The sequence below is a fragment of the Streptomyces sp. NPDC030809 genome (genome assembly GCF_055572195.1).
The window spans coordinates 111399-156983 of the sequence record NZ_JBVIDV010000023.1 but is presented as its reverse complement, the minus strand read 5'-3'; the positions used below and the strand labels follow the sequence as shown (position 1 = coordinate 156983).

The window sequence follows — 45585 nt, the reverse complement described above, 5'->3', positions numbered from 1 at the left end:
TTTTTTTTTTCCCCCCCCCCCCCCCCCGGCAACCCGGCTGGCGCCGGGCACCGGGCTCCGCCCGGACCCGCTCCTCAATCGCCGGAGGGGCTGGATGGTGCCGGGCCCGATCCACCAGTCGAACCAGGTCAGGGCCAGGGGGCTGGAATGCGCCGGGCCCGATCGGCCCGTCGAACCGCGTCAGGCGGGCTTCGCGTAGGTCCCGAAGCCGGTCCAGTCGATGGCCACGCAGGGCTCGTCGCCGACCACCCAGGCGTCGTGCCCGGGCGAGACCTCCATGAAGTCGCCGGGACCGTAGTCGTCCGCCTGCCCGTCGTCCATCACGACGTGCATGCGGCCGCTCACCACGTAACCGGTGTGGGCGGACTGGCAGCTGTCGGTGCCGGCGAGCGGCTTGATGTGCTCCGACCAACGCCAGCCCGGCTCGAAGACGGCCCGGCCGACGGGTCCGCCCGACGTGTTCAGCAGGTCGAGCCTGCCCTTGTCGTCGACGAAGGGACGGGTCTCGTCCGCGGCGTCGAAGTTCCTGCGCACCATTCCGCTCATGCCGCATCACCCTCGCGGGAGAGGCCACCCCGAGTACGGCAACATTTTACGCCGCGGGCCCCGGTGCGGGCTTCTCGCTTCTCCCTGACCGGGCGTACTGCTCCCCCCTAGGCTTGTGGGTCATCGTCACGACGACATGCAGAGAGCAGCCCGTGCCTGAACCGCGCAATCCTCTCGCCCACCGCACCACGCTGACCTTCCCTCAGGGACAGGAGATCCTGCGCCACATACGCCGGATCACCGCTGCCTGGCTGAACACCAAGTTCCGCCGCGAGGTGCCGATAGCCTCCGGCGTGCACCACCTGGACGACATCCGCGTCCTCCTCTCCCAGGTGGCCTACCGTGCGGACGGCGCCGAGAGCGCCATGCGCCTGCAGCTCCGCGAGGACAGCCCGGAGGCCACCTGGCGGACCACCGTCACCGCAGTGGATCCCGGCACGGGCGCCCCGGCCGCGGTGGCCGTCGCCCTGGAGTGCTTCGCCAATCCCGGGCACGCGCCGGAACCGGCCCGGCCGCGGCTGGTCGAGCAGCTGGTGCAGGCCCTGCCGTGCACGGACGGGAGCACCCCGCTCACCCTGCACCCCGTACGCATCACCGCCGGCGAGGTGCCCCGACTGATCGACGTGCTGTGCGATCCCGACCGGCGGCTGCCGGCGGTCGTCGCCGCCCGCCCGCTGCACGAGGACCGGCTCTGGACGGCGCGGCTGGCGAAGGCCATGCCCAAGTGCGCGGGGGACGCCTCCCTCTACCTCCTGGAGACCGTCCCCGCGATCGACGCGTTCCGGGCGGCCGCCGAACACCACCGGGTCGCCCCGGGGGCGGTACGCACCTTCCTGCCGGAGGTGGACCCGGCCTGGGCGGCGGACGCGCCGCGGCACCGGTACTCCACCGTGGCCCGGCTGTCCGACCGGCACAGCACCGCCTCCTGGGACACGATCGTCCGCATGGTGCAGCGCATGTCCACCGGGAACGCCCTCCCGGAGGCGCTGCGCAGCATTCGGTTCCCGGACGAGGAGCAGCGGCAGCGGGACGAGCGGCGGGCGGCCCTGCACACCGCGCACAGCGGGGAGGAGACGCTGACCCTGCGGGAGCAGGTCAAGGAGCTGACCGCACTGCTGGAGATCGCCGACGAGGAGATCGAGCAGCGCCGCAGCTCAGAGGAGCTGGCCCTGCGCACCAGCGCCTCCCTGGAGAAGGCGCTGCAGTCCGAACGGACCCTGTGGGAGCACGACATGGAGGAGCACCTGCGGGCCCTGGACGAGATCGACCGGGCCCGGGCGGAAGCCGACGAGCTGCGCAGGCGGCTGGCCCGGGCGGGCCGGGTGGAGGAGACGGTGATCGTGGAGGCGCTGCCCTCGCAGCCGACGAGCTTCGAGCAACTCTGGGACCACCGCGGCGTGTTCGAGCACGTGGTCGTGACCGCGGAGCAGGAGCCGGCGCTCGCGCTGGACGAGACGGACCGCAGCCGGGTGTGGGCGGCGAAGGTCTGGTCCGCGTTACGGGCCCTGGACCGCTACGGACGGGACGCGCACGAGGGCTTCCACGGCGGGTTCTACGAGCACTGCCAGTCGGACCGTTCGCAATGGCCCATCAAGAAGGTGGCGATGGCGGAGACCGAGGCCACCATGGCGAAGTACGGGGACGAGCGGATCCTGCCCGTGCCCACCGTGCTGGCGGCGGGCGGGCGGGCCGAGATGCAGCCCCACCTGAAGATCGACAGCAAGGGCGAGTCCCCGCGCATCCACTTCCTCGACGACACGAAGGGGGTCACCGGCAAGGTGATCGTCGGCTACATAGGCAAGCACCTCACGAACACGAAGACCAACTAGCGCGGCCCCGGGACCCGTTCGCCCCTCTTGATCACCACCGCCTTAGGATCGGGGCGGTCTCCGGCACTCCGCCGGGGCCGCCGGTCCGGCTGCCGCCCGCGGGTGGAGCAGCGGATCCGGCCTTCGCAGGCGGTACGAACGGGGAGAGCACGCATGGTCCGACGGGGCTCGGCACACGGACGGGAGGGCGGGCCGCGCCGGCCGGTCCTGCGGATACCCGGGGGTGTCCGCAGAGTTCTGGCGGGCACCCTGCCGGCCGCCCTGGCCGGGGCGGCGGTGCTCGCACCGGCCGCACAGGCGGCGGCTCCGACGGCTGCCCCGCGGGTGGTACCGCCCCGCGGGAACGCGCCCTTCGACTACCAGATCGGCGGGGCCTACCCCCCGGCCGCCGACGTCGAGGTACTCTCCCGCGACCGCTCGGACCGGGTGGCCGCGGGCCGTTACAACATCTGCTACGTCAACGCCTTCCAGGCCCAGCCCGAGGAGCTGGCCTGGTGGCGGGCCCACCACCCGGACCTGCTGCTGAAGGACCGCAACGGGCGCCCGATCGTGGACGGGGCGTGGAACGAGGTGCTGCTCGACACCTCTTCGGCCGCGAAGCGGACCCGGCTCGCGGCGATCGTGGGCAAGTGGATCGACGGCTGTGCGCGCAGCCGGTTCCAGGCGGTGGAGCCCGACAACCTGGACTCCTTCTCCCGTTCCAAGGGGTACCTGTCGCGCGCCGACAACACGGCGTTCGCGGCCCTGCTCGCGAAGCGGGCGCACTCCGCAGGGCTGGCCATCGGCCAGAAGAACACCACGGAGATGCTCGCCGACCGCAAGCGGATCGGCTTCGACTTCGCGGTGGCCGAGGAGTGCGGCCGCTACGCCGAGTGCGGGGAGTACCGGGCGGCGTACGGCGGCCGGGTGTTCGTGATCGAGTACCGGCACCGGGACTTCACCAAGGCCTGCGCGGCCTGGGGCCGCACGCTGCCGGTCGTCGAACGCAACCGGGACGTGCGCACCCCGCGCAAGAGCGGGTACGTGCGCAACGCCTGCTGACGGCCGGGCGCGGGCGGGTCCCCCGCTCCGGCCGCTACGGGCGGGGGGAGAGCTCGGCCATGGCGCTCCAGCCCCGGCCGGGCGTCTCGACGTGGATGATCTGCGGGGTTTCGGCGATGAGGCCGGCCATCGTCTCCATCCCGGCCGCGAAGTGCGGGGAGGCGACGTGGGCCCGGCCGGCCTCGGCGTCGGCGAAGCCCTCGAGCAGGGTGTAGCCGTTCGGGTCGTCGACGCTGCGCGACCAGTCGTAGAAGAGGTTGCCCGGCTCGCTGCGGGTGGCCTGGGTGAAGTCGTCCACGAGGGCGAGCCAGTCGTCGCTGTGCTCGGGGCGGACCTGGAACCTGACGGCGATGAAGATCATGCGGCCAGCCTGCCGGGGCGGCGGCCCGGACGCACGTGCCGCCGCGCCGGATTCCGGCAGGGCCGGAAAACCGCGGTTCAGCCGGCCGCCGGCAGCGAGGCGGCCGCTTCGGCGACGGCCGCGGTGAGGGCCGGACCGCGGCGGCGGAAGTCGGCCGTCGGCAGGGACACCGACAGGGCGTGCACGGCGCCGTCCTCGCGCCGGTGCGGGAGGGCCACGGCGATGCAGGTGTACGCGGGGTCGGCCTCGCCGACCGAGACCGCGAAGCCCTGTTCCCGGACCCGGCCCAGCTCGGCTTCCAGCCGCTCGGCGCTGGTGATCGTACGGTCGGTCAGGCGGGCCATGCCGTGGTCGGCCAGGTAGCGGCGGCGCACCGGCCGGGGCAGCTGGGCCAGCAGGGCCTTCCCGTGGGCGGTGGCGTGGGCGCGGGCCTCCTGGCCGGGGGTGAAGGGGTTGTCCGTGTCCGTGACCGGCGCCGTCGTGTCGAGGACGGTGATCAGACCGTCCCGGTAGGCGGTGTGGTACGCCTCCGCGCCGGTGGCGCGGCGCAGCCGGGGCAGCAGCTCCGCGATGCCGGGGGCGGGCCGCACCTGCTGCCGGTACGAGCGGTGCAGGGCCGGGATCCGCGGGCCGAGGACGTACCCCTGCGGGGTGCGGGCGAGGTGCCCGCGCGCGGTGAGGGGGCCCAGCAGGTGGTACACGGTGGACAGGGAGCAGCCGGCCCGGCGCGCCAGGGCCTTGGCGCTGACGGGGCCGGGCGCGTCGGCCACGGCGTCGAGCAGGGCGAGCACGCGGTCGGCGGACTGCGGGCCGGTGAGCGGCATGCGGGTTCCCGGGGTGGACGGCAGGGACCTCCGAGGCTACCGGGCCGCCCGCTGCCGCCTGCGCGGCGCGGGTCAGCGGGCGGGCACCGGGTCGGCCGGGGCCGGGGTGCCGGGCCAGACCCGGCGGTAGCCCTCGCGCACCGGGCCGCCGGTGAGGTCGAGGATGCGGCGGGCCGCCGCGGCCAGGGGCGCCGGGTCCCCGGTGGTGCACAGGTGCAGGTGGGCGTCGACGAGGGCGGTTCCGTGCTCGGGGTCCGCCTCCCGGAGGCGGCGCGGGAGCCACTTCCCGGTCCCGGACCAGGCCCGGCGGTGGCCGAAGAGGAGTTCCGCGGCGCCGTGCAGGACGTGGCCCGCGGCGGCGATCCGTTCGGCGGGGTCGCGGGCGTCGACGAGGTCGTCGACCGCGTCGGTGAGGGCGTACCGCTGGTTCTCCACGGTCTCGGGAGAGTGCGGCGGGGGCCCGGTGCGGAGGTCGGCCTCGGCCGCGGCCCGGGCGCGGGCGGCCTCGCCGTCCTTGTCGACGAGGACGAGGCCGGTGGCGTACATGCTCTGGAGGACGGCGCGACGGCCGGCGACGTCCGCGGCGAACAGCTCCGCCATCCCGGTCCGGGTGTGGACGAAGAGTTCCACGAGGCGGCCTTCGAACCGGAAGGTCTCCCGGCAGGTCTCACCGCCGTCCTCGATCAGCACCAGCACGTCCAGGTCGCTTCCGGCGGTGGCCCGGCCGGCGGCCGTGGAACCGGCCAGGATGACGGACAGCGCATCGGGGAAGCGGTCCTGCACCAGGCGCCGCGCCTGGTCGGCGGGATGGTGTGGGAGATCCATGGCGGCATGCTGCCATGGCGGCACCGCTCCCGACCAGCGGGTTTCGGCAGGCCCCGGCGGCCGGGCCGGGCGGGGTGTCAGACCCGGTGCAGGTCCATCACCATCACCGGGTACGGGCCCGGGGAGACCTCGGCGCCGGCCTGCGAGGCGGGGATCACGTTGTCCATCCGCATCCGCAGGCCGTCCCCGCCCAGGCTCTCGAACACGATGCTCCAGCCCCAGTCCTCGGCGTACGTCCCGTCGAGCCGTACCTCCGCAGGGCCTGCGGTCTGCCGTCCGGAGAGGGACATCGGCACCGGCTGCTGGTGCCAGGAGTCGGCCCACATCGCGACGAGCTCCCCCGGCTCCCCCGCAGCGCCGAGGACCAGCAGCCCGTCCTGGGGGCCGTCCTCGGGATGCTCCCAGGAGTAGCCCACGGAGGTCAGGTGCCCGCCCGCGGCCGCCCGTACGGTCGCCGCCGCGGCGGCCTGCGCGAGCGGCTCGCCCGGCATCAGCCGGAAGCCGTTCGTGCCCGCCCAGGTGCCCAAGGAGCCGGAGAGGATCGCCATGCGGCCACCCTCGCAGGAAGGCCCCGGCCGGGCGGGCGGGGCGCGGCAGGGCCGGCCCGGCGGCCACCCGATCGGGCCCGCCCCCGCGCCCCGCCGGAGTCCGGCGACCGGAGCGCGGGTCCGCGGAGGTCAGCTGCGGTGGCCCGGGGCCGGTGTGCGGCGGCGGCCGAGGAGTTCGGCCAGGCCGAGCCGGGTGGCGGCGATGACCACCCGGTCGTCGGGCCCGAGCACGTACTCCGGGCGCAGGGCCCAGACCAGCTCCCGGGCGGGTCCGGTGCGCGCGGCCCGCGGGTCGGTGCGCCGTTCGCCGGGGGCGGCGGGATCGAGGGCGATCACCCGCCAGGAGCCGGGGTGGAAGGCCTGGGCCACGGTGCGGCCGGCCAGCAGCGGGTGCGCGGACACCTCCAGCACGGCGAAGAGCAGCACCCGCCGCTCCACCGGTATGGCGCCCAGGATCTGACGCCCCATCATGGCTCCGGCGAACGCGGGCGCGGCCATGAAGGTCACGCTGCGGCTGCGGGTCAGCGCGGCGGGGTGGGCCGCGCGCAGGGTGCGGTAGACGGCGGTGGCGAACTCGTCGTCGTACAGGCGCAGTACGGCACGGATGCCGCCGTTGCCGGCACGGGCGTAGAGGGCCGCCTCCAGGTTGGTGGTGTCCGAGCTGGTCAGGGCGAGCAGGGCGTGCGCCCGGTGCACGTTGGCGGCCTCCAGCACGCCCTCCTCGGTCACGTCGCCCATGACCACCGGGACCCGCAGGCTGCGGGCGAGCGCCAGGCCGCGGGCCCCGGGGTCGCTCTCCACGCACACCACGGGGATCTTCAGCTCGCGCAGCCGGGCCAGCACGCGGGTCCCGATCTTGCCGAGGCCGAGCAGGACCACGTGCCCGGACTGGCCGCGGGGCGGCCGGCGCAGGGCGGTCGCCGTGCGGAAGGCCCCGAGCGCCTCGAACGCGGCCGCGACCAGCACGGGCAGCAGCAGGAGGCCGACCAGCCCGGCCAGCAGTTGGAGGACCTGGCGCTGGGTCGGCATGCCGGTGGCCGGGTCGTTGATGGCGAAGATGTCGAGCAGGGTGATGTACGAGGCGTGCAGCGGGTGGTCGCCGGTGGTGAGCCAGGAGGCGAGCGCGAGGGCCGCGACGGCCCCCGCGAGCCCGCCCAGGGCCCAGCGCAGCCGCCGCGAGAACAGCGAGGCCACGGGCAGGACGGCCGGTCGCAGGCGGGGGCGCGACCGTCCGCGCCCTGGTGGGTGACGGCTTCCAGCGCGACGATCCGCCGGCCGGCGGCGGCGGCCACCGCCCGGTCGTCCGGCAGCAGTTGCGGACCGCCCTCCCCGCTGGTCTCCGAACCCTCCGCGCCCGCCGGGTCCTCGGCGGTGGAGGAGAGCAGGGCCAGGGTGCACAGGCCGGGGTCGGCGACCCGGCCCGGCTCGGCGGGGGTGCGCTCCACGGCGCGCAGCAGCAGCCCTTCGGCCTGGACGACCTTGCTGGTGCCGGCGACGGCGCTGGCGGCGAGTGCGGGGGCCGCCGTGTCGGCGTCCGAGAGCACGGTGGTCCCGGAGTCCGGGTCGCGCAGGTCGAGGCCGGGCTCGGCGAGGATGGCCGCCTGGTCGAGCAGCGCCTCCAGGTGCTGGCCGAGCTTGCGGTTGTAGAGCCGGATCACCAGGCGCAGCCGGGGGTTGAGCCGGCGGGCCAGGAGGGCGGCCCGCAGGTTCGCCTCGTCGTCCTCGTAGACGAGGGCGAGGGCGGCGGCGTCCGCCACCCCGGCGGCCGCCAGGACCGTTTCCCCGGCCTCTTCGGCCTCGACGAGGCGCAGTTCGGGCAGGGGGGCGGCCGAGGGCGGGCCGGGCGTGGCCGTCCGCATCCGGGCCGGGCCCGGCCGGCCCGGCGCTCCGCGCCCGAACAGCCCGCTGCCGAAGCGGGGTTCGCGCGCCGGGCCGAGCTGCGGAGCGTGCTCGGCCGGCATGACGAGCACGACGTGCTCCTCGTAGACGTACCGGAGTTCGGCGGCGAGCCGGCGCGCGAGTCCGTCGTCCCCGCAGACAATCATCCGTCCCGGGGGTCCGGACGGCGGGGGCGGTAAGGGCCGGGTGGGTATCGAGGACACCGGACCAGCATGCCGTACGGCCTGCCGGGAGCGGGTTCCGCCGCCTGTTCAGGCGAGGCGGAGGTCCACGAAGGGGATGGTGTCCCCGGGCAGCACGTACCGTTCCACCTCCACGAAGCCGCGGGCGGCCGCGAACTCCAGTCCGTCCTCGTTGGCGGCCAGGACGCAGGTCTCCACGTCCTCGGCGCCCATGAGCCGGGCGGTTCCGAGGGCGTGCGCGTACAGCTCGGTGCCCAGGCCCCGCCGGCGGTGCGCGGGGAGGATGCGGGCGATCACGGTGGCCGCGGGGGATCCGTCGGCGGGCGGCCGGACCGTGGAGCAGCCGACGAGGAGTCCGTCCTCGTAGGCGACGTCGAGCCGGTTGCGGCCGGCCCGTTCCCTCACCTCTTCGAGGGACAGCGGGGCGGTGGGGACGACCGCGTTGTGGACGGACCGCCAGTCGCCGAGGGCGGTCTCGTCGGTGGCGGTCACCCGCTCGATGCGAAGATCACTCATCGCAGCAGGAAACCCTCCGGCTCCCGGACCGTCAACCGGGTTGCCCTACTGCCGTTCGACCGGGAGCCCCCGCGGCTCCTTGATCCGCTTCATGATGATCTGCGAGTTGACCTCGGTGACCCCGGCCAGGGTGGTCAGCCGCTCGATCCACAGCCGTTCGTACGCGGCGAGGTCGGCGACCGCGATGCGCAGCACGCAGCCCGGGCTGCCGAACAGCCGGTAGGCCTCGATGACATCGGGGATGTCCTGGAGGGCCGCTTCGAAGGCCTCGACGGTCTCGCGGTCGCGGCGCACCTCGATGGAGACCAGCACCTCGAAGCCGCGTCCCACCGCCTCCGGGTCCACGATGGCCCGGTAGCCCTGGATCACCCCGTCCTGTTCGAGCTGCCGCACCCGCCGCATGCACGGCGAGGCGCTGAGGCCGACCCGCTGGGCGAGCTCCTGGTTGCTCAGCCGGCCGTCCTGCTGCAGCTCCCGCAGGATGTGGAGGTCGATTCTGTCCATGCTCCCCATGATGCAGGGCCCGTGGGCCGCGGTCGGGCCGTGCGGCCGGGAGGTGCGCGCGGCCCGGCGCGGCGGGCGGGGTCAGCCGGCCGGGCGGACCGAGCGCGGTCCGGCGCACCGCACGCCCAGGGGGCGGACCCGCTCGCGCAGGGCGCGGTCGGCGGTGACCACGACGCAGTCGCGGTCGGCGTACCGGGCCGCGAGTCCGGCGATCGTGTCGTCGCCCTCGCCGGGCGCGTCCACGACCCGTACGCCGGGTACGGATGCCACCCCGCGGGCGGCGCCTTCGACCACGAGGAGGATCTCCTCCCCGGCCTGCCGCCGGGCCAGCAGGTCCCGGAGGCGTTCCGCGGCCCCCTTGCGGTCCCGCCACCAGCCGTCCGGGACCGACCCCACGACGTTCGCCCCGTCGACGATCAGCACGGTGGGGGTGCCGTCCCCGGTGGCCGCACCCGCCTCCTCGCCCTGGTCCTGCACCTCGGCCTCCTCGTTCCCGGCGCTCGCGGGCGGTGCCCGCCCGGTCTGCACAGTACCCAGCCCGCGGCGCCGGCCCTGCCGTCAGCCGGGGAGTCCGGCCAGGAGTTCGCGGCCCTCGGGCCAGTCGCCCAGTCCGGAGGCGGAGTTGAGGTGGCCGTGCGCCCCGGCGACCACGAGCCGGGCGCCCCAGGCCGCCGCGAACTCCTCGGAGCGCTCCTGCGTGCACCAGGGGTCGTCCGAGCTCGCGACCACGAGGGCCGGGAAGGGCAGGGGCTTCAGCGGGACCGGGCAGAAGCCGTCCAGTGCCGCCACTCCCGCCCGTTCGATGTCCGGGGGCGCCACCAGCAGGGCCCCGGCCACCGTCCGGCCGGCCCGGGCGGCCCGCTCGGCCGCCCAGTGGGCGGTCAGGACGCAGCCCAGGCTGTGGGCGACGAGCACCAGCGGGCGGGCGGGGTCGGCGGCGGCCACCGCCGCGTCCAGCTCGTCCAGCCAGTCGCGGAGCACCGGACGGTCCCAGTCCGCCTGTTCCACCCGCCGGAACGCCGGGTCGGCCGCCTCCCACCGGCTCTGCCAGTGCTCGGGCCCGGATCCCTCGTAGCCGGGCAGGACGAGGAAGCTGGGGTGTGCGGTCATGCCGGGGCCCTCCCAAGATCGTTTCTCGGCCATCGATGCTATCGGGGCGGTCCGTCCCGGCCGGGGCCGGTCCCGGCACCCCGCGGAGTGGCCGGGATCACAGCGCTGCGGGGGGTGCGGGCGGAATGCCGCGGGCCGCCGGAGGGCTGAGGCGTACACGCACCCAGGGGACACGCGGCCGAGATCCGGGTTCCCCGCCGTTCCGAAGTCCGGTTCCAAGGAGGAGCACCCTCGTGACCGTCACTGCGCCCGCCGTCTCCCGCGCGGCCGAGATCCTGTCCCGCCCCCTCACGCTGAACGGCCTGACCGTCCCCAACCGCATCGCCATGGCGCCGATGACGCGCATGTTCTCCCCGGGCGGGGTCCCGGGTGAGGACGTGCTCTCCTACTACGCACGGCGCGCCGCCGCGGGCGTGGGCCTGATCGTCACCGAGGGCACGTACGTCGGCCACGCCTCGGCCGGGCAGAGCGACCGGGTGCCGCGGTTCCACGGCGAAGAGCAGCTGGCCGGCTGGGCGAAGGTCGCCGAGGCCGTGCACGCGGCCGGCGGCACGATCGTGCCGCAGCTGTGGCACATCGGCATGGTCCGCAAGGAGGGCCAGCCGCCGTTCGCGGAGGCTCCCGCGGTCGGCCCCTCCGGGCTGCGCCTCGACGGCACCGAGGGCACCGGGCGGGCGATGACCCGTACCGACCTCGACGAGGTCATCGGGGCCTTCGCGGAGGCCGCCGCCGCGGCCGAGCGCATCGGCTTCGACGGGGTGGAACTGCACGGGGCGCACGGCTACCTCCTCGACCAGTTCCTGTGGTCGGGCACCAACCGGCGCACCGACGCCTACGGCGGCGACCCCGTGGCCCGCACCCGTTTCGCGGCCGAGATCGTGGAGGCGGTCCGCGCGGCCGTCTCCCCCGAGTTCCCGGTGATCTTCCGCTACTCGCAGTGGAAGCAGGAGGCGTACGACGCGCGGCTCGCCGGGACCCCGGAGGAGCTGGAGGCGATCTTGAACCCGCTCGCCGCCGCCGGTGTCGACGCCTTCCACGCATCCACCCGCCGCTACTGGATCCCGGAGTTCGAGGGCTCGGACCTCAACCTCGCGGGCTGGACGAAGAAGCTGACCGGCAAGCCCTCGATCACGGTGGGCTCGGTCGGCCTCGACGGCGACTTCATCGGCGCGTTTATGGGCGAGGGCTCCCCGGTGAACGGCATCGACGAGCTGCTGGACCGCATGGAGCGCGAGGAGTTCGACATGGTGGCCGTCGGACGGGCCCTGCTCCAGGACCCCGAGTGGGCGGCGAAGGTGCTCGCCGGCCGCTTCGAGGAGCTGGCCCCGTACGACGCGGACTCGCTGAAGACGCTGAGCTGAGCCGGGCAGAGCCGAGCGGAGGGGCGGCGTCCGGCCCCTCCCGTGTGCGGGGAGCGGGGACCGGGCGGGGTCCCCGGTCCCCGGACGAGCCCCGGTCAGGCCACCCGCCGCGCGCCCGGGCCCGGCGCGGCCCGGTGGACCGCAGGAGGGCGGTGGCCGGCCAGGGCGAAGGCCCCGGCCACCGCCCCGGCCACCTCCTCCGCTCCGGCGGCCGGTGCGAGGACGACGACCGACCCGCCGAAGCCTCCGCCGGTCATCCGGGCGCCGAGGGCGCCGGCGGCCAGGGCGGTGGACACGACCAGGTCGGCCTCCGGGCAGGAGACCTTGTAGTCGTCGCGCAGCGAGGCGTGTCCGGCGGTCAGTACGGGGCCCAGCGCGGCCGGGTCCCCCGCTTCGAGGAGGGCCACGGCCTCGGCGACCCGGGCGTTCTCGGTCACCACGTGGCGTACCGGCGGCACCAGTTCGGGCGGCAGGAGCTCCAGGGCTCCGGGGAGTCCGGCCGCGGGGAGGTCGCGCAGCGCGGGCAGGCCGAGGAGGGCCGCCGCGCGTTCGCACCCCGCGCGCCGGGCGGCGTACGCCCCGTCGGCGAGGTCGTGGGCGACGCGGGTGTCCACGACCAGGAGGGCGAGGTCCCCGGCCGCGAGGTCGAGGGGGACCTGCCGCAGGAGGAGGCTGCGGCTGTCGAGGTGCAGGGCGGCTCCTGCGGTGCAGCAGAGGGAGGCCGTCTGGTCCATGATCCCGCACGGGACCCCGGCGAAGGCGTGCTCCGCGCGCTGGGCGATCCGTGCGAGGGCGGGGCGCGGCAGGTCCAGGCCGTGGAGTTCGTCGTAGGCGAGGGCCACCGCGCAGGCGAGCGCGGCCGAGGAGGAGAGCCCGGCCCCGGTGGGGACGGTGCTGTCGACGTGCAGGTCGGCGCCCCCGATCCGGTGGCCGGCCTCGCGCAGGGCCCACACCACCCCGGCGGGGTAGCACGCCCAGCCGGAGACCGCGCCGGGGGCGAGGCCGGCCGTGTCCAGTTCGGTGACCTCTCCCCCGCTGCGGGTGCTGTGCAGGCGCAGCAGGCCGTCCGTGCGGCGGCGGGCCGTCACGCGGGTGGTCTGCGGGAGGGCGATGGGGAGGGCGAACCCGTCGTTGTAGTCGGTGTGTTCGCCGATGAGGTTGACCCGGCCGGGGGCGGCCCAGGTGCCGGCGGGCGGGTGGCCGAAGAGCTGCCGGAAGGTCGCGCGGTCCGCTTCGGGACCGCCGTCGGCGGGGGCGGCGGCGGGGCGGCTCATGCGAGCGCCCCGCGCAGTCGCTCCGCCGCCGCCTCGGGGCTCACGTCGTTGATGAAGGCCTCGGTGCCGGATTCGGTGCCGGCGAGGAACTTGAGCTTGTCGGCGGTCCGGCGGATGGTGAACAGCTGGAGGTGCAGGGCGAGTTCCCCGCCGCCGTGGCGCGGGGCCTGGTGCCAGGCCGAGATGTACGGGGTGGGGGCCGGGGGCGTGCCGGCGCCGGGAGTGGCGAACAGCCGGTCGAAGGCGCGCAGCACGTCCAGGTAGAGGAAGGGGAATTCGGCGCGCTCGGCCTCGGTGAGCGCGGTGAGGTCGGGGACCCGGCGGTGCGGGTGGAGGTGCACCTCGTAGGGCCAGCGGGCGGCGTACGGGACGAAGGCGGTCCAGTGCTCCCCGGCGGCCACGATGCGCTCGGGGGCGGTGCGGGCGGCGGCGAGCAGGTCCTCGAAGAGGTTGCGCCCGGTCGCGTCCCGGTGGGCCTGCGCGGCGGCGGTCATCTTGGCGGTCCGCGGGGTGGCGAAGGGGAAGGCGTAGATCTGGCCGTGCGGGTGGCTGAGCGTCACCCCGATCTCGGCCCCGCGGTTCTCGAAGCAGTAGACCTGCTCCACCCCGGGCAGGGCGGACAGGTGGGCGGTGCGGTCGGTCCACGCGTCGAGGACGAGGCGGGCCCGGTCCGGGGTGAGCCCGGCGAAGGCGCCGTCGTGTTCGGGGGTGAAGCAGACGACCTCGCAGCGGCCCGCCTCCCCGGAGAGGGAGGGGAAGCGGTTCTCGAAGACGACGACCTCGTAGTCGGACTCGGGGATCTCGCTGGGCCGGCCGGGCCGCGAGGGGCACAGCGGGCAGGCGTCGGCGGGCGGGTGGTAGGTGCGGGCCTGCCGGTGGGAGGCGATGGTGATCCAGTCGCCGGTGGCTTCGTCGCGGCGCAGTTGGGGGCTGCTGTGCACGGGGTCGAGGGGGCGCAGGTCGGGGGCGTGGCGTACGGCGTCCTCGGCGGAGTCGTAGTAGATCAGCTCACGACCGTCGGCGAGTTTCGTGATGCTCTTCTTCACCCGCCAAGAATAAACAACACCGCATACAATTCAACAGAATCGATCGTGTTAGGTTGAGGCCCCTTCCTCCCCGACCCCAGGAGTGCTTCCGTGGCCGAGCAGGCAGCGCAACTGGCCCACCAGCGGCGGGCCTTCATCCTCGCGGCGGTGCGCCGGGACGGCGCGGTGCGGGTGGCCGAGCTCGTCGGGCAGCTGGGCGTCTCGGACATGACCATCCGCCGGGACCTGGACGCGCTGGCCCGCCGCGGCGCGGTGGAGAAGGTCTACGGCGGCGCGGTGGCCGCCGGCACGGCGGCGAGCGGCGAGGAGCCGGGCTTCGAGGCCAAGTCGGGCCTGCAGGAGGCGGCGAAGGCGGCCATCGCCGCCGCGGCCGCCGCCCTGGTGGAACCGGGCAGCGTGGTGGCGGTCTCGGCCGGCACGACGGCGTACGCGGTGGCGGCCCGGCTGCTCGCGCTGGACGTCCCGCAGCTCACCGTCGTGACCAACTCCCTGCCGGTGGCGGACCTGGTCCGGGCCGCGGCCCGGGAGCGCGGCGGGGCGGCCCCCGCCCTCCTGCTGACCGGCGGCTCCCCCACCCCCTCGGCGGCCCTGGTGGGGCCGCTCGCCGACCTCGCCATCGGCTCGCTCCACCCCGATCTGCTGATCCTCGGCGCGCACGGGGTCTGCGAGCGCGCCGGGCTGACCACGCCCAACCTCGCGGAGGCGCAGACCAACCGGGCGCTGATCGCCTCGGCCCGCCGCACGGCGGTGGTCGCCGACCACAGCAAGTGGGGGGTGGTCGGCCTCAGCGGGTTCGCCGCCCTGCGGCAGGCCGACTGGTTCGTGACCGACGAGGGGCTGCCCGAGCCGGCGCGGGCCGTCCTCGCCGAGGAGGCCGGGGAGCTGCTCATCGCCCCGGCGGCCGCCCCGGGCGGCTCCCCGGCGGGCTGAGGGCGGGGCGGCCGGCCCTGCCCGGTCCCGGTGTTGAGTCCTGTTCGCTTGCGACTGTCAGGCGCCCGCTCGGTGTTCGGTGATCTCGCCGTCCCGCAGTTCCAGCACCCGGTCCGCCAGGCCCAGCAGCTGCGGGTCGTGGGTGGCCACGAGTGCGGTGGTGCCCTCGCTGCGCACCACCGACCGCAGCAGCTCCATCACGGCCAGGCCGGTCTGGGCGTCGAGCTGCCCGGTCGGCTCGTCCGCGATCAGCAGCTTCGGCCGGTTGGCGAGGGCGCGGGCGATGGCCACGCGCTGCTGCTGGCCGCCGGAGAGCTCGTCGGGGCGCTGCCCGGCGTGGTCTCCGAGCCCGACGAGCGCCAGGAGCAGGGCCACCCGCTCCTCGCGCTCGCGCGGGTCCGCCTTCCGCAGCCGCAGCGGCACCCCGACGTTCTCCGCCGCGGTGAGGATGGGGATCAGCCCGAAGCCCTGGAAGACGAAACCGATGCGGTCCCGGCGCAGCTCCAGGAGCCCGTCCTCGTTCAGCCCGGTCAGCTCGGTGCCGTCGATGACGATCCGGCCGCCGTCCGCGGTGTCCAGTCCGCCGACCAGGTTCAGCAGCGTGGTCTTGCCCGAGCCGGAGCGGCCCTTGAGGGCGACGAGTTCGCCGCGCGCGATGTCGAAGGAGACCCCGCGCAGGGCGTGGACGGCTGCGGGCCCGGTGCCGTAGGAGCGGTGCAGGTCCGTCACCCTGACCATGGGTCCGCCGGCCGGCCCGCCGGGCACGGCGGTGCCCGCCCGCGCTTGCGCAACCGGCGCCGTACCCGCTTGCGCCGCCCCCTGCGCGGCCCCCGGCTCCGCGCCCGTGCGCGTCCCGCCGTGCTCCGTCATCGCCGTGCCCCCCGTACGTCCCTCGGTCGGCGCCCAGTATGTGCAGGTGGCCGGGCGGGGGGCAACGGTTCGGCACGAGGCGGACATTCCGGTTATCGGATGGTGTGTTGCACAGAGCGGATTCCTGATAGAAAGCCGTACCGAGCGGGGCAGGGTACGGGGGCGGGTAGTTTTCGTGACGGGGTTCATTTTTCTGCGTGCGAGCGCGCACCGGCTGCTGCTCGCCGCCGCACTGCTCGCCGTGCTGCTGACGACATGTGTGCTCGCGGCCCTCGCCGCGTTCTCCGGGGCGGTCGGCGACGCCGCACTGCGCGAGACGCTGCGCGGCCGGGCCGCCGCCTCCGCCGCGCTGTTCATCAGCGCCGACGTGCCCCTCGCACGCCGGGAGGCCGCGCAGCAGGCCGCCGTCCGGGGCGCCCGCGAGACCTTCGGCGGACTCCCGGTCGCCCTGCGGAAGATGGAGCGGTCCGGCCCGTACGCCCTGCCGGCCTCGCTGCGGGCGCCCGAGGACCGTGCGGGCGATCCGGACCTGACCCACCTCGCCGCCCTGGACCCGTCGCGGGTCCGGCTGGTGTCCGGCGCGCTGCCCGGGCCGGCCCCCGCGGACCGCAGCCGGCCGGTGCCGGTGGCCCTGCCCTCGGTGGCGGCGCAGCTGCTCAAGGTCCGGCCGGGCATGCGGATCCCGCTCACCGACCGGCTGGCCGGCACCCCCCTGACCGTGCTGGTCACCGGCGTGTACGAGGCGGCCGACAGCTCCGACCCGTACTGGCAGCTGGATCCGCTCGGCGGCCGCGGCGTGCGCAGGGTCCTGTTCACCACGTACGGCCCCCTGCTCGCCGACCCTTCGGTGCTCGCCTCGGGCCGCACCGCGGAGGGCACCACGGGCTGGGTGGCCGCCGCCGACTACTCCACCCTGACCACCGACCGGATCGGAGCCCTGCGGACCGCCGCCACCGAGGGCCCCGAACGGCTCGGGAAGCATGCCGCGTTCGCGGGTACGGCGACGGCGACGACCGGGCTGCCCGCGGTGCTGGAGCGCACCGAACGCGCCCTGCTCGTGGCCCGCTCCACCCTGCTCATGGTGGCCGTGCAGCTGGTGCTGCTCGCCGGGTACGCCCTGCTGCTCGTGGCCCGGCTGCTGAGCACCGAACGTGCGGGCGAGACGGGACTGCTGAGGGCCCGCGGCGCCTCGCGCGGCCGGATCGCGGGACTCGCCGCGGCGGAGGCCCTGCTGCTGGCGGTCCCGGCCGCGGCCGTCGCCCCGCTGCTCGCGGGGCCGCTGGCCCGTACGTTCACCCCCGGCTCGCTGGGTTCGGGCGCCGGCCTGCGGATCGGGGTGCTGCCCCCGTGGCCGGTGTGGCTGGTGGCCGCGGGCGTCGCCGCCTGCTGTGCGGTGGCCGTGGTCTCGCCCGCGCTGGCGGCGGCCGGGGCGGCGGTGCGCCTGCGGCGGGGCCGGAGCGCGGCGCTGCCCGCGCCGGTCCGGGCCGGGGCCGACGTGGCGCTGCTGCTCGTCGCGGCCGTGGCGTACTGGCAGTTGCAGCGGCAGACCGGCGGGGCGGCAGGTACCGGCGGCGGGGTGCTGAGCGGCAACCGCGAGGGGGACCTCGGGGTGGACCCGCTGCTGGTGGCGGCGCCCGCGCTGGCCCTGCTCGCGGGCACGGTGCTGACGCTGCGGCTGCTGCCGCCCGCGGCCCGGCTCGCGGAACGGCGCGCGGCCGGCGGCCGGGGCCTGGTGGCGGCGCTGGCCGGCTGGCAGTTCAGCCGCCGCCCGCTGCGCGGCGCCGGTCCGGTGCTGCTGCTGGTGCTCGCCGTGTCCATGGGCATGCTCGCCATCGGGCAGGGCGCCTCGTGGGACCGCTCGCAGCACGACCAGGCCGACTTCCGCACCGGCGCATCCGTCCGCGTGCTGGACAGCCGGCCCGGCGGTCTCGGCCGCTCGGCCGAGTACGCGGCCGCCCCCGGGGTCCGGGCCGTGGCGCCCGCCCACCGGGCGGCCACCGACCTGCCCGGCGGCCGTTCCGCCACCGTCCTCGCCCTGGACACGGCGCACGCGGACGAGCGCCTGCTGCTGCGCCCGGACCTCGCGGACGGCGGACCCGCGGGGGTCCTGCGGGCCGTGGCACCGGACCCGGAGCTGATCCGGCCGGTGCTGCCGCTGCCCGCGGGCACGCGGAAGCTCGCCCTCGACCTACGCCTGTCGGCCGAGCACGCGCCCGCGGGCCGGTCCCCCGCCGGGCTCTCGGCGGAGGTGTCGCTGCTGCTCGCCGACCGGCACGGGCTCGTACACCGGGCCGAGGCCGGGAAGGTGCCCGTCGACGGGCGCCCGCACACGGTCACCGTGGACCTCCGCGGCGCCGCTGCCGGCAGCCGCGGCGCCCGGGCGGCGGATCCGGGCGTGGTGGAGCTGGCCGGCGTACGGCTGGCCGGCGCCGGTCCGGACACGCGCACGGAGTTCCACCGGCTGCGGGTGGAACGGCTGCTGGCCTCGGACGGCCGGGGCCCGCTGCGCCCGGTGCGCGCACCCCGGAAGCTCACGTGGCAGGGCGCGGCGCGCAGTACCGGCTTCGGAGACCGGGACCCGGAGATCCGGCTGGTGCCGGGGGCCTCCGACGGCTCGGCCCTGCTGGACATGGCGTACCAGACCGGTCTGGAGGCGCAGCCCGGTTCGCGGTTCTCCGTCCGGTTCGACCCCGAGCGCCCGGGCGTCCGGGGGCAGGTGGCGGCCGTCGCCACCGACGCCTTCCTGCGTGCCGCCGGAGCCCGGCCCGGCCAGGAGCTCGACGTGACCCTGTCCGGCCAGAACCTTCGGGTGACGGTCGTCAAGGCGGTCCGGCAGCTGCCGACCGGCGGCCCGGCCGCCGCGGAGGCACCGGGCCCGCCCGGGGCCGGGGACGGCGGGGCACTCCTCGTGGACCTGCGGGCGGTCAACACGGCTCTGATCCGCAAGGCGGGCACCCCGCTGCCCGCGACCGAGTGGTGGCTGAGCGCCGCCCCCGGCCGGAGCGCCGCCCTGGCCGGAGCGCTGCGGGCGCGGCCCGGCACCGAGCCGGGGCAGGTGCTCGTACGGGAGGAGGCGGCCGCCGCGCTGCTGGGCGATCCGCTCGGCGCCGGTCCGCGGGCCGCCCTGCTGGCGGTGGCGGTGGCCGCGGCGCTGCTGGCCGCGGTCGGCTTCGGGGTGAGCGCGGCCGGTTCGCTGCGGGAACGTTCCGCCGAGATCGCGGTGCTGCGGGCGCTGGGCGCACCGCAGAAGGGACTGGCCCGGATGGTGGCCGCTGAGCAGGGCGTGCTGATCGCCGTCGGGCTGCTCGCCGGCACCGCGCTCGGGACGGCACTGGCCCGGGCCGTGGTCCCGCTGGTCGTGCTGACCTCGCAGGCCGCCGCCCCGGTGCCGGGGGTCCTCGTCGAACTCCCGGTGCCCCAGGTGGCCCTGCTCCTCGCGGGGGTCGCGGCCGTGCCGCTGCTGCTCACCGCCGCCGTCGCGGTCCGCCGCACCGACCCGGCGGTCTCGCTCCGCCACCAGGGGGAGAACTGACATGGCCGACCGATCCGCCGGACACCCCGAAGCGGCCGGCCCCGCCCCGCAGACCGGCCCCGCCCCGGCCCGGCACCGCACCGTCGCCCCCTGGGTGCGCACCCGGCTGCGCGCCGCCCCCGGCGCCGCCCTCGCCTTCGGGGTCCTCGTCCTGGTCTCGGCCTTCCTCGCCGCGGTGCTCCCGCGGGCGGTGGACGCGTACGAGACCGAGGGGCTGCGCCGGGAGCTCGCCGCCGCCCGTCCGGACACGAGCGTGCTGGAACTGGTCGCCCCGCAGCCGGGGCTGGAGGACCCGCAGGAGGTCCGCGAGCGGGAACTGCGGCCGCGGGCCCTCGGCGACACCCACCGGGCGGCCCTGGCCGTGCTGCCCGCCCCGCTGCGCGCGGACCGGGAGCAGTCGGCGTACGGGGTGCGCAGCCGCGGTGCCCTGGTCGCCTCCGACCCGTGGCTGCCGCGGCCGAACGCGGTGCCGCCCCGCTTCACCCTCTACGCGCAGTCGGACGTGGCCGCGCACGGCTCCCTGCGCTCCGGGCGGCTGCCCGCCGCCGCAGCGGAGGTGACCGCCCGCACTCGCGAGGTGGAGGCCGCCGCCACCGAGGAGATGGCCCGGGCCCTGCACCTGCGGGCCGGCTCCGTGGTGCACCTCGGCGGCGGGCCGGGCGATCCGGCCGGCCTCGCGGTCCGGGTCACCGGGATCGTCCGTCCGCACCGTCCCGACGCGTCCTACTGGTCGGCCGATCCGCTGCTGCGCACGCCCGGCCTGCGCGCCCTGCCCGCGAAGGCGGGCGTCCCCCCGACGTTCTACTGGGAGGGCGGCCTGCTGCTGGCCCCCGGCGCCGCGCCCGCGCTGCTCGCCACCGAACTGCGGGCCATGCCGGAGCGCTACTGGCACTTCGCGCCCGACGGGCGGCAGCTGACGGGGCGGGACACCGGCGCGCTGCTGGACCGGCTGGCCTCGCTGGAGAGCGGCCCCCACCTGCTGCGGCTGCGGGCCGTGGCCGGGGACACCGCCGCGCTGACCACCGGGCTGGAGGAGGTCCTCGGCGAGCACCTCGCGATGCGGGCGGCGATCGGCCGGCTGGTGGCCGTCGCCGTCTTCGGGGTCGGAGCCGTCGCCGCGGTGGTCCTGGCCATGGCGGGCGGCCTCGCGCTGGCCCGCCGCACCGCCGAACTCGCCCTGCTGCGCTCGCGCGGCGGCTCGCTGGCGGGCATCGCCGGGCGGCTGCTGGGCGAGACCGCCGTGATCGCCCTGCCCGCGGCGGCCGCCGGCCTGCTGGCGGCGGTGTACGCCGTCCCCGGGGCCCGGCTGCTGCCCGCCGTGCTGGGCGCGGCCGGGGTGGCCCTGGTGGCCTGCGCCGTGCTGCCGCTGCGGGCCGCGGTCCGGCACCGCAGGCCGCAGCCGCGCGGCGGGCGCGAGGACCTGGTGCGGGCCCGGCCCGGCAGGCGGCGCACGGTCGCCGAGCTGACGGTGCTGGCGCTGGCCGCCGGGTCGGTCGCGGCCCTGCGGCAGCGCGGCGCCGCCGACGGGGGCGACCTGCTGGTGACGGCCGCCCCGGTGCTGGTCGGCCTGATCGCCGCCCTGGTCCTCGTACGGCTCTACCCGCTGCCGCTGCGCTGGCTGGCCCGGCCGGCCGGGCGGCTGCGCGGCGCCGTGGCCTTCCTGTCGCTGGCGCGGGCCGGCCGGTCGGCGGCCACCGGCGCCCTGCCGGTCCTGGCCCTGCTGATCGCCCTGACCACCGCGGCCTTCGGCGGCTCGGTGCTGGCGGGGATCTCGGAGACCCGGGACCGGGCGGCCCTGCTGACCACGGGCGCCGACGCCCTGGTCGCCTCGGCAGGCGAGGGCGTCCCGCTGCCGGCCGGCACGGACCGGGCGGTACGGGGGGTGCCGGGGGTGCGGGACGTGGCGGCGGTCCGGGTGGAGCGCACCGCCCGCCTGTACAGCGGCGGGGTCACGCAGGCGCAGCCGCTGACCGTGGTCGCGGTGGAACCGCAGGCGTACGCGCGGCTGTCGGGGCGGCTCGGCATCGGCGCCTTCTCGGCCGGGGAGCTGGGCGGCGCCGGCCGGGTGCTGGACGCGGTCGCCTCCCCCGACGTGGCCCACCGGCTCGGCCGCGGGCCCCAGGTGCTGAACACCCGGGGCGGGGACGTCACCGTACGGATCACGGCGGTGGTGGAGCACACGCCCGCCGCGCCCCGCTCCGGGTTCCTGCTGCTGGACGCGTCCCGGCTGAGGCCGCAGCCGCCGACGGCCCTGCTGGTGTCGGGTTCCGGGCTGTCCGCGGCGGCGCTGCGCGCGGCGGCGGGCGAGCACGGCGGGGACCTCGCGGTCCGGGTCCGCAGCGAGGCCCGGGCTCAGCTCACCGACTCCCCGCTCCAGCAGGGGGCGGCGCGGATCTACTCGGCCGCGACGGCCGCGGGGACCGGCTTCGGGGTGATCGCGCTGGTCCTGGCCCTGCTGCAGTCCTCCCGGGAGCGGACCGCCCTGCTGGCCCGGCTGCGGACGATGGGCCTGACCACCGCTCAGGGCCGCAGGCTGCTGGGCCTGGAGGCCCTGCCGCAGGCGCTGCTGGCGTCCGGCGGCGGGCTGCTGGTCGGCTGGGCGACGGTCGCCCTGCTCGCCCCGGGCATCGACCTGCCCCGCCTCGCCCTGGCCGCCGCGCCGGACCTGGTCGCGGTGGACGGGCCGGGGCTGACGGCCGATGCCTGGTCGCTGGTGCTGCCCGCGGGGGCCGTCGTGGTGCTGGCGGGTGCGGTGGCGGCCGGACAGGCCTGGTGGGCGGGACGCCGCGGATCGATCACGGAACTCAGAGCAGGAGACGGACGATGACGGACACCACGGCGGCCGTGCAGCCGAGCCTCGGTGAGCTGGAGCGGCGGGCCGCGGCCCACCGGGACCGGCCCTCGTACGGCCACGACGCGCTGATCGCGTGCGACCGGCTGGTGCGGATCTTCACCACCGACGGGGTGGAGGTGCAGGCCCTCCAGGGTCTGGACCTGCTGGTGCAGGAGGGCGAGCTGATGGCCCTGGTCGGGGCCTCCGGCAGCGGCAAGTCCACGCTGATGAACATCCTCGCCGGTCTGGACGTGCCGACGGCGGGTGCGGCGAAGGTGGCCGGGCGGGACCTGCTGGCGATGGACGCCCGGGCGCGGCTGGCCTACCGGCGCGAGGTGGTCGGCTTCGTCTGGCAGCAGACGGCCCGCAACCTGCTGCCCTACCTGACGGCGGCCCAGAACGTGGCGCTGCCGATGCAGCTGCGCGGCCGCGGGCGGGCCCGGAAGGCGCAGATGGCGGCGCGGGCGCAGGACCTGCTGGGGATGCTCGGCATCGCCGAGTGCGCCGACCGCCGTCCGGTGCAGTTGTCCGGCGGGCAGCAGCAGCGGGTGGCGATCGCCGTGGCCCTGGCCAACTCCCCGTCCGTGCTGCTGGCCGACGAGCCGACGGGCGAGCTGGACTCGGCGACCGGGGAGCAGGTCTTCGCGGCCTTCCGCCGGGCCAACGAGGAGCTCGGCACGACCATCGTGATCGTGACGCACGACCAGGCCGTGGCCGAGGAGGTCCGCCGGACGGTGGCCATCCGCGACGGCCGTACCTCCTCCGAGGTGCTGCGGCGTACGGAGGTGGACGCCGAGGGCCAGGAGGCCCTGGTGGCACGGGAGTACGCGATGCTCGACCGCGCGGGCCGGCTCCAGCTGCCCGCGGAGTACACCGCGGCGCTGCGGATGGAGCACCGGGTGATGCTGGAGCTGGAGCAGGACCACATCGGGGTGTGGCCGGACGCGGCGGGGCCGGCGGCCGCGGACGCGTGACGGGTGGCCGGGGCGCCCGGCCGGCGCCCCGACCCCGCGCATCCGGTCAGCCGGGGAGGGGCGCGCCCTCCGGGTCCAGGCCGGCCGGTGCGCGGAACATGGACGGGTCGGGGTAGGTGGCCTTCTCGGCGCGCAGGACCTCCTCGATCTCCCCGGTGAAGTCCGGGTCGAAGAAGCCCGTGGCGAGGAGCAGGTGCAGGGCCACCACGGTCGGGTCGAGCAGGGGGCGGGCCATGCGGGCGCCGCCGCCGGACATGCCGATGAACCCGGTGCGCGCCAGTGCGAGCCCGCGCTCGGCGCGGTCGGTGAACCCGGCGGTGGCGTAGCCGGCGACCAGCGCCAGTTCGGCGAGGAACTTGCGGGTGCCGCGGGCCATCTCCTCCGCGCCCTGGAGGGTCTGGACGGCTCCGCCGGCCACCTTGTAGTCGTCGCCGTTGCGCTGGAGGCCGCGCCCCTCGTACACGGCGAGCGACTCCTCGAAGAGCCGGCCCGCCTCGTCGACCGCCTTCATCGCGGCCACGAGCTCTCCGATGTTCAGGTCCTGCGTCACGCTGCCTCCCGGTCCGATCCGTGCAGGACAGACCGTAGGAGGCGGGCCCTCCGCAGGGGAACACCCTTGCACGGCCGGATGCGGGGCGCCCCTGTGTGGGGGGCGCCCCGCGGATCCCGGCGGCCGGGCGCCGGACGGGCGCCGGACGGGCGTCGGACGGGCGTCGGACGGGAGTGGGGCGGGCGTCGGACGGGAGTGGGGCGGGAGTGGGACGGGTGTCAGCCGCGGGCGGCGAACGCCTTGGTGAAGGCGAACGGGGCCTGGAGCACGGAGGAGCAGGTCGGGTCGGCCTGGTTCTTCGCCCCGCCCGGGCACTGCCGGTCCCGGGCGCCGGACCACATGGAGAGCCAGGCGAGGCCCTTGGTGCGGGCGAAGGCGGCGAGTTGTCCGGCGTCCTCGACGGTGAACACCTCGCTCGCCACGTCGTTGACTCCGATCATCGGGGTGACGGCGACCTTCTTCCACGCGGCGGCGTCCGAGAGCCCGAGCACCCCCTTGACCTGGGCCTGGGTCGCGGTCGCGGCCTGGACGGCGTAGCCGCCCATGTCCCCGCTGTACGCCGGACCGTAGTCCATCGCCATGATGTTGACGGCGGAGACCGCCACCCCGTTGCGCTTGGCGTCGGCGAGGAGGTCGATGCCCGGCTGGGTGAGGCCCTCGGGCATCACGGGGAGGGTGAAGGAGACGTCGAGACCGGGGTGCTCCTTCTGCAGGAGGGCGATGGCCTGCGCCCGGCGGGTGTTGGCGGCGGTGTCGGGGAGCGCCGCGCCCTCGATGTCGAAATCGGCCTTCGTGAGCCCGTACGCGTCCACGACCTTGCCGTAGGCGGCCGCGAGTTCGGCCGCCGACCGGCAGACGAGCCCGAGCTCGGAGCCGGCCGCCCCGCCGAAGGAGACCCGGACGTCCCCGCCCTTGGCGCGCAGCGCGCCGATCTGCGAGGCCACCCGGTCGGAGCCGAGGTCGCTCACCCCGCCCCACCGGGGGGTGCAGCCGCCGCCGGAGGTGACGAAGGCGAGGGTGTACTCCTTGACGCCGGTCTGCGCGGCGGCACCGAGGAGGTCGAACGCCGGGTAGAGCGAGGTGTCCACGTACGGGGCGAAGGCGGTGCCCCCGCCGGGCGGCCGGGTGGGGGTGGCGGTGGGCTCGGGGGTGGGCTTGCCGGTGGCGGTCGGCTTGGCCGTGGGGGTGGGCTTCGCGGTGGGCCTGACGGTGGGGGTGGCGGTCGGCCGGACCGTCGGCTTGGTGGTGGGGCGGCCGCCGGGCTCGGGGGTGCTGCCGGATCCGGCGGAGCACTTCTCCTTGTTGATGAGGCAGCCGGTGGGGTTGCCCGGGGAGCGGTCGGCGGAGGTGACGAACCCGACGGTGAGCGAGGCGCCGGGGGCTATGCCCTGCCGGTCCCACTGCGGGGGCCGGACGGTCACGTGGCGGCCCTGCACGGTGCGTTCGCCGTTCCAGAGGGAGGCGAGCGAGGTGCCTGCGGGCAGGTCGAACTCCAGGGTCCAGTCGGCGAGCGGCTCGGTGCCGCGGTTGGTGATGACGTACTGGCCGGTGTAGCCGGAGTTCCAGCTGCTCGCCCGGGTGAACACGGCGCCGACGGAGGCGGCCTGTGCGGTGCCGGTGAGGGCGACTGCGACGCCGCCGACGGCCGCCGCGAGCGCGACGGCCCCGGCCGCCTTCGCCTTGCCGCCTGCCCTGCGGCGGTGTGTGTTGCTGCCCATGGTGTGCCTGCCTCTGCGGTGCGGGGGTGGAGGACCGGGCAGCACGCTAGCGAGCACAAACCGGACATCCGTCCGCTTCGCCCCACGCCCCGGAGATCTTGAGCCCGCCTTAAGGAAGCCATCGGAGCGGGTTAAGCCCGAGCGTTCCCGCCCCGCCCGCGGGGACGGCCCGCCCGACCGTGAACGCGCAGGGCGGCAAGCCCGGTTCGGCGTCCTCCGGCTCCCGGCCCGGGCCCGGCACCGGAAGGCCGGCGCGGGCGGCGGCGCCCTCCCGAACGGGCGCGGGAACAGGCGCGGGCGCGGCCGCGGGTCCGGCCGCACGGGGACCGTCGCCCGTGCGGCCGGGAGCGGCCCCGATCTCGGGAACGGCCCCCGGCCCGCCGGGAGATGCCATCGCAGCGGCCGGAGCGGCCGCGGTGCCGTGCCGTGCGGAGCCGGGCACGGCAAAAGCAGCGGCGCCCGCCCCGGGAACGGCCCTCCAACTCCCCGGAGGCGGCGCCTCAGCAGCTGCGACCGGAACAGCCGCGGCGCCCAACCGGTCCGCGGCGTTCCCGTCGGCCGAGGTCGGGCGGGCACGTGCGGCAGCGGCGTCCCCGCGCTCCGGGACGGGCGCGGCCGGGGCGCGTACGGTCGCGGCCCGCCGGAGTGCGGGCGGGGGCGGCGGGGGCGGCGTGCCGGGGCGTGCGGGTGCGGTGCGGGCGCCGACGCCCCCGGCGGGGGTCAGGGCCGCCTCGGGTCGGGGCAGGGGTGGCCGGGCCGGGGGGCGGTGGCGGGTGAGGGCGCGGTCGTTGCCGCTGATGCCGGCCGCCAGGGCGGTGCCGTCGGGGAGGGCGGCCACGGCGCGGGCCTCCTCGTAGCGACCGGGGACGAGGCGGGGGGCGAGGCGGCCGCCGGGCCCGAAGGAGGGGTCCGGCCTGCCGTCGGGCAGGTGGCGGGAGACGGTGAAGCCGGCGGCCGTCCGGCCCGCGGTGAGGATGCGCCCGCCGGGCCCGACCGCCACGTCGTAGGCCCGGGCGAAGGGCGGCGGTACGGCTCCCCCGCCGGCGGCGCCGGGACCGCTCCCGAAGGCCGGGTCGAGGGTGCCGTCGGGGCGGAAGCGGAGCAGGGCCGCGGAGGGTCCGGCGTACCCCGCGGCGACCAGGTGTCCGTCGGGCTGCAAGGCCGCCCCGCGGAGCCCGTCCTCGGCACCCGAGTCGGCGGTGACCCGGCCGCCGGACCCGAAGGCGGGATCGAGGGTGCCGTCGGGCCGGTAGCCGGCGAGTGCGAAGTCGGCCGCGAACTCCGGTGCGGCGAAGCCGGACTGGCCCACGGCAAGGATCCCGCCGTCCGGGCGGAGCACCAGGTCGTAGGCGCTCGCCCCGCCGCGCGGGAAGGAGGTGACCACCCGGCCGCCGCGGCCGAACTCCGGGTCCGGCGTGCCGTCCGGCCGCAGCCGGAGCAGCGCGAAGCCATGGCCGGCCCGGCCCGCCACCACGATCCGGCCGTCCGGCTGCACCGCCACCGCGTGCGCCTCGGCGGTGCCCGCCCCTGCGAAGGCGGCGAGCACCCGGCCGGCGGTGCCGAAGCCCGGGTCGGGACGGCCGTCGGGCAGCAGCCGGGCCACCGCGAACCGGCAGCAGCCGCGGCCCGGCCCGGAGCTGCGGCCCACCACGAGGATCCGGCCGTCGGGCTGTACGGCCGCGCCGTCGGCCACGTCGTCCCCGCCGAGGTCGGCGAGGGCCACCCCGGCCTTCCCGAAGGCGGGGTCCGGGGTGCCGTCGGGCCGGTGCCGGACCAGCGCGAAGTCCCCGGCTCCGCCCGCGGCCCAGCGGGTCCCCGCGGTGAGGATCCGCCCGTCGGGCTGCACCACCAGGTCCTGTACGTCCTCGGTCGCCGCCAGGTCGGTGAGGACCCGCCCCGCGCGGCCGAAGCCGGGTTCCGGCGCCGTCCGGGGGTCCGGGGCGGCGGGCGCGGCCCGGGCCCCGCCCGGCTGGATGAGGGCGAAGGCGAGGAGGAGCACTGCGGCGCACCGGCGGCCCGGCCGGGCCGGTGGGACTGCGGACATGTGGACCCCTCGGGAGCTGCGGGCGGAGACTGCCCACACCCTTCGGCTCGCGCGGCCGCGTTCCGTAGCGGATGCGGCCCGACTTCCCTCCTGGGTACGGGAGTTCCACCCGGCCGAGTGAGCGCGGACGGGTGCGGAGCGTGCCCGTGTTGACCGCGCCGGCGCGTGCGGGGCCGGGCCGCTGCTCCGTACGAGTCCTCTTCGGTGCCCCGTTCGGCCGCACCGGCCGAGTTCATGATCATCCTTTCGGTCCGGTACCGGTCTGATGCTGCCGGAGGCCTTGGCAGATGCGGGAGGGCAACGTGACGAGGACGCGGGTACGACGGGCCGGGGTGTGGAGCGCGGCGGCCGCGGTGACGGGGGCCATGCTGGTCGTCGCCGCGGCGCCGGGCCGGGCGCCCGAGGGCGGCAACTCGCTGGAGGAGCAGGAGAACCGGCGGCTGCATGCCCCCGTGGCCCTGCTGGTCGGACGGGTCCTGGCAGCCGGACCCGAGGCGGCCGCGCACCGCCCGGACGGCATCGGCCGGGACGGCACCGGACCGGACGGGACCGGACCGGACGAGGACGGGGCGGAGGAAGGCGCGGAGGACGGCGGACAGGAGGGCGGGGGCGCGGCGGCCGCCGCCGCGCCCTGCGCCGTGGGGGCCTTCCGGTCGGCGGTGTGCCCGGGCTGGCAGCAGCAGACGGTGCTCGCCACGGTCGGCGGCGCGGGCCGGCTGCTGCCCGAGTCCCTGCCCGGCGGGGCCCCGCGGACCCTGCTCGGCGCCGGGCTGCCGACCTCCGCGGCGGGCCCGTTCGAGATCGCCCTCGCCAGGGCCGGGCTGCTCGGCGAGGTGACGGTGCGGGACGGCCACGGGCGCCATCTGGGCGGCGCGTTGAGCCCCGACGGCCGCCGCTGGCTCGCGACCGACCCGCTGCGGGCGGGCGAGAGGTACACGGTGCACGTCGGCGCCGAGAATCCGGCCGGCACCCTGGTCGGTGCCACGATGGCCTTCGCCACGGCTCCCGCCGCCGACTCGGACCGGCTCACCGTCTCCTTCGGCCCCCGGCCGGGCACGTACGGGGCCGGGCAGATCGTGACGGCCGACCTCAGCCATCCCGTGCCCGCCTCCGACCGCGACGCGCGGGCCCGGGTGGAGCGGGCGCTGCGGGTGACCTCGGAGCCCCGGGTCGAGGGGGCCTGGCACTGGGTGGACGCCCAGACCCTGCACTACCGGCCCCGCACGTACTGGCCCGCGCACACCGTGATCCGGGTGCACAGCGGCCTGGACGGGGTGGAGTTCGGCCACGGACGGCACGGGGGTCCTTCCGAGCCGCTGCGGCTGACGATCGCCGACCGGGTGGAGGCGGTCACGGACGCGGCCGCCCACCGGATGACCGTCCGCCGCAACGGCCGCCTGCTGCGCACCATTCTGGTCACCACCGGGAAGGCCGGCTTCCGCACCCGAACCGGCGTCAAGGTGGTGCTCCGCAAGGAGCCGAAGGTGCGGATGCGGGGGGACACGGTCGGCATCAAGAAGGGCACCCGGGAGTTCTACGACCTGAAGGTGCTGTGGGCCACCCGGGTGACGTGGAGCGGTGAGTACGTCCATGCGGCCCCCTGGTCGGTCGAGGCGCAGGGCGAGGAGAACGTCAGCCACGGCTGCACCGGCATGAGCACGGAGGACGCCGAGTGGTTCTTCCGCACGGTGCGCGTGGGGGACGTGGTCGAGGTGGTGAACAGCGGCGGGGAGCCGATGGCTCCCTTCGGGAACGGCTACGGCGACTGGAACGTGCCCTGGTCGGCCTGGCTGGCCGGCAGCGCCCTCGCCGAGGACCCGGGCTCCTCGGTGTCCGCGCAGGTCACCACGGGTGCGGCGGCCCCGGCCCAGCCCGCCGCGGTCCGGCTGCGGCCCACGACGTGAGCCGGTGCCCCGCCCTCTACCGGGTCAATGCAGGCTCTCGCGGGGCCCCCGCGGTTTCATCGTCGCTGTCCGAACCAGCCCCCTTCACCCGGGAGTGGAACATGCGCATCCGTACCACCATCGCCGCCCTGGCCCTGGCCGCCGCCGGAGTCATCGGCGCCACCGGCTCCGCCGTCGCCGACGCGCACGCCGAGGGCATTGCGGTGGGCTCCCCCGGCGTGCTGTCGGGCAACGTCGTCCAGATTCCGGTGCACATCCCGATCAACATCTGCGGCAACTCCGTCAATCTGATCGGCGCGCTCAACCCGGCCGCGGGCAACACCTGCATCAACAGCTGACCGGCCGGCGGCCCCGCGGTGCAGGCGCCGCGGGGCCGCTCCGGTGCACCGCACCCGTACGGCGCACTCCCCGCGCGCCGCACCCGAACCCCTCAGGGAGTCCCCATGCGACCTGCGCACCTCCGCGCAGCCCTGCACGTCCTGACCACATCCATCGTCGCGGCGGGGCTGGTCTGCGCCTCCCCCGCACAAGCCGCGGACCCGGACCTGCCGGTCCACTGGTGCTACGTCAACGGTGTCGAGGCCCCGCCCGGCCGCATGGTGCAGGGCACCTCGGGCCCCGACACGATCCTGTGCGAGAACGACGTCGAGAACGCCGTGATCTGGGGCGCCGGCGGGAACGACAACATCCGGGTCAAGGGGATGATCGTCGACTCCATGGTGCTCGGCGGCGAAGGCGACGACACCATCCAGGTGAACAACCTGGCCCCCACCCACGGGAATTCCATGGTGCGCGGCGATGCCGGCAACGACACCATCATCACCGCCCTGGTGTGGGGCAGTGCCGAGCACGGGGCCGAGGTCCGCGGGGACCACGGCGACGACACGATCACGACGGGCAGCGTCCTCGGCCAGCCGGGCCAGTACCAGCGCGGCGGCGGCCAGGTCTTCGGCAACGACGGCTCGGACCGCATCACCACCGGGACGGTGGACCTCGGCGGCCGGGTGATCGGCGGCAGCGAGGACGACGTCATCGAGCCGAAGTCCGTCGGCATGGAGTCCTCGGGCATCATCCAGGGCGGTCCGGGCCGGGACAAGATCCGCGGCAAGCAGGACTCGCAGCTGGTCATCGGCCCCGGCTACGGCCAGGTGGACGGCGGTCCCGGCCAGGACGAGTGCAAGATCCAGCACGCCTCGACGGGCGAGCGGATCCGCAGCGCGGTCGCGAACTGCCCCTGACCGGGGCCGGCGCGGCAGCGGAACGTCGCCGCCCGGGTGCAGGCGCCTTCACCGGCCCGCACCCGGGCGGCCGTACGCCGTCTGGGCGCATGCTCTCCGCGCCGGCGGTCAGCCGGACCTCCGGTGGCCGTGGGCCTGCCAGGACTGGGCCGGATGGGCCGGACCCGGCCGGCTGCGGGTCCAGGTAGGCCGGTGCGGCGCAGGCGCAGGCCGCGCACGGAGCGCGTGCCTGTGCCTGGCCAGGGCGAGCAGGGCGGCGGTGAGCGCCGCCAGTTCTATGTGGTCGGGGTCGCCCCCCGCGACCCGTATCTCGTGGCGGCCGCTCACCAGGTCACCGGCAGGGTCCGGGGCCCGCGGATCAGTGCGCCGGTCTGCCAGGCGAGGCTTTCGGCGGGCACGGCGAGGGCCAGCTTCGGGTACCGGTCGAGGAGGGTTTCGAGGATGATCTCGGACTCCATCCGGGCGAGCATCGAACCCACGCAGTGGTGCGGGCCGTTGCCGAAGGACATGTGGGCGATGGGGCCGCGGTCGAAGTCGATGGTGTCGGGGTCGCGGAACATCGCGGGGTCCCGGTTGGCCGCCAGGTACGAGGCGTAGACCGCTTCCCCCCTGCGGATCAGCACCCCGCCCATTTCCACGTCCTCCGTGGCCACCCGGGGCAGGCCCACCCCGCTGCGGTGCGGGATGAACCGGAGCAGTTCGTCGACGGCCTGCGGGATCATGCCGGGCTCGGCACGCAGCCGTTCGAGTTGCTCCGGGTGGGTGAGAAGCGCGAACACCATGTTGGCGCTGTTGTTGCGGACGGCGTGGGCCCCGCTCACGAGGATGGCGGTGGCCAGCGAGACGGCCTCGTCCTCGGTGATCTCACCGGCCAGGGTGGCGGAGGCGAGCACGCCGCCGAGGTCGTCCTGCGGTGCCTCGCGGCGCAGGGCCAGCAGGTCCACCACGCACTCGCGGACCGTCTGCTTGGCCCCGGCACTGCGGGAGGGCGCGGCCCCGGGGGCCATGATCATGTCGGCCCAGGAGGTCATGTTGCGCCGCATCTCCTCGGGCACGCCGAGCAGGTCGCTCACCACGGCCAGCGGGAACGGTCCGTGCAGGTGCTCCACCAGGTCGGCCGGTGCGCCGTGCCGCTCCATCCCGTCGAGGAGTTCGTCGCAGGTCTGCTGGGCGGTGGGGCGCAGCCGCAGCATGCTCTTGCCGGTGAAGGCCCGGGCCACCACGCGCCGCATCACGTTGAGCCGGGGCGGGTCGGCGTAGTTGAGCGAGGCCTTCAGCGAGGCGATCGCGTGCGGGGAGGAGCTGGTGACGGTGCGCTCGACGAGTTCCTCGCGGCTGAACCGGGGGTCGGTCGTCACCTGTTTGACGTGCTCGTAGCGGCTCATCAGCCAGGCCGAGTCCTGGCCGTACGGGAGCTTGATGCGGGCGGCGCTGGTCTCGCCGAGCCGGTCCTGCAGGAACGGGTCGAAGTCCAGGGCTTCCAGGTCGTCCAGGCTCCAGAAGTGGACGCCGCCGTCCGCCTCGGGACAGCCGGCCGGCTGCGCCGTGGGCTGCTGCCTGACCGCCGTCTCGGGGTCTGACGTCATGGGGTCTCCCGGTTCTCTCGTCACGCACCGTGGTGCACCACCGCAGGGCGCGGTGGAGGAATCCATTCCCTTTTGCCAGTCGACTGGCCCGGAGCCGCCCTCGGATCACCGGAATGGCGCAGGTCCCGGCGGAACTCCTCAGCGCGCGCAAACCCCGGCTGTCCGTGAGGCTTTTGCAGAACGCGAAAGGAGACCCCACGCGATGGCTACTCTGTGCAAACCAACGGTGTCCGTGCCCGAGCACGTGATCACCATGGAGCAGACGCTTGATCTCGCCCGCTCCGTTCACGCGGACCACCCGCAGCTCGACCTCGCGCTGCGGCTCATCCGGAACACCGGAGTCGAGAAGCGGCACATCGTGCAGCCCATCGAGGAGACGCTCAAACACCCCGGCTTCGAGTACCGCAACACCGTCTACGAGGCCGAGGCCAAGGCCCGCGTCCCGGCCGTGGTGCAGGAGGCCCTGGAGAACGCAGGCCTCCGGGCGTCCGACATCGACGCGATCGTCTACGTCTCCTGCACGGGCTTCATGATGCCCTCGCTGACGGCGTGGCTGATCAACCGGATGGGGTTCCGGACGGACTGCCGGCAGCTGCCGATCGCGCAGCTGGGGTGTGCCGCGGGCGGCGCCGCCATCAACCGGGCGCACGACTTCTGCACCGCCTACCCGGGGGCCAACGCCCTCATCGTGGCCTGCGAGTTCTGCTCGCTGTGCTACCAGCCGGGCGACCTCGAAGTGGGCAACCTGCTGTCCAACGGCCTCTTCGGCGACGGTCTGGCGGCCGCCGTCGTGCGCGGCCGCGGCGGCACCGGCATCGAGCTCCAGCGCAACGGTTCCTACCTGGTGCCGGACACCGAGGACTGGATCGCGTACGACGTCCGCTCCACCGGGTTCCACTTCAAGCTGGACCGGCGGGTGCCGGGCACCATGGAGCCGCTGGCTCCGGCCCTGCAGCAACTCGCCCACCAGCACGGCTGGGACGCGGCAGATCTGGACTTCTACATCGTCCACGCGGGTGGTCCGAGGATCCTGGACGACCTGAGCAAGTTCCTCGGGGTGCCTTCCGAGGCCTTCCGCTTCAGCCGGGCCACCCTGACGGAGTACGGCAACATCGCGAGTGCGGTGGTGCTGGACGCGCTGCGCCGGCTCTTCGACGCGGGCGGTGCGGAGGACACGGCCCGGGGGCTCCTGGCCGGGTTCGGGCCGGGCATCACGGCGGAGATCTCCCTGGGCTGCTGGACCTCGGAGGAGGACCAGGAGCTGGCGGAGCTCACCGAGGCGATGGAGCGGGAGTCGCTGCATGTCGACTGAGACGGCGGGCGCCGGCACCGGCACGGGCACCTCCGGTGCCGGTGCCGACCGCGCCCTGCAGCAGCCCCCGGTGCGCGACTGGCCGGCCCTGGACCTCACGGGTGTGGACTTCGACCCGGTGCTCGCCCGGCTGATGCGCGAGGGGCCGGTGACCCGGATCCGGCTGCCGAACGGGGACGGCTGGGCCTGGCTGGTGTCCCGCTACGAGGACGTCCGCATGGTGACGAACGACCGCCGGTTCAGCCGGAAGGCCGTCGTCTCGCACAACGTCACCCGGCTGGCCCCGCACTTCATCCCGGTGGACGGGGCGGTCGGGTTCGAGGACCCGCCGGACCACACCCGGCTGCGGCGGGCGGTGGCCCCCGCCTTCACCACCCGCGGGGTGGAGCGGCTGCGCGAGCGGGCGAAGGAGATGCTGGACGAGCTGGTCGACGGGATGCTGCGCGACGGCCCGCCCGCCGACCTGACCGAGCGGATGCTGGCCCCGTTCCCCCTCGCGGTGGTGTGCGAACTGATGGGCGTGCCCGCCGAGGACCGGCCCCGGATGCACGAATGGACCATGCTGATCCTTTCGTCCAGCGCCGGCGCCTCCCGCAGCGAGCAGGCGAAGGACGCGATGTCGGCGTACTTCGCCGAACTGCTGGAGCGGCGGCGCGGCAGCGGCGGCGAGGACATCGTCGGGCTGCTGGCGACCGCCGTCGGCCAGGGGGACGTCACCGCCTCGGAGGCGGTGGGCCTGGCCCTGCTCATCCAGATCGGGGGCGAGGCCGTCACCAACAACACCGGCAACATGGCGTACATCCTGCTGAGCCGGCCGGAGTTGGCGCAGCGCCTGCGGGAGCGCCCGGCGCTGCGGCCCACCGCCCTCGACGAGCTGCTGCGCTACATCCCGCACCGCAGTGCGGTGGGCCTGTCCCGGATCGCGATGGAGGACGTGACCGTCGCCGGGCACCGGATCAGGGCGGGCGAGGCGGTGTACGTCTCGTACCTGGCGGCGAACCGGGACCCGGAGGTCTTCCCCGACCCGGAGGAGATCGTCCTCGACCGCAGCCCCAACCCGCACGTCGCCTTCGGCTACGGGCCCCACTACTGCCTCGGCGGACTGCTCGCCCGGCTGGAGTCGGAGCTGATGGTGGACGCGCTGCTGGACCGCTTCCCCGGACTGCGGCTCGCGGTGCCGGAGCCGGAACTGCGGTGGCGGCCGGGGGCGCTGATCCGGGGCCCCGAGGGATTGCCGGTGACCTGGTGACCGTCTTCGCGCACTCCCCGGACGGCCTGCTGGTGCCCGCCGGGCACGGGCGGACGCTGGTCACCCCGGCCCACGAGGTCACCTTCAAGGTGACCGGCGAGCACTCCCGGGTGGCCTCCAGCTTCGAGGTCGTGGTGCCTCCCGGTTTCGACGTGGGCGCCCATGTGCACGCCCACAGCGAGGAGTTGTTCTACGTGCTCGAAGGGGAGCTGGAGGTGCTGGCCTTCGAGCCGCGCATCCGGACCAGCGAGGACTGGCGGAACTGGAAGTCCGCCACCGGGCGGCGGCCGGTGCACGCCGGGCCGGGCACGGTGATCGTGGTGCCGCCCGGCTGCCCGCACGCCTTCGCCAACCGGTCCCGGGAGCCGGCCCGGATGTTCTTCCAGTCCTCGCCGCCGCCGGACCACGAGCGCTACTTCGAGGAGCTGTTCGCGATCCTGTCCGGGCCGGGGCCGGTGGACGAGGAGGCCATCGCGGGCCTGCGGACCCGCTACGACATCGAGCAGCTCACCCCCCTGCGGCACGGCTGACCCCGGTCCCGCCCGGGCCGTACCGCTCCCCCGCCCCCGTCCGGCTCCGGCCGGCCGGGGGCTTGACCTTGCCCTCCGGGGCAAGGTCTAGCGTGAGCCGCAGCGGAGGCGGCGCCGACGGGGGGCCGCGCGGACGGCGGGGGCGGCATGAGGATCGGCGAGGCGGCGCGGCGGGCGGGGGCGACCGCGAAGGCGGTGCGCTACTACGAGTCCCTCGGGCTCATCTCCCCCGGCCGGCTGCCCAACGGCTACCGGGAGTACGGGGACCACGAGGTGCGCCTGGTACGGGAGATCAGGGCGCTCGGCGCGATGGGTATCCCGGTGGAGCGGACCCGCCCGTTCCTGGACTGCCTGGACGGCGGGAGCGAGCACGGCGACGACTGCCCGGCCTCGCTGGCCGGTTACCGGGCGGCGATCGAGGACCTGGACGCGCGCATCGAGGCGCTGACCGCCCGCCGATCGGCGCTGGCCGGACGGCTGCACTCGGCGGCGTACCGCAACAGCACGGCACGGCCCGGTCGGGAGGACCCGTACCGGCTGCCGGCCGGGCTGCCCGTGCCGGAGGACGACGGAGCCGCGGCGCACCTGCCGGGACTGGCCGCGCCGCCGCTCGCCCTGTCCGCCACGTCGGGCGGGACGGTACGGCTGGACCGGCTGGGCCCCGGCCGCACCGTCCTGTACGTCTACCCGCTGACCGGGCGCCCGGAGGCCGACCTGCCGGCCGGCTGGGAGGAGATCCCCGGGGCGCGCGGCTGCACCGCGCAGGCCTGCGGCTTCCGGGACCACCACCGGGAGCTGCTGGCGGCGGGGGCCCGGGTCTACGGGCTGTCCGGCCAGGACACCCCGTACCAGGCGGAGGTGGTGGAGCGGCTGGGACTGCCGTACCCGCTGCTGTCCGATCCGGACCTCGCCCTGGCGCGGGCGCTGGACCTGCCCACCTTCGAGTTCGAGGGCCGGACCCTCTTCAGGCGGCTGACGCTCGTCGTGCGGGACGGGAGGATCGAGCACGTCTTCCACCCGGTCTTCCCGCCCGACGAGCACGCCGGCCAGGTCCTCGCCTGGCTCTCCGGTCAGTAGGCGCCGAAGACGTTGTCGATCGAACCGTAGCGGGCGGCCGCGTAGTTGCAGGCCGCGGTGATGTTGGCGACCGGGTCGTAGGAGTCGGTCGAGGTGCCGGGCACGTGGTAGGCGCGGAAGGTGGGGTCGATCACCTGGAGCAGGCCCTTGGAGGGGATGCCGGCCGCCGCGTTCGAGTCCCAGTTGTTGATGGCGAGGGGGTTGCCGGAGGACTCGCGCATGACGTTGCGGTAGATCCCCTGGTAGCTGCCCGGGATGCCGTGGCGGGCCATGATGTCCAGCGACTCGCGGATCCAGCCGTCCAGGTTGTTCGGGTAGCTCACGGCCTTCGGGGCGGCGGTGGTCCGGGCCGAGCGGTCGGCGCGGGCCGGGGCCGCGGCCCGGTCGGCGGCGCTCTTCGCCTTCGCCGCCGCCGACTTGGCCGGCTTGGCCTTGGCGGGGTTGGGGGCGCCGAGGGTGAGCTTGAGGCCGGGGTGGATGAGCGCCGGGTCCCCGCCGATGACGTTCCGGTTGTCCTGGTACAGCTTCTTCCAGCCGCCGGTCACGTGCTGCGAACGGGCGATCCCGGAAAGGGAGTCGCCGGCCTTGACGGAATAGGTGGCCGGCCCCTTGGCGGGCGCCTTCCCCGGGGCTGCCGCCGGAGCGGACTTTGCGGTGGTGATGGAATGCACGGACTGCGCCGCCGCATTCGGGGCCGCGGCGTCGGCCACGCTGGCACCGATCAGCGGAAGGGCGAGGGCTGCGCCGCCCGTGCCGGCGGCGACGAAGCCGCGGCTGAGCGGGTTGTTCTTCGGGCGGCGGTGCTTACCCTTTGCGGGCATGGCGGTGTCCTCTCCGACGCCTGCGAGGTGAGCTGTCGGGTTCGGGCTGGAGCTGCCCGGCCGCACGGCGTGTGCGGCTTCACCCCGAGCCGTCCCGTGTCCGGGCCGGCGGCCTGCCTGGTTCCCCCGCTCCTGCCGTGTCGCGCGTGGGTGGATGGATGTCCGGGCGGCGGCAGGATTCGGCGTTCCGCTCGGATTGACGGTGACGCTAAAGGAAGCAGGGCGCACAGAACAAGACGTGAATTGCACGAGGAAATGAAATTGACCGATCCACCGGAAAAGGATCATTCCGCACCGCCGGAGGGCGTCCCCAACTTCCGGGCGGCACAAGGGCCGCGGCCGGCTCCCGTGGCTTCGCACGAGGATTCCGCGTGACCCACCTCACGGGCCCCGCGCCGAATACGGCATGAGTGGATATGGAGGCATGAAGAAGCCGAATTCGGACATTGCCCCCTGTCGGCGTAGGCCGGGGTGGGCCATGCTGTGATCCGCCCGCCCGGGCGAGGGGTCCGGGGCGGCGGCGGACGAGGGGGCGCGGAGTGGGCACGGTGGACGGCACGGTGGACGGCGCGGCGGGCGGCAGGGCGGACGGCACGGACGGGGTGCGGATCGAGCGGGACGGGCCGGTCTTCACGGTGGTGCTGGACCGGCCGGGGGTGCGCAACGCGGTCGACGGACCGGCGGCGGCGGCGCTCGCGGCGGCCTTCCGCACCTTCGACGCCGACCCGGAGGCGGCCGTGGCCGTGCTGTGGGGCGAGGGCGGCACCTTCTGCGCGGGCGCCGACCTCAAGGCGATGGGCGGCGGGCGGGGCAACCGGGTGGCCGAGGACGGGGACGGCCCCATGGGCCCGACCCGGATGGAACTGGGCAAACCCGCTATTGCCGCCATTTCCGGCCATGCCGTGGCGGGCGGCCTGGAGCTGGCGCTCTGGTGCGACCTGCGGGTGGCCGAGGAGGACGCCGTCCTCGGGGTCTTCTGCCGGCGGTGGGGCGTGCCGCTGATCGACGGGGGCACCGTACGGCTGCCGCGGCTGATCGGCGAGAGCCGCGCGATGGACCTGATCCTCACCGGGCGCGCCGTGCCCGCGCCGGAGGCGTACGGGATGGGGCTGGTGAACCGCCTCGTGCCGCCGGGGCAGGCCCGGGCGGCCGCCGAGCGGCTGGCGCACGAGATCGCGGGGTTCCCTCAGCTGTGCCTGCGGCAGGACCGGCTCTCGGTGCGCGAGCAGCACGGCCTCGACGGGGCGGCGGCCCTGCGCAACGAGTACCGGCACGGCCTGGTGCCGCTGTCCGCCGGGGAGACCCGGGCGGGGGCCGCCCGCTTCGCGGCGGGGGCCGGCCGGCACGGCAGCTTCACGGACTGACCGGCCGGCCCCCGCCCGTCCTCGCCCTACGGACGGGCGAGGACGTCGCCGATGCGGTGTGCGTAGAGCACGCGGCCGCAGGGCGAGACGTCGGTCGCCGCGCAGGAGGAAGAGGCCGTGTTGGCGCGGTGCTCGGTGACGGACCACAGCAGGGCCGGGCTGCCGGTGGACTCGCCGTGTTCCACGTACAGGTCCTCCGGTCCGACGGCGGTCGGGACCTCGGCCCCGCTGACGGTCAGCGCCTTGGCCGCATCGAACCGGGCCCGGTAGAGGCTGCCGTTCGCGTGCAGGTGGCTCTGGTTCAGGTAGACGGTGCCCTGGTACTTGGCTGCGCCCTGGACGCCCTCGACGGGCAGGTGGTTCGCCCAGTCGGCGAGCTGGGTGACCCCGTTGGTCGACATGATCTCGCCGGTGTCGCCGTCGAGCTTGAACCCGCCGATGCGGCCGGTGGAGGGGAGTTCGGTGGTGGCCCGGCAGTACTCGCCCATGATCAGCTCGTCCGGGTTGGTGCTGCGGTCCACCGACAGGTACGAGGCCTTGGGGGCGCCGCGGTCCTCACAGGTGGAGAGCTTCGCCGAGTTGTACTGGGGGGCGCTGAAGGTCCAGCTCGCCACCTGCGGCATCACGTAGCGGTAGCCGAAGGAGTAGTAGACCCCGCTCTGCCGGCCGATCTTGCGGACGTCCTGGACGTTGCTGGTCAGGCCGTTCTCGGTGGCGTCGTTGGTGCTCGCGTCCTGGTCCGGGTTGAGGTCCATGATGTACCGCATGTCGAAGACCCGGATGCCGTTCATGGTGTCGGCGACGTACAGGCGGTTCCCGTACCAGACGATCCCGCCGGCGTGGATGCCGTTCTGCTGCGGGTTCTCGCTCGCGTGCACGGCGTCGTACGAGATGTTGCCGTAGCTGTTGTAGTACGGCCACACGAGCAGCACGTGGCGGTACTTGTTGGTGTCCGGGTCGAGGAAGGTGACCCGTACGCCCTTCTCGTTGCAGGAGTCGGGCTCGGCGGTGGTGCAGCCGTCGGCGTCCCCGCGGCCCGGGTTCTCGCTGTCGTACGAGCCCACGAGCACCGGGCGCTTGGTGCCCCACCGTTCGTCCTGCTGGGCGTCGGAGGCTCCGGTGACGGCCTGCGGGATCCACTCGGTGGACAGCGAGTCCGAGGAGTCGAAGCAGTACGTGCGTGCGGGGGCGAGGGGGGTGCCGCGGTCGCCGGAGCCGAAGGGGTCGGTGGCGCAGGCGGTGCCGGTGGTCGCGGTGCGGTTGGCCTGGTCGAGCAGGTTCTGCACGCCCTGCTTGTGGAGGGCGGCGTCCAGGTCGGCCACCCGGCCGCTGATGTCCCCGCCGGACTTCATGGCGAACTCGGCGCTGCCGGCCGGGGTTCCGGGGCCGCTGAAGGCGGTGGCGGCCGTGGCGGTGGCGGTGGCCGTGGTGGCCTGCGGCTGGGCGGAGCCGGCCGGTGCCGGGTCGGCGGCGGTGGCGGGGGCGGCGAGGCCCCCGCCCAGCACCAGGCCCGCGGCTGCGGCCACGGCGAGCAGGCGGGCTCGGCCGTGCGTGGGTATACGGCGTGTCAGGCGGAACCGCAAGGGTGGCCTCCGTTGCTCTGGGGAACAGAGCAACGGATCCTTGCAGAGCCGCGATCCGGAGGACAAACTTCCGCCAATGCCCGGACAGTCCGGACATGACACCTTTTCACCGGATCAGCGGGCGCCCATGACCCGGGTGAACTCCTCGGGACCCACGGAGAATCCGCGCAGGACCAGGTCCGCGTTCCAGCCCCCCGAGCCGTCCCGGGTGAACTCGGCGACCGCGGCGGCCGTCGCATCCGCGACGGCCGACAGGTCGCTCAGGGCCAGGTCCTCGGCGCCCTGGCGGACCCGGACCCCGGTGCCGGGTATGGAGCCGAAGGTCTTCGGGCCGTCCCCCTGGATGACCACGCCGACCACCACCCGCGCCAGGCTCTCGGCCATCCGGTCGAGTTCGACCGTCATGACCTCGTCGTAGCCGAAGCCCTGGCCGGTACGGCTGTCCCGGTTGAGGGTGATGGTGCCGTCGGGCGAGCGGCGGCCGAAGTGCACGAGGTGGACCGGCTCGCCGTGGGGGTCGTCCGCGCCGTAGACCGCCGCGATGATGTCGAGGTCGTGGGCCGGGGTCCCCGAGGGGCTCGGGTCCCACTTCAGCGCGACCTCCACCTTGGCCAGGCTCTTGCGGACACCGGTCATGGAACTCCCTTTCTCTGGCGGCGCGTTGCCCGACCATGCTGTCATGATCCCCGAACTGCGGTGCGATCGCCCGGATGTTCCAGGCCACCCCGGGTCCGCCGATCGGGTGGGCGGCCGGCCGGCCCGGCCCGGGCTGCCGGAACCCGCCGCTGGGCGGTGGCACTAGTGGGGCCATGAGGATCGGGCGGCGCGCACTGCTGCGCGGGGCGGCGGGACTGGCCGCCCTCGGGACGGGAACCACGAGACGGCCGGGCGGGCCGCGGCAGGGGCGGGACGCGGACTTCACCGCCCTGGCCGCCGGGCTCGACGGCCCGCTGGTACGGCCCGGCGAGCCCGGCTATCCGGAGGCCCGCGGCCTCTACCAGCCGCGGTACGACTCCGTCGCGCCGGCAGCGGTCGCCTACCCCGCCCACGACCTGGACGTTGCCGCGTGCATCGACTTCGCCCGCCGGACCGGGACCCCGGTCGTCCCGCGCGCCGGCGGCCACTCGTACGCGGGCTGGTCCACCGGCCCGGGCCTGGTCGTCGACGTGTCGGCGCTGGGGCGGCTGGTCACCGGCACCGGCAGCGCCCGGGTCGGCGCCGGAACGCGCCTGGGCGACCTGCACGCCGGGCTCGCCGCCCACGGCGCGGCCCTGCCCGCCGGGCTGTGCCCGACCGTGGGGATCGCGGGCCTCGCCCTCGGCGGCGGACTCGGGGTGACCAGCCGGGCCTACGGCACCACGAGCGACCACCTCACCGGCGCCCGGGTGGTCACCGCCGACGGGCGGGTGCGCGAGGTGGACGCCCGGCAGGACCCCGGCCTGTTCTGGGCCCTGCGCGGCGGGGGCGGCGGGAACTTCGGGATCGTGACCGAGTTCCGCTTCCGCACCCGCCCGGCCCTGGACTGCGCCTTCGCCGAGCTCCACTGGGCCTGGCGGGACGCGGGCGCGCTGCTGCGGGGCTGGCAGCGCTGGCAGGCCGGGCTGCCCGACGCGTTCTGGAGCCAGGCCGAGTTCGCGCTCGACGGCGGGCCGCCGCCGGGACCGGTGGTGCGGGTGGTGTGCCTGGACGGACGGCGGGACCTGGAGAACCGGCTGACGGCCCTCGCGGACCTGGCCGGGGCCGCACCCCGGGACGGCCATGTCGTGGTGCGCAGCCACGGCGACACGATGCGGGCCATGTCGGGCTGCCTCGACCTGTCCCCCGCGCAGTGCCGGCTGCCCGGGACCCTGCCGGGCCGCGGTCCGCAGGGCCTCCTCGGGCGGCAGGACTACGCGGCGCGCTCCGACTTCTGGCCGGCCGGCGGGATGCCCGGCCCGGCGGTCGACGCGGTGCTGGCGGCGGTGGCCCGGTACGCCGGTGCGGCCGCGCCGGGCGGAGCGGGGGTGGTGCAGTTCGACGGGGTGTGCGGGGGTGCCGTGAACCGGGTCGCGGCGGCGGACACCGCGTTCGTGCACCGCGGCAGCGCCTTCCTGGCGCAGTACCTGGCGTACTGGCCGGCCGGCGCATCCCGGGCCGACGCGGACCGGCAGCAGGCCTGGCTGGACGGGCTCTGGTCGGACCTGCGGCCCTGGACGGACGGGTCGGCGTACCAGAACTACGCCGACCCCCGGCTGACGGCCTGGTCCCGGGCGTACCACGGGGCCAACCTGGCCCGGCTGCGCGAGGTCAAGGCCGCCTACGACCCCGGGGAGCTGTTCCGCTTCCCGCAGGGGGTGCGGCCGGTCAGCCGCGCGGAACGGCGGGGCGCGGGTAGGTACGGGACTGCTTGACGCTGCCGAAGGCGAAGCTCGACTCGATCGAGGCGATGCCGGGGATGGCGTGGATCCGGGTCCGGACCAGGGCCTCGTACGCCTCCAGGCTCTCGATCACGATGCGCATCAGGTAGTCGCTGCTCCCGGCCATGAGGTAGCAGTCCTGGATGTGCTCGATGAGGCCGACGTGCTCCTCGAAGAGCCGCACCGCCTCCCCGGTGTGGCGCTCCAGCCGGACCCGGACGAACACGGTGATCGGCAGCCCGAAGGCGGACTGGTCGACCATCGCGGTGTACCCGCGGATCAGGCCGGCCTCCTCCAGCCGGCGGACCCGCCGCAGGCAGGGGGACGGGGAGAGCTGGACCCGGTCGGCGAGGTCCTGGTTGGAGAGCCGGCCGTCGGCCTGGAGCTCCCGGATGATGTGCAGATCCACTGCGTCCATGGCCTTCACGTCACGCTTCCCGTTCCGGGCTCCCGCCCCGGCACCTGTCCGGTTTCTGCCGGACCGTGCCACCACTCTCACGATTATTGGCAGATTCTGCCCCTACGGTAGGCCTGAGGGGCAGAACTAGCAATCGTGTGCCTCCGGAAAGGACCTAGCGTTGCCCTGTGGGCAGAAAGCCCGGCACGCACTCGGGAGGATGGGGCCCGTTGGTCACGATCGACACCAGGGACACGCGGGCACCCGCGGCCCGGCGGGCGGCCCGCGGGATGTCCCCGCAGGCGGTGGGCATGGCGGCGCTGCTGCTGACCGTCACCATCTGGGCAGCCTTCGCCCTCAGCGCCCGCGCGCTGAGCTCCTCCACCCTCAAGCCCGCCGACGCGGCCCTGCTCCGCTACGGGCTGCCGCTGCTCGTGCTGGCCCCCGCCCTGTGGCGCCGCCGCCGGGCCATCGCCGCGGTCCGGCCGGCCGCCGCCCTCAAGGTCGCGTGCGGGGCGGGCGTGCCCTTCTTCCTCGCCGCGATGCAGGGCGGCTCCCTCACCTCGGCCGCGTTCGTGGGCTCGCTGGTGCCGGGCATGGTGCCGCTGTTCGTGGCCGGGCTGATGGCCGCGACCGGACGCGGGCTGCCCCGGGGCACCCAGATCGCCGGGCTCGCCCTGATCGCGGCGGGGGTGCTGGCCCTGGTCTGGCGGTACGTGGTCCCCGTGAACGGGGACGTGCTGGCCGGATCCGGCCTGCTGCTCCTCGCCAGCGGACTGTGGGCGCTGTACACGGTCGGCCTGCGCGAGGTCGAGCTCGACCCGGTGGGCTCGATCGGCCTGCTGTGCCTGCCCTCTTTCGTGATCATCGCCGTGCTGGCCCTCGCCGGGGTGCTGCCCACCGGCCTGGCCCACGCCGCGGGCGGCGACATCCTGCTGTTCCTGGTCGTCCAGGGCCTCGGGGTGGGGCTGTGCGCCGGACTGCTGTACGCCTTCGCCATCCGCCGGGTCGGCGCCGAGCGCAGCTCGGTGGTCGGCAGCCTCAGCCCGGTCCTCGTCGTCCTGCTCGCCGTCCCGCTGCTCGGCGAGTCGCCGACCACCGCCGTGCTCGTCGGCGTCCCCCTCATCACCGCCGGTGTCGCGCTCGCCAACCGACGCCCCCGAACCAAGGTCCCCGCCGATGCTTGAGCTGCTCCCGCCCCCGCCCGTCGACCCGCTGTGGGACCTGGCCGCCGAGTTCGGCGCCGACCCGCGTCCCGAGCGCCTCAACCTCGTGCTGGGCGTGTACCGCGACCACACCGGCGCCACGCCCGTGATGGGCGCGGTCCGCGAGGCGGAGACCCGGCTCGCGGCCCGGGCCGAGTCCAAGGAGTACCGCGGGCTGTCCGGCAACACCGCCTTCAACCGGGCGATGCTGGCGACCGTACTCGGCTCCCCCGGGCTCACCGCCCGCGCCACGGCCGTCCAGACGGTCGCCGGCACCGGGGCGCTCCGGCTGCTCGCGGACCTCATCTGCCGCACCCGGCCCGGCACGACGGTGTGGATCAGCGACCCGGCGTACGTCAACCACCGGCCGATCATGGAGGCGGCGGGGCTGACCGTGCGCGCCTACCGCTGGCTGGACGCGGAGGGCGGCTTCGACCACGAGGGCATGCTCGGGGACCTGGCACAGGCCCGGCGGGACGACGTGGTGCTGCTCCAGGGCTGCTGCCACAACCCCTCGGGGGTGGACCCGTCCGAGGAGGCCTGGGCGGCACTGGCCGACCTGGCCGGGCAGCACGGCTGGGTGCCGCTGGTGGACCTGGCGTACCACGGGCTCGGCGACGGGCTGGAGGCCGACCTCGCGCCCACGCGGATGCTGGCGGCGCGGGTGCCCGAGATGCTCGTCGCGATCAGCTGCTCGAAGAACTTCGGCCTGTACAGCGACCGTACGGGCTGCGCGGTCGTGCTCGGCTCCTCGGCGCAGGCGCTCCAGCACGTGGAGACGGCCCTGCAGAACGCGGCGCGCACCCTCTACTCCATGCCCCCGGAGCACGGGGCGGCGGTGGTCGCCACCATCCTGGAGGACCCCGGCCTGCGCACCGCGTGGCGGGCGGAGCTGGAGGTCATGCGGGGCCGCATCACCGCGAACCGGACGGATCTGGCGGCGCACCTGTCCAGCCTGGGGCACGAGGGGGTGGCCCGGGTCCTGGCGCGCCAGAAGGGCATGTTCTCCATGCTGCCGCTGGGGGCCGGGCGGATGACGGAGCTGCGGACCCGGTGTGCCGTGTACGGCACGGACTCGGGCCGCATCAACATCGCCGGCATCCCGGCCCACCGCATCCCGTACCTGGCCCAATCCATAGCCACGGTCCTCCCGACCTGACGGGTCCGAAACACCCCGCCACCGCCTGCCCACCGCCAGAGGGGGGCGGGCACGATCCAACCCCTCAACGGGCGGCTGCCCACCAGCAGGGGCACGTTCCAGCCCCAGGGGGTACCTCCCAGCCCCCCTGGGGCTGGGGCGTTCCAGGCGCGGGTCCGGGCAGAGCCCGGTGACCCGCAACACCAGCCCCTCGGCGTGGGAGGCGCGGGCCCGGGCTTGAGGAGCGGGTCCGGGCACAGCCCGGTGACCCGGCAACCCCCAGCCCCTCCGGCGTTTGAGGAGCGGGTCCGGGCAGAGCCCGACGACCCGGCAACCCCCAGCCCCGCCGGCGATTGAGGCGCGGGTCCGGGCAGAGCCCGGTGCCCGGCGCCAGCCGGGATGCTCTTGGGGGGGTGGCCCAAACCCCACCCCCCCCCCCCCCCAGAGGGCGGGCTCTCTCCCCCCCCT

39 protein-coding genes, 1 pseudogene and 1 riboswitch are annotated in these 45585 nt (G+C 75.6%); of the genes and pseudogenes, 18 read left to right on the top strand and 22 right to left on the bottom strand.

Features of this window, described 5'->3' with window-relative positions; translation table 11 throughout:
• Positions 1-180: 180 nt before the first annotated feature.
• The gene (locus ACZ407_RS27640; protein WP_468132847.1) at positions 181-546 is read right to left on the bottom strand and encodes a cupin domain-containing protein; all 366 of its coding nucleotides are present in this window, start codon (positions 544-546) and stop codon (positions 181-183) included.
• 152 nt (positions 547-698) lie between these two features.
• Here ACZ407_RS27640 and ACZ407_RS27635 point away from each other — a divergent pair, with 152 nt between their 5' ends.
• Together ACZ407_RS27635 and ACZ407_RS27630 are read left to right on the top strand one after the other, a co-directional pair.
• Complete coding sequence (locus tag ACZ407_RS27635) at positions 699-2375, top strand: hypothetical protein (RefSeq protein WP_468132845.1); 1677 nt, start codon at positions 699-701, stop codon at positions 2373-2375.
• Between the two features lie 153 nt (positions 2376-2528).
• Positions 2529-3416 (top strand): endo alpha-1,4 polygalactosaminidase, encoded by an 888-nt coding sequence (locus ACZ407_RS27630; RefSeq protein WP_468132843.1) that lies wholly within the window; start codon positions 2529-2531, stop codon positions 3414-3416.
• Between the two features lie 34 nt (positions 3417-3450).
• Here ACZ407_RS27630 and ACZ407_RS27625 read toward each other — a convergent pair whose 3' ends face one another.
• From ACZ407_RS27625 to ACZ407_RS27585, 9 genes and pseudogenes are all read right to left on the bottom strand, one after another.
• Positions 3451-3777 (bottom strand): putative quinol monooxygenase, encoded by a 327-nt coding sequence (locus ACZ407_RS27625; protein WP_468132841.1) that lies wholly within the window; start codon positions 3775-3777, stop codon positions 3451-3453.
• A 77-nt stretch (positions 3778-3854) separates the two neighbouring features.
• Positions 3855-4601: an IclR family transcriptional regulator gene (locus ACZ407_RS27620; protein ID WP_468132839.1), complete on the bottom strand. Its 747-nt coding sequence runs from the start codon at positions 4599-4601 to the stop codon at positions 3855-3857.
• 72 nt (positions 4602-4673) lie between these two features.
• Positions 4674-5426: a nucleotidyltransferase domain-containing protein gene (locus tag ACZ407_RS27615; protein WP_468132837.1), complete on the bottom strand. Its 753-nt coding sequence runs from the start codon at positions 5424-5426 to the stop codon at positions 4674-4676.
• Positions 5427-5503: 77 nt separating this feature from the next.
• The gene (locus tag ACZ407_RS27610) at positions 5504-5974 is read right to left on the bottom strand and encodes a hypothetical protein (RefSeq protein ID WP_468132835.1); all 471 of its coding nucleotides are present in this window, start codon (positions 5972-5974) and stop codon (positions 5504-5506) included.
• A 129-nt stretch (positions 5975-6103) separates the two neighbouring features.
• Positions 6104-8019: pseudogene (locus ACZ407_RS27605) on the bottom strand (potassium channel family protein).
• 105 nt (positions 8020-8124) lie between these two features.
• Positions 8125-8571 (bottom strand): GNAT family N-acetyltransferase, encoded by a 447-nt coding sequence (locus ACZ407_RS27600; RefSeq protein WP_468132833.1) that lies wholly within the window; start codon positions 8569-8571, stop codon positions 8125-8127.
• 45 nt (positions 8572-8616) lie between these two features.
• Positions 8617-9075: an Lrp/AsnC family transcriptional regulator gene (locus tag ACZ407_RS27595; protein ID WP_468132831.1), complete on the bottom strand. Its 459-nt coding sequence runs from the start codon at positions 9073-9075 to the stop codon at positions 8617-8619.
• Between the two features lie 81 nt (positions 9076-9156).
• Positions 9157-9552, bottom strand: coding sequence for a PIN domain-containing protein (locus ACZ407_RS27590; protein ID WP_468132829.1), 396 nt, complete (start codon positions 9550-9552; stop codon positions 9157-9159).
• A gap of 81 nt (positions 9553-9633) precedes the next feature.
• Complete coding sequence (locus ACZ407_RS27585; RefSeq protein WP_468132827.1) at positions 9634-10185, bottom strand: RBBP9/YdeN family alpha/beta hydrolase; 552 nt, start codon at positions 10183-10185, stop codon at positions 9634-9636.
• A gap of 233 nt (positions 10186-10418) precedes the next feature.
• Between ACZ407_RS27585 and ACZ407_RS27580 the strand changes: the two genes are divergently transcribed.
• A complete protein-coding gene (locus tag ACZ407_RS27580; protein WP_468132825.1) occupies positions 10419-11546 on the top strand; it encodes an NADH:flavin oxidoreductase in 1128 nt (375 codons plus the stop codon).
• A 95-nt stretch (positions 11547-11641) separates the two neighbouring features.
• Here ACZ407_RS27580 and galK read toward each other — a convergent pair whose 3' ends face one another.
• Both galK and galT read right to left on the bottom strand, forming a co-directional pair.
• A complete protein-coding gene (gene galK / locus ACZ407_RS27575) occupies positions 11642-12820 on the bottom strand; it encodes a galactokinase (protein ID WP_468132823.1) in 1179 nt (392 codons plus the stop codon).
• On the bottom strand, positions 12817-13866 hold the full coding sequence (galT, locus tag ACZ407_RS27570) for a galactose-1-phosphate uridylyltransferase (RefSeq protein WP_468132821.1): 1050 nt from the start codon (positions 13864-13866) through the stop codon (positions 12817-12819). Before galT ends, galK begins: the two co-directional genes overlap by 4 nt.
• Before the next feature lie 90 nt (positions 13867-13956).
• Here galT and ACZ407_RS27565 point away from each other — a divergent pair, with 90 nt between their 5' ends.
• Positions 13957-14796, top strand: coding sequence for a DeoR/GlpR family DNA-binding transcription regulator (locus ACZ407_RS27565; RefSeq protein WP_468132819.1), 840 nt, complete (start codon positions 13957-13959; stop codon positions 14794-14796).
• A gap of 57 nt (positions 14797-14853) precedes the next feature.
• Here the strand turns inward: ACZ407_RS27565 and ACZ407_RS27560 are convergent, their stop codons facing one another.
• On the bottom strand, positions 14854-15534 hold the full coding sequence (locus ACZ407_RS27560; protein WP_468132817.1) for an ABC transporter ATP-binding protein: 681 nt from the start codon (positions 15532-15534) through the stop codon (positions 14854-14856).
• A 307-nt stretch (positions 15535-15841) separates the two neighbouring features.
• On the opposite strand from ACZ407_RS27560, the gene ACZ407_RS27555 reads away from it, so the two are divergent.
• Genes ACZ407_RS27555 through ACZ407_RS27545 form a run of 3 tightly spaced genes read left to right on the top strand, consistent with a single transcriptional unit; the run spans position 15842 to position 23005 of the window.
• A complete protein-coding gene (locus ACZ407_RS27555; protein WP_468132815.1) occupies positions 15842-19198 on the top strand; it encodes an ABC transporter permease in 3357 nt (1118 codons plus the stop codon).
• 1 nt (position 19199) lies between these two features.
• Positions 19200-22025, top strand: coding sequence for an ABC transporter permease (locus ACZ407_RS27550; RefSeq protein WP_468132813.1), 2826 nt, complete (start codon positions 19200-19202; stop codon positions 22023-22025).
• Complete coding sequence (locus ACZ407_RS27545; RefSeq protein WP_468132811.1) at positions 22022-23005, top strand: ABC transporter ATP-binding protein; 984 nt, start codon at positions 22022-22024, stop codon at positions 23003-23005. The genes ACZ407_RS27550 and ACZ407_RS27545 overlap by 4 nt, the downstream gene beginning before the upstream one ends.
• 46 nt (positions 23006-23051) lie before the next feature.
• Here the strand turns inward: ACZ407_RS27545 and ACZ407_RS27540 are convergent, their stop codons facing one another.
• The 3 genes from ACZ407_RS27540 to ACZ407_RS27530 all read right to left on the bottom strand — a co-directional run bounded on the left by ACZ407_RS27540 (position 23052) and on the right by ACZ407_RS27530 (position 27317).
• A complete protein-coding gene (locus ACZ407_RS27540) occupies positions 23052-23555 on the bottom strand; it encodes a hypothetical protein (RefSeq protein ID WP_468132809.1) in 504 nt (167 codons plus the stop codon).
• A 218-nt stretch (positions 23556-23773) separates the two neighbouring features.
• Positions 23774-25273, bottom strand: coding sequence for a cellulose binding domain-containing protein (locus ACZ407_RS27535; RefSeq protein ID WP_468132807.1), 1500 nt, complete (start codon positions 25271-25273; stop codon positions 23774-23776).
• Between the two features lie 109 nt (positions 25274-25382).
• Positions 25383-27317 (bottom strand): hypothetical protein, encoded by a 1935-nt coding sequence (locus ACZ407_RS27530; RefSeq protein WP_468132805.1) that lies wholly within the window; start codon positions 27315-27317, stop codon positions 25383-25385.
• 302 nt (positions 27318-27619) lie between these two features.
• Between ACZ407_RS27530 and ACZ407_RS27525 the strand changes: the two genes are divergently transcribed.
• The 3 genes from ACZ407_RS27525 (at position 27620) to ACZ407_RS27515 (ending at position 30459) form a co-directional block, all read left to right on the top strand.
• Positions 27620-29221 (top strand): L,D-transpeptidase, encoded by a 1602-nt coding sequence (locus tag ACZ407_RS27525; RefSeq protein ID WP_468132803.1) that lies wholly within the window; start codon positions 27620-27622, stop codon positions 29219-29221.
• Between the two features lie 101 nt (positions 29222-29322).
• On the top strand, positions 29323-29559 hold the full coding sequence (locus ACZ407_RS27520) for a chaplin (protein WP_468132801.1): 237 nt from the start codon (positions 29323-29325) through the stop codon (positions 29557-29559).
• 105 nt (positions 29560-29664) lie between these two features.
• Positions 29665-30459 carry a hypothetical protein gene (locus ACZ407_RS27515; RefSeq protein WP_468132799.1) on the top strand — a complete coding sequence of 265 codons (795 nt, stop codon included), beginning with the start codon at positions 29665-29667 and terminating at the stop codon, positions 30457-30459.
• Between the two features lie 108 nt (positions 30460-30567).
• Here ACZ407_RS27515 and ACZ407_RS27510 read toward each other — a convergent pair whose 3' ends face one another.
• Complete coding sequence (locus ACZ407_RS27510) at positions 30568-30786, bottom strand: acyl-CoA carboxylase epsilon subunit (protein ID WP_468132797.1); 219 nt, start codon at positions 30784-30786, stop codon at positions 30568-30570.
• Entirely contained in the window at positions 30783-32045 is a 1263-nt protein-coding gene (locus tag ACZ407_RS27505; RefSeq protein WP_468132795.1) for a cytochrome P450, read from the bottom strand. Before ACZ407_RS27505 ends, ACZ407_RS27510 begins: the two co-directional genes overlap by 4 nt.
• Between ACZ407_RS27505 and ACZ407_RS27500 the strand changes: the two genes are divergently transcribed.
• From ACZ407_RS27500 to ACZ407_RS27485, 4 genes are all read left to right on the top strand, one after another.
• Positions 32044-33357 (top strand): type III polyketide synthase, encoded by a 1314-nt coding sequence (locus ACZ407_RS27500; RefSeq protein WP_468132793.1) that lies wholly within the window; start codon positions 32044-32046, stop codon positions 33355-33357. The two genes, ACZ407_RS27505 and ACZ407_RS27500, sit on opposite strands and share 2 nt — an antisense overlap.
• Positions 33347-34606, top strand: coding sequence for a cytochrome P450 (locus ACZ407_RS27495; RefSeq protein ID WP_468132791.1), 1260 nt, complete (start codon positions 33347-33349; stop codon positions 34604-34606). The genes ACZ407_RS27500 and ACZ407_RS27495 overlap by 11 nt, the downstream gene beginning before the upstream one ends.
• Entirely contained in the window at positions 34603-35136 is a 534-nt protein-coding gene (locus ACZ407_RS27490) for a cupin domain-containing protein (RefSeq protein WP_468132789.1), read from the top strand. Before ACZ407_RS27495 ends, ACZ407_RS27490 begins: the two co-directional genes overlap by 4 nt.
• Before the next feature lie 147 nt (positions 35137-35283).
• Positions 35284-36213 (top strand): redoxin domain-containing protein, encoded by a 930-nt coding sequence (locus ACZ407_RS27485; RefSeq protein WP_468132787.1) that lies wholly within the window; start codon positions 35284-35286, stop codon positions 36211-36213.
• Here ACZ407_RS27485 and ACZ407_RS27480 read toward each other — a convergent pair.
• Positions 36207-37034 (bottom strand): LysM peptidoglycan-binding domain-containing protein, encoded by an 828-nt coding sequence (locus ACZ407_RS27480; RefSeq protein WP_468132785.1) that lies wholly within the window; start codon positions 37032-37034, stop codon positions 36207-36209. The two genes, ACZ407_RS27485 and ACZ407_RS27480, sit on opposite strands and share 7 nt — an antisense overlap.
• 2 nt (positions 37035-37036) lie before the next feature.
• A riboswitch (cyclic di-AMP (ydaO/yuaA leader) is annotated at positions 37037-37197 on the bottom strand.
• Between the two features lie 385 nt (positions 37198-37582).
• Here ACZ407_RS27480 and ACZ407_RS27475 point away from each other — a divergent pair.
• Positions 37583-38398 carry a crotonase/enoyl-CoA hydratase family protein gene (locus ACZ407_RS27475; protein ID WP_468132857.1) on the top strand — a complete coding sequence of 272 codons (816 nt, stop codon included), beginning with the start codon at positions 37583-37585 and terminating at the stop codon, positions 38396-38398.
• Positions 38399-38424: 26 nt separating this feature from the next.
• On the opposite strand, the gene ACZ407_RS27470 is transcribed toward ACZ407_RS27475, so the two are convergent.
• Together ACZ407_RS27470 and ACZ407_RS27465 are read right to left on the bottom strand one after the other, a co-directional pair.
• Positions 38425-39924 (bottom strand): hypothetical protein, encoded by a 1500-nt coding sequence (locus ACZ407_RS27470; RefSeq protein WP_468132783.1) that lies wholly within the window; start codon positions 39922-39924, stop codon positions 38425-38427.
• A gap of 171 nt (positions 39925-40095) precedes the next feature.
• Positions 40096-40617, bottom strand: a complete 522-nt coding sequence (locus ACZ407_RS27465) for a TerD family protein (RefSeq protein ID WP_468132781.1) — start codon at positions 40615-40617, stop codon at positions 40096-40098.
• 173 nt (positions 40618-40790) lie between these two features.
• On the opposite strand from ACZ407_RS27465, the gene ACZ407_RS27460 reads away from it, so the two are divergent.
• Positions 40791-42371, top strand: coding sequence for an FAD-binding oxidoreductase (locus ACZ407_RS27460; RefSeq protein ID WP_468132779.1), 1581 nt, complete (start codon positions 40791-40793; stop codon positions 42369-42371).
• On the opposite strand, the gene ACZ407_RS27455 is transcribed toward ACZ407_RS27460, so the two are convergent.
• Positions 42325-42795 (bottom strand): Lrp/AsnC family transcriptional regulator, encoded by a 471-nt coding sequence (locus tag ACZ407_RS27455; RefSeq protein WP_468132777.1) that lies wholly within the window; start codon positions 42793-42795, stop codon positions 42325-42327. The two genes, ACZ407_RS27460 and ACZ407_RS27455, sit on opposite strands and share 47 nt — an antisense overlap.
• Positions 42796-43004: 209 nt before the next feature.
• Between ACZ407_RS27455 and ACZ407_RS27450 the strand changes: the two genes are divergently transcribed.
• Together ACZ407_RS27450 and ACZ407_RS27445 are read left to right on the top strand one after the other, a co-directional pair.
• On the top strand, positions 43005-43961 hold the full coding sequence (locus ACZ407_RS27450; RefSeq protein WP_468132775.1) for an EamA family transporter: 957 nt from the start codon (positions 43005-43007) through the stop codon (positions 43959-43961).
• A complete protein-coding gene (locus ACZ407_RS27445) occupies positions 43954-45138 on the top strand; it encodes an amino acid aminotransferase (RefSeq protein WP_468132773.1) in 1185 nt (394 codons plus the stop codon). Before ACZ407_RS27450 ends, ACZ407_RS27445 begins: the two co-directional genes overlap by 8 nt.
• Positions 45139-45585: the final 447 nt, after the last annotated feature.

What these genes read in the sequence shown, in the direction of transcription:
- ACZ407_RS27640 (WP_468132847.1), bottom strand. Translation starts at nt 546, where the DNA reads ATGAGCGGAATGGTGCGCAGGAACTTCGACGCCGCGGACGAGACCCGT.
- ACZ407_RS27630 (WP_468132843.1), top strand. Translation starts at nt 2,529, where the DNA reads ATGGTCCGACGGGGCTCGGCACACGGACGGGAGGGCGGGCCGCGCCGG.
- ACZ407_RS27625 (WP_468132841.1), bottom strand. Translation starts at nt 3,777, where the DNA reads ATGATCTTCATCGCCGTCAGGTTCCAGGTCCGCCCCGAGCACAGCGAC.
- ACZ407_RS27620 (WP_468132839.1), bottom strand. Translation starts at nt 4,601, where the DNA reads ATGCCGCTCACCGGCCCGCAGTCCGCCGACCGCGTGCTCGCCCTGCTC.
- ACZ407_RS27615 (WP_468132837.1), bottom strand. Translation starts at nt 5,426, where the DNA reads ATGGATCTCCCACACCATCCCGCCGACCAGGCGCGGCGCCTGGTGCAG.
- ACZ407_RS27610 (WP_468132835.1), bottom strand. Translation starts at nt 5,974, where the DNA reads ATGGCGATCCTCTCCGGCTCCTTGGGCACCTGGGCGGGCACGAACGGC.
- ACZ407_RS27600 (WP_468132833.1), bottom strand. Translation starts at nt 8,571, where the DNA reads ATGAGTGATCTTCGCATCGAGCGGGTGACCGCCACCGACGAGACCGCC.
- ACZ407_RS27595 (WP_468132831.1), bottom strand. Translation starts at nt 9,075, where the DNA reads ATGGACAGAATCGACCTCCACATCCTGCGGGAGCTGCAGCAGGACGGC.
- ACZ407_RS27585 (WP_468132827.1), bottom strand. Translation starts at nt 10,185, where the DNA reads ATGACCGCACACCCCAGCTTCCTCGTCCTGCCCGGCTACGAGGGATCC.
- galK (WP_468132823.1), bottom strand. Translation starts at nt 12,820, where the DNA reads ATGAGCCGCCCCGCCGCCGCCCCCGCCGACGGCGGTCCCGAAGCGGAC.
- ACZ407_RS27560 (WP_468132817.1), bottom strand. Translation starts at nt 15,534, where the DNA reads ATGGTCAGGGTGACGGACCTGCACCGCTCCTACGGCACCGGGCCCGCA.
- ACZ407_RS27550 (WP_468132813.1), top strand. Translation starts at nt 19,200, where the DNA reads ATGGCCGACCGATCCGCCGGACACCCCGAAGCGGCCGGCCCCGCCCCG.
- ACZ407_RS27545 (WP_468132811.1), top strand. Translation starts at nt 22,022, where the DNA reads ATGACGGACACCACGGCGGCCGTGCAGCCGAGCCTCGGTGAGCTGGAG.
- ACZ407_RS27535 (WP_468132807.1), bottom strand. Translation starts at nt 25,273, where the DNA reads ATGGGCAGCAACACACACCGCCGCAGGGCAGGCGGCAAGGCGAAGGCG.
- ACZ407_RS27530 (WP_468132805.1), bottom strand. Translation starts at nt 27,317, where the DNA reads ATGTCCGCAGTCCCACCGGCCCGGCCGGGCCGCCGGTGCGCCGCAGTG.
- ACZ407_RS27520 (WP_468132801.1), top strand. Translation starts at nt 29,323, where the DNA reads ATGCGCATCCGTACCACCATCGCCGCCCTGGCCCTGGCCGCCGCCGGA.
- ACZ407_RS27515 (WP_468132799.1), top strand. Translation starts at nt 29,665, where the DNA reads ATGCGACCTGCGCACCTCCGCGCAGCCCTGCACGTCCTGACCACATCC.
- ACZ407_RS27500 (WP_468132793.1), top strand. Translation starts at nt 32,044, where the DNA reads ATGGGGTCTCCCGGTTCTCTCGTCACGCACCGTGGTGCACCACCGCAG.
- ACZ407_RS27505 (WP_468132795.1), bottom strand. Translation starts at nt 32,045, where the DNA reads ATGACGTCAGACCCCGAGACGGCGGTCAGGCAGCAGCCCACGGCGCAG.
- ACZ407_RS27495 (WP_468132791.1), top strand. Translation starts at nt 33,347, where the DNA reads ATGTCGACTGAGACGGCGGGCGCCGGCACCGGCACGGGCACCTCCGGT.
- ACZ407_RS27485 (WP_468132787.1), top strand. Translation starts at nt 35,284, where the DNA reads ATGAGGATCGGCGAGGCGGCGCGGCGGGCGGGGGCGACCGCGAAGGCG.
- ACZ407_RS27480 (WP_468132785.1), bottom strand. Translation starts at nt 37,034, where the DNA reads ATGCCCGCAAAGGGTAAGCACCGCCGCCCGAAGAACAACCCGCTCAGC.
- ACZ407_RS27465 (WP_468132781.1), bottom strand. Translation starts at nt 40,617, where the DNA reads ATGACCGGTGTCCGCAAGAGCCTGGCCAAGGTGGAGGTCGCGCTGAAG.
- ACZ407_RS27460 (WP_468132779.1), top strand. Translation starts at nt 40,791, where the DNA reads ATGAGGATCGGGCGGCGCGCACTGCTGCGCGGGGCGGCGGGACTGGCC.
- ACZ407_RS27455 (WP_468132777.1), bottom strand. Translation starts at nt 42,795, where the DNA reads ATGGACGCAGTGGATCTGCACATCATCCGGGAGCTCCAGGCCGACGGC.
- ACZ407_RS27445 (WP_468132773.1), top strand. Translation starts at nt 43,954, where the DNA reads ATGCTTGAGCTGCTCCCGCCCCCGCCCGTCGACCCGCTGTGGGACCTG.